The sequence below is a fragment of the Paenalicyclobacillus cellulosilyticus genome (genome assembly GCF_014647315.1).
Lineage (GTDB): Bacteria > Bacillota > Bacilli > Alicyclobacillales > Alicyclobacillaceae > Alicyclobacillus_J > Alicyclobacillus_J cellulosilyticus.
Genome location: NZ_BMOY01000016.1, coordinates 1 through 57630, shown reverse-complemented (window position 1 = coordinate 57630; position 57630 = coordinate 1). Strand labels below are relative to the sequence as shown.

The 57630-nt window shown below is 63.5% G+C and carries 46 protein-coding genes and 2 CRISPR repeat arrays; of the genes, 12 read left to right on the top strand and 34 right to left on the bottom strand.

From position 1 onward, the window contains the following. From IEX97_RS06630 to IEX97_RS13905, 13 genes are all read right to left on the bottom strand, one after another. Nucleotides 1-773, bottom strand: a 773-nt coding sequence (locus IEX97_RS06630; RefSeq protein ID WP_229776534.1) for an IS66 family transposase, incomplete at its 3' end; no start/stop codon positions are given. A gap of 61 nt (nt 774-834) precedes the next feature. Beyond that, the gene (gene tnpB / locus IEX97_RS06625; RefSeq protein WP_188881893.1) at nt 835-1164 is read right to left on the bottom strand and encodes an IS66 family insertion sequence element accessory protein TnpB; all 330 of its coding nucleotides are present in this window, start codon (nt 1162-1164) and stop codon (nt 835-837) included. A gap of 29 nt (nt 1165-1193) precedes the next feature. Then, complete coding sequence (tnpA, locus tag IEX97_RS06620) at nt 1194-1538, bottom strand: IS66 family insertion sequence element accessory protein TnpA (RefSeq protein ID WP_188881891.1); 345 nt, start codon at nt 1536-1538, stop codon at nt 1194-1196. A gap of 92 nt (nt 1539-1630) precedes the next feature. Further along, nucleotides 1631-5631: a CRISPR direct-repeat array (repeat unit 36 nt; unit sequence GTGCCACTTCTTCGATCCCTTGTTCATCGTTCCGAC). Between the two features lie 340 nt (nt 5632-5971). Next, on the bottom strand, nt 5972-6265 hold the full coding sequence (cas2, locus tag IEX97_RS06615; RefSeq protein WP_188881890.1) for a CRISPR-associated endonuclease Cas2: 294 nt from the start codon (nt 6263-6265) through the stop codon (nt 5972-5974). A 4-nt stretch (nt 6266-6269) separates the two neighbouring features. Beyond that, on the bottom strand, nt 6270-7946 hold the full coding sequence (cas4g/cas1g, locus tag IEX97_RS06610) for a CRISPR-associated endonuclease Cas4g/Cas1g (RefSeq protein ID WP_188881889.1): 1677 nt from the start codon (nt 7944-7946) through the stop codon (nt 6270-6272). Between the two features lie 11 nt (nt 7947-7957). Then, a complete protein-coding gene (gene cas12b, locus IEX97_RS06605; RefSeq protein ID WP_188881888.1) occupies nt 7958-9586 on the bottom strand; it encodes a type V CRISPR-associated protein Cas12b in 1629 nt (542 codons plus the stop codon). A gap of 55 nt (nt 9587-9641) precedes the next feature. Next, nucleotides 9642-10868: an IS110 family RNA-guided transposase gene (locus tag IEX97_RS06600; protein WP_188881887.1), complete on the bottom strand. Its 1227-nt coding sequence runs from the start codon at nt 10866-10868 to the stop codon at nt 9642-9644. Nucleotides 10869-11071: 203 nt separating this feature from the next. Next, complete coding sequence (gene cas12b / locus IEX97_RS06595) at nt 11072-12859, bottom strand: type V CRISPR-associated protein Cas12b (RefSeq protein ID WP_188881886.1); 1788 nt, start codon at nt 12857-12859, stop codon at nt 11072-11074. A 290-nt stretch (nt 12860-13149) separates the two neighbouring features. Beyond that, a CRISPR array of direct repeats spans nt 13150-14219; the repeat unit is 37 nt; unit sequence GCTTCAATGGGGCCGCGGATCGTCTCCGCGGAGCAAC. Between the two features lie 344 nt (nt 14220-14563). Next, nucleotides 14564-15955 carry a VIT1/CCC1 transporter family protein gene (locus IEX97_RS06590; RefSeq protein ID WP_188881885.1) on the bottom strand — a complete coding sequence of 464 codons (1392 nt, stop codon included), beginning with the start codon at nt 15953-15955 and terminating at the stop codon, nt 14564-14566. 278 nt (nt 15956-16233) lie between these two features. Then, nucleotides 16234-16641 carry a toprim domain-containing protein gene (locus IEX97_RS06585; RefSeq protein WP_188881884.1) on the bottom strand — a complete coding sequence of 136 codons (408 nt, stop codon included), beginning with the start codon at nt 16639-16641 and terminating at the stop codon, nt 16234-16236. 78 nt (nt 16642-16719) lie between these two features. Further along, nucleotides 16720-17715 (bottom strand): homoserine kinase, encoded by a 996-nt coding sequence (gene thrB, locus IEX97_RS06580; protein WP_188881883.1) that lies wholly within the window; start codon nt 17713-17715, stop codon nt 16720-16722. Then, nucleotides 17712-18794: a threonine synthase gene (thrC, locus tag IEX97_RS06575; RefSeq protein ID WP_188881882.1), complete on the bottom strand. Its 1083-nt coding sequence runs from the start codon at nt 18792-18794 to the stop codon at nt 17712-17714. The genes thrB and thrC overlap by 4 nt, the downstream gene beginning before the upstream one ends. A 257-nt stretch (nt 18795-19051) precedes the next feature. Further along, nucleotides 19052-19174, bottom strand: a complete 123-nt coding sequence (locus IEX97_RS13905; RefSeq protein ID WP_268238321.1) for a hypothetical protein — start codon at nt 19172-19174, stop codon at nt 19052-19054. A gap of 127 nt (nt 19175-19301) precedes the next feature. Here IEX97_RS13905 and panB point away from each other — a divergent pair, with 127 nt between their 5' ends. The 4 genes from panB to IEX97_RS06555 all read left to right on the top strand — a co-directional run bounded on the left by panB (nt 19302) and on the right by IEX97_RS06555 (nt 23605). Then, nucleotides 19302-20183: a 3-methyl-2-oxobutanoate hydroxymethyltransferase gene (gene panB / locus IEX97_RS06570; protein ID WP_188881881.1), complete on the top strand. Its 882-nt coding sequence runs from the start codon at nt 19302-19304 to the stop codon at nt 20181-20183. Next, nucleotides 20180-21028, top strand: coding sequence for a pantoate--beta-alanine ligase (gene panC, locus IEX97_RS06565; RefSeq protein ID WP_188881880.1), 849 nt, complete (start codon nt 20180-20182; stop codon nt 21026-21028). The genes panB and panC overlap by 4 nt, the downstream gene beginning before the upstream one ends. Before the next feature lie 16 nt (nt 21029-21044). Next, the gene (locus tag IEX97_RS06560) at nt 21045-22211 is read left to right on the top strand and encodes an iron-containing alcohol dehydrogenase (RefSeq protein ID WP_188881878.1); all 1167 of its coding nucleotides are present in this window, start codon (nt 21045-21047) and stop codon (nt 22209-22211) included. A gap of 116 nt (nt 22212-22327) precedes the next feature. Continuing rightward, complete coding sequence (locus IEX97_RS06555) at nt 22328-23605, top strand: transporter (RefSeq protein ID WP_188881877.1); 1278 nt, start codon at nt 22328-22330, stop codon at nt 23603-23605. Here the strand turns inward: IEX97_RS06555 and IEX97_RS06550 are convergent. Next, complete coding sequence (locus IEX97_RS06550; protein WP_188881876.1) at nt 23576-24370, bottom strand: sensor histidine kinase; 795 nt, start codon at nt 24368-24370, stop codon at nt 23576-23578. The two genes, IEX97_RS06555 and IEX97_RS06550, sit on opposite strands and share 30 nt — an antisense overlap. Before the next feature lie 61 nt (nt 24371-24431). Next, on the bottom strand, nt 24432-25196 hold the full coding sequence (locus IEX97_RS06545) for a TVP38/TMEM64 family protein (RefSeq protein ID WP_188881875.1): 765 nt from the start codon (nt 25194-25196) through the stop codon (nt 24432-24434). A gap of 142 nt (nt 25197-25338) precedes the next feature. Between IEX97_RS06545 and IEX97_RS06540 the strand changes: the two genes are divergently transcribed. Further along, complete coding sequence (locus IEX97_RS06540) at nt 25339-25659, top strand: thioredoxin family protein (RefSeq protein WP_229776533.1); 321 nt, start codon at nt 25339-25341, stop codon at nt 25657-25659. Nucleotides 25660-25792: 133 nt separating this feature from the next. Here IEX97_RS06540 and IEX97_RS06535 read toward each other — a convergent pair whose 3' ends face one another. The 8 genes from IEX97_RS06535 to IEX97_RS06500 all read right to left on the bottom strand — a co-directional run bounded on the left by IEX97_RS06535 (nt 25793) and on the right by IEX97_RS06500 (nt 35148). Beyond that, nucleotides 25793-26569, bottom strand: a complete 777-nt coding sequence (locus IEX97_RS06535) for a metallophosphoesterase (protein WP_188881874.1) — start codon at nt 26567-26569, stop codon at nt 25793-25795. A gap of 25 nt (nt 26570-26594) precedes the next feature. Beyond that, complete coding sequence (locus tag IEX97_RS06530) at nt 26595-28286, bottom strand: ABC1 kinase family protein (RefSeq protein WP_188881900.1); 1692 nt, start codon at nt 28284-28286, stop codon at nt 26595-26597. 24 nt (nt 28287-28310) lie between these two features. Further along, nucleotides 28311-28739 (bottom strand): phasin family protein, encoded by a 429-nt coding sequence (locus IEX97_RS06525; RefSeq protein WP_188881873.1) that lies wholly within the window; start codon nt 28737-28739, stop codon nt 28311-28313. 59 nt (nt 28740-28798) lie between these two features. Then, nucleotides 28799-29563, bottom strand: coding sequence for a DeoR/GlpR family DNA-binding transcription regulator (locus IEX97_RS06520; RefSeq protein ID WP_188881899.1), 765 nt, complete (start codon nt 29561-29563; stop codon nt 28799-28801). A 215-nt stretch (nt 29564-29778) separates the two neighbouring features. Continuing rightward, nucleotides 29779-31002 (bottom strand): L-rhamnose isomerase, encoded by a 1224-nt coding sequence (gene rhaI, locus IEX97_RS06515; protein ID WP_188881872.1) that lies wholly within the window; start codon nt 31000-31002, stop codon nt 29779-29781. Between the two features lie 43 nt (nt 31003-31045). Then, nucleotides 31046-31414: a sensory rhodopsin transducer gene (locus IEX97_RS06510; RefSeq protein WP_188881871.1), complete on the bottom strand. Its 369-nt coding sequence runs from the start codon at nt 31412-31414 to the stop codon at nt 31046-31048. A gap of 139 nt (nt 31415-31553) precedes the next feature. Then, nucleotides 31554-33599, bottom strand: a complete 2046-nt coding sequence (locus tag IEX97_RS06505) for a bifunctional aldolase/short-chain dehydrogenase (protein WP_188881870.1) — start codon at nt 33597-33599, stop codon at nt 31554-31556. A 4-nt stretch (nt 33600-33603) separates the two neighbouring features. After that, complete coding sequence (locus IEX97_RS06500; protein WP_229776531.1) at nt 33604-35148, bottom strand: rhamnulokinase; 1545 nt, start codon at nt 35146-35148, stop codon at nt 33604-33606. A gap of 256 nt (nt 35149-35404) precedes the next feature. Here IEX97_RS06500 and IEX97_RS06495 point away from each other — a divergent pair, with 256 nt between their 5' ends. Beyond that, nucleotides 35405-36397, top strand: a complete 993-nt coding sequence (locus IEX97_RS06495) for a Gfo/Idh/MocA family protein (RefSeq protein ID WP_188881868.1) — start codon at nt 35405-35407, stop codon at nt 36395-36397. Nucleotides 36398-36589: 192 nt separating this feature from the next. Here IEX97_RS06495 and IEX97_RS06490 read toward each other — a convergent pair whose 3' ends face one another. Continuing rightward, on the bottom strand, nt 36590-37408 hold the full coding sequence (locus IEX97_RS06490) for an RpnC/YadD family protein (protein WP_188881867.1): 819 nt from the start codon (nt 37406-37408) through the stop codon (nt 36590-36592). Between the two features lie 138 nt (nt 37409-37546). On the opposite strand from IEX97_RS06490, the gene IEX97_RS06485 reads away from it, so the two are divergent. After that, nucleotides 37547-40219, top strand: a complete 2673-nt coding sequence (locus IEX97_RS06485; protein WP_188881897.1) for an alpha-L-rhamnosidase — start codon at nt 37547-37549, stop codon at nt 40217-40219. A gap of 144 nt (nt 40220-40363) precedes the next feature. On the opposite strand, the gene IEX97_RS06480 is transcribed toward IEX97_RS06485, so the two are convergent. The 5 genes from IEX97_RS06480 to IEX97_RS06460 all read right to left on the bottom strand — a co-directional run bounded on the left by IEX97_RS06480 (nt 40364) and on the right by IEX97_RS06460 (nt 45877). Continuing rightward, complete coding sequence (locus IEX97_RS06480; RefSeq protein WP_188881866.1) at nt 40364-41557, bottom strand: hypothetical protein; 1194 nt, start codon at nt 41555-41557, stop codon at nt 40364-40366. After that, nucleotides 41554-42330, bottom strand: coding sequence for an ABC transporter ATP-binding protein (locus IEX97_RS06475; protein WP_188881865.1), 777 nt, complete (start codon nt 42328-42330; stop codon nt 41554-41556). The genes IEX97_RS06480 and IEX97_RS06475 overlap by 4 nt, the downstream gene beginning before the upstream one ends. 54 nt (nt 42331-42384) lie before the next feature. Beyond that, on the bottom strand, nt 42385-43134 hold the full coding sequence (locus tag IEX97_RS06470; protein ID WP_229776529.1) for an RpnC/YadD family protein: 750 nt from the start codon (nt 43132-43134) through the stop codon (nt 42385-42387). A 415-nt stretch (nt 43135-43549) separates the two neighbouring features. Then, entirely contained in the window at nt 43550-44911 is a 1362-nt protein-coding gene (locus IEX97_RS06465) for a TrpB-like pyridoxal phosphate-dependent enzyme (protein WP_188881863.1), read from the bottom strand. A gap of 189 nt (nt 44912-45100) precedes the next feature. Further along, the gene (locus tag IEX97_RS06460) at nt 45101-45877 is read right to left on the bottom strand and encodes a nuclease-related domain-containing protein (protein ID WP_188881862.1); all 777 of its coding nucleotides are present in this window, start codon (nt 45875-45877) and stop codon (nt 45101-45103) included. 183 nt (nt 45878-46060) lie between these two features. Here IEX97_RS06460 and IEX97_RS06455 point away from each other — a divergent pair, with 183 nt between their 5' ends. Beyond that, nucleotides 46061-46447 (top strand): Uma2 family endonuclease, encoded by a 387-nt coding sequence (locus IEX97_RS06455; protein ID WP_308426190.1) that lies wholly within the window; start codon nt 46061-46063, stop codon nt 46445-46447. 49 nt (nt 46448-46496) lie between these two features. Here the strand turns inward: IEX97_RS06455 and IEX97_RS06450 are convergent, their stop codons facing one another. From IEX97_RS06450 to IEX97_RS06440, 3 genes are all read right to left on the bottom strand, one after another. Beyond that, the gene (locus IEX97_RS06450) at nt 46497-47264 is read right to left on the bottom strand and encodes a LutC/YkgG family protein (RefSeq protein ID WP_188881860.1); all 768 of its coding nucleotides are present in this window, start codon (nt 47262-47264) and stop codon (nt 46497-46499) included. Beyond that, entirely contained in the window at nt 47200-48762 is a 1563-nt protein-coding gene (locus tag IEX97_RS06445) for a LutB/LldF family L-lactate oxidation iron-sulfur protein (RefSeq protein WP_188881896.1), read from the bottom strand. Before IEX97_RS06445 ends, IEX97_RS06450 begins: the two co-directional genes overlap by 65 nt. A gap of 62 nt (nt 48763-48824) precedes the next feature. Then, entirely contained in the window at nt 48825-49574 is a 750-nt protein-coding gene (locus tag IEX97_RS06440) for a (Fe-S)-binding protein (RefSeq protein WP_188881859.1), read from the bottom strand. 226 nt (nt 49575-49800) lie between these two features. Here IEX97_RS06440 and IEX97_RS06435 point away from each other — a divergent pair, with 226 nt between their 5' ends. The 4 genes from IEX97_RS06435 (at nt 49801) to IEX97_RS06420 (ending at nt 55075) form a co-directional block, all read left to right on the top strand. Next, a complete protein-coding gene (locus IEX97_RS06435; protein WP_188881858.1) occupies nt 49801-52236 on the top strand; it encodes a YcdB/YcdC domain-containing protein in 2436 nt (811 codons plus the stop codon). Between the two features lie 346 nt (nt 52237-52582). Next, nucleotides 52583-53290: a CpsD/CapB family tyrosine-protein kinase gene (locus IEX97_RS06430; RefSeq protein ID WP_229776527.1), complete on the top strand. Its 708-nt coding sequence runs from the start codon at nt 52583-52585 to the stop codon at nt 53288-53290. Nucleotides 53291-53358: 68 nt separating this feature from the next. Next, a complete protein-coding gene (locus tag IEX97_RS06425; RefSeq protein WP_188881852.1) occupies nt 53359-54042 on the top strand; it encodes a YveK family protein in 684 nt (227 codons plus the stop codon). 82 nt (nt 54043-54124) lie between these two features. Continuing rightward, a complete protein-coding gene (locus IEX97_RS06420) occupies nt 54125-55075 on the top strand; it encodes a polysaccharide deacetylase family protein (protein WP_188881851.1) in 951 nt (316 codons plus the stop codon). 91 nt (nt 55076-55166) lie between these two features. On the opposite strand, the gene IEX97_RS06415 is transcribed toward IEX97_RS06420, so the two are convergent. Both IEX97_RS06415 and IEX97_RS06410 read right to left on the bottom strand, forming a co-directional pair. Beyond that, nucleotides 55167-56270, bottom strand: a complete 1104-nt coding sequence (locus IEX97_RS06415; RefSeq protein WP_188881849.1) for an SGNH/GDSL hydrolase family protein — start codon at nt 56268-56270, stop codon at nt 55167-55169. A gap of 147 nt (nt 56271-56417) precedes the next feature. Next, nucleotides 56418-57630 (bottom strand): AMP-binding protein (locus tag IEX97_RS06410; RefSeq protein WP_188881848.1); only part of this gene is annotated, 1213 nt, incomplete at its 5' end.

The following is a 57630-nucleotide window of genomic DNA, read 5'->3' as shown; positions in this document are numbered from 1 at the left end:
TGCAGCGTCGTCTCGTCCGCATGGAGGTACCGGCGCTTGAGCAACTCCTCATGCAGCCGGTGATATATCCGTTCCAGCCACCGCGTCGCCCCCAACACCACCCAGTTCGCCAGAGTCTGCCGGGTCAACCGCAGGCCTTGCCGGGCAAACTGCTCCTCCAGGCGGTACAGCGGCAAGCCATCCACGTATTTCTTGTCGATCACGTACGCCAGCATCGAGGCGGACGCCAGGCTGCCCGGTATCGGGGGCTTGGGCATCTGCGCCTTGACCATGGGCGTTTCGGTCCCATGCTTGTCACACGTCCGGCATGCGTATTGTTGCTGGACATGTTCGCGCACCTTCGTCTGTGCCGGGATGTGGATGAGCTCGCGACGGATCTCGACACCCGCCTCGTCCATGACCTCCCCGCAGCACGGACAGATCCGTTCTTCCTCCGGCAGACGGTATTCAATCCGCTCCACCGGAAGGTCTGCCAGCATGGCGTCCCGCTGGCCTGGCTGCTTCTTGCGCCGCTGGTACGTCACCGTCTCGAAGGTGGGTTCCTCTGCCTCTGGTTGCGCCTCCGCCTCGGCCTCGTTGAATACCAGGTCCAAGCGCACCTGGTCGTCCGTCGTGCGTTCGCTGGACTTCCCGAATTGCCGGTGGCGAGCCAAGCGAAGCTGTTCCAGCAGCAATTTGACCTGCTTTTTCAGCTCCGCGATTTCCTTCTCTTGCGCTTCGCAGCGCGCCTGCAGGGCTTCCAGTTGGTTGGGGGTCGCTGTCGGGTTCATCATGCAAAAGGACTTCGACACGCCTGCCGAAATCCCTTGCCAGATCCTTCTGTGTTTACCGGTCTCACACCACTTTTTTCGCGGTAACCCTCCGGTGTGCTTGCGGTTGGTTCCATGGCAGTCCGTCCAACAGCCAGCCCAGCTCCCGGCGGCTGATGACGAGGGTCTTGCCGTCGCTGGCGTCCGGCCATTGAAACCGGCCCCGCTCCAGCCGCCGATAATACAACCAGAAGCCGTTGTGTTCCCAGTACAAGATCTTCAACTTGTCCCGCTCCCGGTTACAAAACACGAAGACCGCAGGGGAAAACGGGTCCAGGTGAAAGGACTCCTGCACGAGAGCCGCCAATCCGTCGATGGACTTGCGCATATCCGTGCTGCCGCAGGCCAGGTACACGCGCAACTCCCCCGGTCCAGCACCGATGTTCAGCATAGCGACGCCAGGGTGCGCACCACATCGCGCAGCAGTTCAGTGTCGTAACCGGGCGTGACCTCGATGACAGCAGGACCCACGCGCACGGACAGCAGCTTGTCCGTCACTTCAGGCGCGGATTCCTCCACACGCACCGGGATGAAACGCGGCTCAGCATGCTCACGTTGACGGCCGTCGTGGTCAGTGTCCGCCTTAAACTTGCCGACCCAATACCACAGCTGGTGTTCCTTGACCTGATGCGCAGCACACCAGGCTGCGCCGGTTAACCCGCTGGCCCGAAAGTCCGCCACGCGGGCACGCCAAAGCTTACGAAGTGCTTCCAACTCGGCCTTTGTCACGGTGATCCCTCCATGACTGGATTCTGGAGGGGATCATCTCGCAGAAGACGGACTGACGCCAGGTGTGCGCTATTTGACGCTCACGGAACTTCGTGCCACTTCTTCGATCCCTTGTTCATCGTTCCGACTCACGGCCATCTTGACCATGATAACGACGCTCTTGTGTGCCACTTCTTCGATCCCTTGTTCATCGTTCCGACTCAATATGGGGGAAGTAGATACATGAGCTATATCACCGGTGCCACTTCTTCGAACCCTTGTTCATCGTTCCGACGCTGGACCGCGCATGATGTGGAGTGGCTGGCAGAAGTGTGCCACTTCTTCGATCCCTTGTTCATCGTTCCGACGAAGGCAGAGCGCCGCTTAGGGCCGATGACTTGGAGTGCCACTTCTTCGATCCCTTGTTCATCGTTCCGACAATGATGCATTCTCATGAGGCTCCGATCAGCCCGGAGTGCCACTTCTTCGATCCCTTGTTCATCGTTCCGACTAGAACTGTGAACACCGTCCAAAACACTCTTTGCCAAGTGCCACTTCTTCGATCCCTTGTTCATCGTTCCGACGGATTCGCAACAACTGCAGGCCGCCGCAGACCGTTGTGCCACTTCTTCGATCCCTTGTTCATCGTTCCGACGATGGATTTTGTCACCGGAGAAGAACGCGACAAGTTGTGCCACTTCTTCGATCCCTTGTTCATCGTTCCGACTTGTTGGCGTGTTGTATCTTGGTGACACCGTCCTGCTGGTGCCACTTCTTCGATCCCTTGTTCATCGTTCCGACACTACCGCGTCGTGCACAGGTTCAGTCACGGATCGTGTGCCACTTCTTCGATCCCTTGTTCATCGTTCCGACCAACAATTCGTCCGCAGGTCTAAACGGCATCGTAATGTGCCACTTCTTCGATCCCTTGTTCATCGTTCCGACTTGCAAACGGAATGCCTGCCCAAAATCAAGTCACTGTGTGCCACTTCTTCGATCCCTTGTTCATCGTTCCGACGCGCCACCGGAGGGGCGGCCGCAAATACACTCGCATGTGCCACTTCTTCGATCCCTTGTTCATCGTTCCGACGATATTCAAGGTGTGATCGATATGGATTTTCTTGTGTGCCACTTCTTCGATCCCTTGTTCATCGTTCCGACGTGGACATTGATGTGACGATCACCGTCAAGCAGCTGTGCCACTTCTTCGATCCCTTGTTCATCGTTCCGACACCAAGGGTTTCCGCTGCATGTCGATTGACCATAACGTGCCACTTCTTCGATCCCTTGTTCATCGTTCCGACATTACACTGTCAATATGTTTTGTCGATTTTCCTCAAAAGTGCCACTTCTTCGATCCCTTGTTCATCGTTCCGACCTTGCCAGCAGGGACGAAAATCAACGAGATTGGCTGTGCCACTTCTTCGATCCCTTGTTCATCGTTCCGACGGCATGGCATAGGTTGCAGGCGGCGAAGGAGCGGCTGTGCCACTTCTTCGATCCCTTGTTCATCGTTCCGACTCCTGCGCCTGCGCCGTTGCTCGGTTCACGTCCTCGGTGTGCCACTTCTTCGATCCCTTGTTCATCGTTCCGACGCATGGGGTGTCGCGTGATGTACTATTGGCTCATCGTGTGCCACTTCTTCGATCCCTTGTTCATCGTTCCGACAACCGTTGCGGTTTCGGGATTTGCAGCCCCATACCCGAGTGCCACTTCTTCGATCCCTTGTTCATCGTTCCGACAGAGGCGCACAGAAGAGGAACGGAGAAAGCTAGAGGTGCCACTTCTTCGATCCCTTGTTCATCGTTCCGACAAGCGGGTGTTACTTCATACAAACTCCCACGATAGTGCCACTTCTTCGATCCCTTGTTCATCGTTCCGACGCGGACGCGTGTCATCTCGCCGCACATGGCCCGGAAGTGCCACTTCTTCGATCCCTTGTTCATCGTTCCGACGGCACCGGCCATCTGAGCACTGACCGCTGTTCAGAGTGCCACTTCTTCGATCCCTTGTTCATCGTTCCGACCCACGAGTTGTGTACCCGCGTGCTATATTTGAACAAGTGCCACTTCTTCGATCCCTTGTTCATCGTTCCGACCCACGAGTTGTGTACCCGCGTGCTATATTTGAACAAGTGCCACTTCTTCGATCCCTTGTTCATCGTTCCGACCCACGAGTTGTGTACCCGCGTGCTATATTTGAACAAGTGCCACTTCTTCGATCCCTTGTTCATCGTTCCGACCCACGAGTTGTGTACCCGCGTGCTATATTTGAACAAGTGCCACTTCTTCGATCCCTTGTTCATCGTTCCGACCCCTTTGGTACGACTTTGACGACCTTCCCCTGCTTGTGCCACTTCTTCGATCCCTTGTTCATCGTTCCGACCCAATATCGCCATGCGGACATCGATCTTCTCCGCACAGTGCCACTTCTTCGATCCCTTGTTCATCGTTCCGACTACCACTCTTCACCAAATCGGATAAAATTCCGTTCGCGTGCCACTTCTTCGATCCCTTGTTCATCGTTCCGACTTAGGCACCAGTTGACAAAGTAAACGCGGTATGTTAGTGCCACTTCTTCGATCCCTTGTTCATCGTTCCGACGGAGGCGAACAGGTGTTCCCCTCTTGACAAATTGGAGGGTGCCACTTCTTCGATCCCTTGTTCATCGTTCCGACAGCACCGGGTGTTCATCGGTCCATTGCGTTTGCTTGTGCCACTTCTTCGATCCCTTGTTCATCGTTCCGACTGATGTATCATCTTAAACCTGCGGGAGGTGCCTCCCCATGTGCCACTTCTTCGATCCCTTGTTCATCGTTCCGACGTGAGGAATGGCAGAATCTCAACACAGGTCTTACGTGCCACTTCTTCGATCCCTTGTTCATCGTTCCGACTTCCGTCTTACTTGGACGACCAACTAGACGACCAGGGTGCCACTTCTTCGATCCCTTGTTCATCGTTCCGACCCAGTCCCATATCCAGCGGCTGGAGCATTCAATACGTGCCACTTCTTCGATCCCTTGTTCATCGTTCCGACGAATACCTACGACGAGGACGCTCGGGAGACAGAGGCGTGCCACTTCTTCGATCCCTTGTTCATCGTTCCGACGCAAAATCCAACATAGCCCGTTCCTTAAACTCCGGTGTGCCACTTCTTCGATCCCTTGTTCATCGTTCCGACAACGACGGTACATTTCCCTGCGTGGTTTCTTGGCCGGTGCCACTTCTTCGATCCCTTGTTCATCGTTCCGACGGCCGCAATTCGTGGTGGTGTGACAGGATATGAACAGTGCCACTTCTTCGATCCCTTGTTCATCGTTCCGACGTGGCCCCGTTATAAACCGCCAAACCAACATTGGTGTGTGCCACTTCTTCGATCCCTTGTTCATCGTTCCGACCTGCCCAGCCTCTACAGCCTTGGCAACGGCCTGGCGTGCCACTTCTTCGATCCCTTGTTCATCGTTCCGACTGCGGTTTGAGTGGGCGAATGTTCATCTCTGACTTGGTGCCACTTCTTCGATCCCTTGTTCATCGTTCCGACATAATCATCGCGGCAAGCGCGGCCCCAGGAATCTAGTGCCACTTCTTCGATCCCTTGTTCATCGTTCCGACACGCTTGGGCCTCGATAAGCTCTGATTCATCCGTGTGCCACTTCTTCGATCCCTTGTTCATCGTTCCGACGAGGCTGAAGCGTCTCCAACAGCAAAGGAGGAAGAAGTGCCACTTCTTCGATCCCTTGTTCATCGTTCCGACGAGGCTGAAGCGTCTCCAACAGCAAAGGAGGAAGAAGTGCCACTTCTTCGATCCCTTGTTCATCGTTCCGACGAGGCTGAAGCGTCTCCAACAGCAAAGGAGGAAGAAGTGCCACTTCTTCGATCCCTTGTTCATCGTTCCGACTGGCTCTCATCCTCGTGTGTGGAAGTCTGTCAGCAAGTGCCACTTCTTCGATCCCTTGTTCATCGTTCCGACCGGGCATCCCCAAGACAGCACTTGAAGTGGACAAGCTCGTGCCACTTCTTCGATCCCTTGTTCATCGTTCCGACATAGTAGGTCTGACCTGGCACAACGCCATCATCCAGTGCCACTTCTTCGATCCCTTGTTCATCGTTCCGACAGCGGGTGCTCGCAATGCCCAATCCGCACAAGCTTGAGGCCCTTCTTTCGAGCATCCCGTTGACCAAGTCGGTGAGTCATGGGAATACACCCCTCTTCCCTCTCCATACAAAGCCATCGATCCGCACCGCGACAAAGATGCGAGCACCTCCCAGGGCATTTGCCCTGACGAGGCGCTCGTTAAGCCGGAACGCTGAACAAGGGATCGAAGCGCGGGACATGCCTCGTCTCTGAGGCGTCGGCACAAAGTCCCGCTCAGCCTACGACCCTATAGGTCGCGGCTCGCCTATCCGGCTGCCTTTATTGTAACGTTCAGCCGGTACGCACGCAAGCTATCGTTGTTAAAAAATCAGTTTCTTCAAATCAAGGTGATCGTATTCGCGACCAATCACGGTGAGATTACGATCCAACGCGTCTGATTCCACACTGCCAAGGCGAGCAAACAAGACTTGATCGGTTTCCTTATGAATGAGGTCGTACAGTGTCTCGCGTAACCGTGCCTCTTCCGTGTCCGTCAGTTGACACAAAAACACGGAATACTGAACATGTTGGCCATACCCCCGCATGACTTTATACACCCGGCGCCATCGTTTTGGATCGCTGACGTCATAACTGACCAAAACATATCTCCGCATATTTTCACCTTGTCACCAAGGGCGTATAGGATGCCAAATCGCCAGTGAGATATCGGGCGAGAATACGACTCTCCAACTCCAGCATTCGCCGGTATGATACCTTGTACCCGAAAACGGGGTGGGTGACTTTTTCATTCATCCGCCTCTCATAGGCGTGAAGCATCCGTTTACGCGCTGCGGGCTTGAGACTGCACGAATCTGGACCCAGGTAAAAGTCCTGCCATTGAATCTCGCGAGTATTCAGTGCGCGAATGACAACGGAATCGGCGATGATAGCACGAAACGGCTCCATGAGGTCAAGTGCCAACGCAGGACGACCTGGTTCAAGGGCATGATAAAAACCAAGCATTGGGTCCATGCCTACAGCCGCGATCGCGGTAGACATGTCGCGCACCAGCAAACTGTATGCCAGGGAGAGCATCGCATTCACAGGGTCTTTAGGCGGGCGTCGATTCCGGCCGTTCATCACAACCGTTCCGTCAGAGAGTTCCAGTTCCGCCGTTCGAAGCATGGATGGAAACCATGTAAAGTATATCTTCGCAGCCATCCCCTCGATTCCGCGTAGTGACGCAAGAGATTCCGCCATCTCTGCAGAACGGGCAAGATCGCCAAGCTCCTTGAGTACCGTGCTCTGCAGATCTCTGGCGTTCCGTCGCAATAAGGTCCGTTGATTGAGGATCTTCGCGCGCACGATGGCACGCGCCAAATTGAAACGAACCGACTCATCCTCAAATTTAGAGAACTGAGCGCGACGGACGTGCGTGTTTTTGGTGATGAGGTTGTGAGCTTGTCCAACCAATCTTCCACCCGAAGTCAGAAAACTGACGGTGACGCCTTGCTCCATTAAAACGTGAAGCAACTGCGTAGAGATCTGCACGTTACCAAATAGCGCCACATGAATCAGATCTTTCAGAGGAATGTTCGTTCTTGACCCGTCAGGTGCGGTCAGTACCAATTCATGCCCATTCTTGCCCAAATGCGTCCCCGGTTCGGAAACATACAGGATTCCCAAATCATCACGTTGAGGAACAATGTTCCGGACACGATCGACGGTCGCGTTCAGAAAGTTTGTCTCGTCCGGCAGACAAACGGAATTGAGGGAACATCGAAAGCACTTGTCAGAGTCCTTCAACGGCGGTGGCATGGGCTGGCTTTCCAATTCACGTGCACGCCGAATGCACCATAAGGTGGCATCCACCAGGTCGTTGGTAAATTTCACCATGACCTTTTTCCGGTTGCCACGGTAATACAATTGTCCGGACGTACTCGGAAAACCGTTCGCGCGGAGCAGCAGGCCTTGCGCACACAATTGAATCTGATCGTTGGGCCACGCATCTCCCGAGAGCGTCCAGTTGCCAATGATGAACGGCTGCCTCCCAGCGGGGGAGGACGCGTGTTTCGCCTCGACGGGTTGCCATTCCCCTGCTTCGTCCAAACGAACCGCATCCAACTTCCCCACAATCCCCAGTTCTTCATCGCCGAGGTGCAGTGATTCAGGCGCTTTAACCCACGGTTCAATCGCCCCTACGTCCGACGGCCTCCGATGACGTTCCGCACGTTGATGCTGGGCCGTACCTTCCACGGTATCGGCGTTTGCCTCAAACAATCCTTGAACGTGCATGAGGTGATAAAGACGCTCGCAATAGAATAGCTCATTGAGCATGCGGACCGGGATAGGCATTCCGAACTTCCTCACTTTCCTCGCTCGGAAACAGCAGCTTCGGGCTCCCAAGACCTATCTCGCAGACGGGCGGCGACGAGCCGTTCCACCCATCCCCAGAACAACTTGGCGGTCAGCCATCTTCCCCCATAAATTTGGCCGCTGGGATCCCGAAAGAGAGTGACTGCTTTGCCTTGCAGCTCGCGCGCTTCTTCAAGCCACTCGTTCTCGTCTGCGTCTTCCCCGGAAAGTTTTCCACGACGCAACCCTTTCTTCTCTATTTTTCGTCCCGGCACCCAGCGATATACCCCCTCCTCGTCTGTACTTTCAAATACCCCAATACCAAACACCTTGAAGAATGAATCGGTTTTCGGGACTGCATAACGCTTGCCATCCATGTCGACCACGTCGCACGACACACGGAACGTTGACGCTTCGTCGCCTCCCCAGAAACGCCGTTGGAGGTTCTGCGCCGCGTTGAGGTCTGCGTGTACCACTTTGACGCCTTTGGCGCGATCCCACTTCGCGGGCGACACAAGGATCTCTCCGTCTCCGGTCGGGACGAGGTCATTGGGACGCATCTTCTCGAGTGTCCAATTCAACCTCTCCAGTTCTGGCGCGAGCCAGCCTTCCCCCCGCGCGGCTTTTTCGATGTCCTGCTTCGTGACAGGCCGACACCGCACTCCCGGAGCCCCGGTCTGTGCATCAAACCGCGACGAGAAGGCCGGGAATACCGTGCCGACGATGATTTGATGGATGTCTGCTTGCATCTTGAGCGTTTGGAGAATCCCCCTGTGGCTCCATGACATCAGTTGGTTGTTCTCAGAGGGCGGTCTGTCGCTTTGGAAACGATACCGCGATAAATCCTCCATGAGGATGACATGACATGGCGGATAACGGCGATGCCAACGATTTCCTGCCGGTTGGGTATCGTCGTACACGTAGCCAAGGGCTGTCATGACCAAAAGGTCCGCCAACTTCTTGATCCGGTCTTCCTTGAGGTGGTTCAGTCGAGCTGTCAACCGCTGCGCCACTTGGCTTCCTCTCGCCATTCGAACCACCTGGCCCGGCTCACGAGCGTGATTCGACCAGGAGATCAGCGTCGTTCGATCGCGTTCCAGTTGACGGATTCTCCGCAGGGACAGGCCTCCCGCACCCCGGCGCACAGGCACTTTGCCCGCCTGCTTGCGAACTGCCTTCCACTCGCGCACTGCCTGGCCCAGCCACCGTTCCATCCGACGATGCGCTTCGATGACATGGTCGCGCCAGAGTGCGGCTTCTTCCCCGACTCGATCCTGTAGCGAAGCCATTTCCTCACGAAACAGGCTCGTCCAATCCTGCGTTCCCTCCACGGTTTTAGAAAGACTCTCCAACGCCCGTTTGCGATCCTCCGGATCGGCCAGCTCGCTCAACCGCAAAAATCGGGACAGTACATGGATACCCTGACGAATCCGCCTTTGCAACGCATGGACACGACCAAACGCGTCTTCCGCGGCAGAAGTCTTCCCCTCACCCGGCAACCTGAGAAGGAACGCGCGCTCTTGGACAGCCACATACTCATCGGTGCCGGCGATGGGATAAATGGTAGGTTTGCGCGGACCTGATGTAGTCACGTTGTCCCTGTGCTCTACCGTGAAAATCCACAATTTGGGACAAGACAACCACCCCCTATAGGCAATACGAATTGCCTTTCCAGAAGGTGGAGATTATCCATTCCTACGCGGGTATTCTCGGCTCAAGTATGACTTGATATCCGAGACGCTCAAGACGTTTGACACTGTTCCGGACCGCCGTCTCCCGCTGCTTCTCTTCGAAGTACAAGGGACCCAGTTCTTGGTAAGTCGTTTGCCGCTTTAGCAGATGATACGCAATGATCAAAATCGTGTGCCCGACCGCGACGGCTGCCCGTTTGCTCCCCCGTCGGTGTGCCAAGCGCTTGAACTGAGCGGACAGATAGGTGTCCCGCGTTCGCCCTGCTGCTTGCGCGGCTTCTACCAAAGCTCGTCTGAGCGTAACGTTGCCCTTGCGAGTTCGTCCCGACTTGCGCTTACCTGCGCTCTCATGGTTCCCTGGACACATGCCGGCCCACGAGGCGAGATGGCCAGCGGTAGGAAATTGGGACATGTCAGCACCGGTTTCGGCAACGATCACTTCCGCAATTCGCCGTCCGACACCCGGGATCGTATCCAGCCGCTCCAGCGCATCCTCAAAAGGGCGCATCCGCTCCCCAATTTCCTTGGTAAGCCGCTCAATTCGCCTGTCCAACTCCTCAATGTGCTGCAACTGTTCTCGAAGCATTAGCCGTTGGTGGTCCCCCATCACACCATGAAGAGCCCGCTTGAGTTCGTCATGCTTAGCCTTCATCCGACCTTTGGCCATAGCAGCCAACTCCTGTGGATCGGTTTCTCCTTGACTCAAGGCTTTCAGGATGGACCATCCTGATTTGCCGGTAATGTCCGTTGCCACTGAGGATAGCTTGATATTCGCGCCTTCCAGTACCTTCTGCAGCCGATTCACTTCTCTCGCCCGCTCATCGACAATCTCTTGACGATAGCGAATCAACTCACGCAGCTCCCGTTGTTCCCGGCTTGGAACGAAGCTGGGTTGCAGAAGGCCATGGCGTAGGAGATCTGCGATCCACTCGGCGTCCCTGACATCTGTTTTGCGTCCTGGGACCGCCTTGATGTGCTGGGCATTGACCACCAAAAGGGTGAAAGCTCCCGTCGCCTCGAGCACATTGTAGATGGGTTTCCAGAATGAACCGGTACTTTCCATAGCTACGTGGCTGCAGCCTTGGTCTTGAAGCCAATCGGCCAGTTCAAGCAAGTCCTCGGTCATCGTGCCAAACGTCCGGATCGCCTTGCCCTCCGGGGTGAGGGAACAGGCGGTGACTGAACGCTTGTGAATATCCAAGCCACAGCAACGCTCGTATACGACCTGCATCCCGGCTTCGCCTCCTGCCTCATGTTCAGGAGCCCAAGACGACGACCCTCGACCTTCCTCTACCGTGCGTGCTTCCGTCTCCGGAGCGACAATTCGTGGTACAATCGGTCGTCGAGAACAGTCTACCCTGCGGGCTCACAGCACCAAGTAAGCCCGTTCTCTGTTCTTGAGCACCGCTGATGAACATTCGACAAATCCCATTTTCATCCTTCGTGGCGCCGCGCAGCGGCATGGGGGTCTACCCTGCAGACCACCACCGCCGCACTGGAGCGAATTCCCAGATCAACAGCCATCACGCGCAGGGTAGGTGACGCACTATTGTTTTCACCGCGACAAGAAGACTTCAAATAATTAACCAGGTTCTCAGGGCGCAAGAAAATACGATCGGTTTCCCTGCCAACGGACACCACTTTAGTTAACTGCACAGCCTGTACGTCCGGTCGTACTTGCGGCTGCACGTCTACACTGACGTTAAGATAGACGGGCCCGCACCCTCCCGCACTGAGCATATTTGGGCGACGCTGGAGATGTCTTCTGTCAAATTGAATCTTGGCTCCGCCCAACTCGGCAGGAAGCGGAGATCCTGCACCGGGTTCCACATAGACTACACAAAGTTCTGCATTATCTTCCACAAAACGCAGACGTTCCCACTGACTTGAAAATGCTATGGGAACGTGAACGTCGCGATGTTCGTCCCATCCGCCGTGATCGTTCGGCATAATGAGAGAAGAAAATGTGACGAAATAACGGCGATCTCCGCCTATGGGCGTGCGGATCGCGTAGTCATGAATATTTCCGCCTTCCGCGTCGTAGCGAATCCAAATCGGATGGTACACAGCATCCGGTAAAGTGAGTCGTGCGTACTGCTTCGCTCCCGCCACTTTTCGCTGCAGCGCGCGCAGACGAGCGTATCTTATGAGCTTTGTCGGATCATCGCGCCACAACGGACGGTATTCTGGTCTTGCCAGTTTCGTAAATAATTCATATGAACCAAAATCCCGACCTGAGCGAGCCTGAACCGCCTTGATCACAGCCTCGTATTCAGAGACCGGGGCGTCTTCCGGCAGCTTAAGCCACTCTTCCACGACGCGGCCAAAACCGCGTACAGACCGAGGTCGGATTTGAAACGCGCCTTCGGCTACAGCTATAAAACCGTGAGACGACCGCTTCAATTCGTCCTCCAAGCGCTCCGCGAGCGATAGAAACGCATCATCCGACGCGAAGTTTTCCTGATAAAACTTCTCCGCATCTCTTGCCAATTGTTCAAATCTTTCCTGCACGCGCCGGTTCCATGACTCCCAAGACAACATCCTTTCGATGGCCTGTTGAAACATATCGCGATCCCACGTGCGAACAAACTGGCCTTTCCGTTTAGGCGTCCAGTTGACATCTTGCACCGTATCGGTGAAGGGTTCTAACAATGGATGCAGACCAAATCTCCGCAACTCCAGCAACAACGTCGGAGTCGGGTCCTCCTGTTTCCGTTGTATCGCCCGTTTATAATCCTCTTCCCACGTAGGATCACCAGCCTGTTTTTTTAGGAACCAGCGAGGTTTCCGGCCCGACTTTGCGATGCCGAGCCCGCCCACTGCATTCGGATCGGTCAATGGACTGAGAAATTTTCTTGATAACATCTGTGCATCTCCGTTTTTCCCTACACTGGACGGCACAATTTGCTCGTACAACTGTCTCATCAGGGATAGCAGTTCTTCATCCGTCCCTGCATCTCCAGAATGACTGTGCGCTTGCTGCAGTCTGCGTAATCGCTTTAAAAGTTCCGTCTGAATCTCCTCACGGGATTTTCGCACAACGGTCAAGCCATGTTCGTCTTCGTCAAAAATAGGTTCTTGGCGCATCAGCACGAGCCATTCGCAGTAATACCGTACCCCGTCGTTCATCACCTGGTGCGTCTTCCATAAACCTCGCCGAACATCGCGATACTGCGGCGACCCGACCGCCAACTTTACACGGATCGACCGAACGGCCACCATCCTTGCACTCCTTTCATTCAAGGTGGTGCAGCATGAACTACTCGGCGAATTCGACAAATAAATTGAATGATCCTTCTTACACAAATAAAAAAATTTTTTATCCAGATAGATCCTCAAATAGAAAATAACAGATTGCGAATGAGATATGGTATTCACGACCTATCCTCGACGAGCCAGTGCGGCCATCTGGTTTCCGAAAAGGTCACGTTGGCCCATTTCTCGTCCAACCTGTCCCGCTTCGCGGTTGTACACTGGTCAGCCTTGTAAAGAAGTTCTCCATTGTCCTATTGACTTCAATGGGGGCGCGGATCTTCTCCTCGGAGCAACGCGAATTAGATATCTTTGAAAGGTGGTGGCAGGAAGCTTCAATGGGGCCGCGGATCTTCTCCGCGGAGCAACTTACATTTACGGTGATGGAACCAAATATTTCGACTTGCTTCAATGGGGCCGCGGATCGTCTCCGCGGAGCAACGCACTATATCCGCATCTTCCCGAGCAGTCCATAGGAGCTTCAATGGGGCCGCGGATCGTCTCCGCGGAGCAACACAGATGAAGACCGCGAGTTGCTTCGCGTTTCATTGGAGCTTCAATGGGGCCGCGGATCTTCTCCGCGGAGCAACCCGGTTCATGTTCCCAACTTCACCATCAGCGAGGCGGCTTCAATGGGGCCGCGGATCTTCTCCGCGGAGCAACGCTCCACAAGGCCGGTCAGATGGGAGTCAACGCTGCGCTTCAATGGGGCCGCGGATCGTCTCCGCGGAGCAACGCGGGGGATGGCGCGGCACCAGTCGGCTCGTAGATCAGGCTTCAATGGGGCCGCGGATCTTCTCCGCGGAGCAACTCTCCCTGGCGCATCCCGGTCATGATGGCCAATACGCTTCAATGGGGCCGCGGATCTTCTCCGCGGAGCAACATACACTCGGTATCCGGACAGACTGTAACCATTGCCGGGCTTCAATGGGGCCGCGGATCGTCTCCGCGGAGCAACGTCAGACCCATGACGTCCGTCCTCTGCCACAGCCGCTTCAATGGGGCCGCGGATCGTCTCCGCGGAGCAACGGGGTGTTCTTTTTTGAGGCCATGCCAGCAGGGACAGCTTCAATGGGGCCGCGGATCGTCTCCGCGGAGCAACCGACAAGGACACTGAACGCGGAATCACGTTCAGTGACTGCTTCAATGGGGCCGCGGATCGTCTCCGCGGAGCAACGCGGTGGTGATTCGAAGATATCAGCGAATTGCAATCCAGCGCTTCAATGGGGCCGCGGATCGTCTCCGCGGAGCAACCAGCGATGACAACTCCAACACGGAAGGGGATGATGACGTGCTTCAATGGGGCCGCGGATCGTCTCCGCGGAGCAACTCCTCTCGATCCAGCCCAGTCCTGACGCGCCTTCCCGGCCGATTTCCGCGAACCCCTCGACGACATCTGCACCTCTGACGCTGCAGACGCCCTCATTGTAGCCCCTTTTCAGCAAAAAATCCAGACATCTCGCGGGTTTCCGGACTTGCGCGAAACCCCCGGGGTTTGGCCATCACTCAGGGTTCGCGCAAGCCACGCGGTTTGAAACCCGCTCCGTTTGAAATCCGCCCTCTCTTCCCGTAACGCCCCATATCGGCTGCCCGCCGCAGGCGGCCGCCCGTCGGACAACCGCCGCATCGCAGCATCGCAGGACCACCGCCCCGCGGCAGGCTCGCCGCGCGTCCCTACAACACCTTCGCGCCGACCAAACCGAGCCCGTACGAAACCACGCCGGTGATGACGCCGACCAGCGTCATCTCCAAGCCGCTCTTCCACCAACTGCGCACGGTGACGATGCTCTTCAAGGCGCCGACCACGAAGTGGGCGAGGATGCTGACGATGGCTGCCGTGACCATCGCGGGGGTGCCGCCCATAAAGAAGAACGGCACCAGCGGCACGATGCCGCCGACAAACGTCGACAGGCTGCCGAACAGGGCTGACGTCCACGGGTTGCTGCGGCTCACATCGTGGATGCCGAGCTCCTCCTGGGCCATCGTCTTCAAGAACTGCTCCGGGTCCTGCGCGATGCGCGCCGCAATCTGCCGCGCCTCGTCCTCGCCGAACCCTTTGAGCTGGTATAACAAGGCCAGTTCCTCTTCCTCGTGCGCCGGGTCTTCCGCAATCTCCGACCGCTCGCTCGCCAGTTCCTTCTCCATCACTTCGTTCTCCGACTTGGCGGCGAGATATGCGCCTGCTCCCATGGAGAGGGTGCTCGCCAATGCGCCGAAGAAGCCGCTGACCAACACGTCGTGGCTGTTGACCGACGTATATCCCGCCACGCCGGCGATGATGCCGAAAATGGCGCCGAGGCCGTCGTTCACGCCGTAGATGGCGTCGCCAATCCATCCGCCGCGGCCCTGGTTGTGCCAGCGCTCGCTGCCCCAGATGTGGCTGAGGCGCGACATCACCCCCGCCCCGCGCGCGTTTGGCGATCGCGCCGTCTGCCCGTGGCCCGTCTGCGCGTGGCCAGTCTGCGCGTGGCCCGTCTGCCCGTGGTTCATCTCCCCGCGGCTCGACTGACCGTGGCCAAGCTGCGCCGGACCGTCTCGTCCGTCACCCCCTTGCGCGGTGCCGCCGCGTGCGCCGTCGGCCGCCGCACCCGATCCTCGCTCGGCAGTGTCCCCGCCGCCGAGCACCTGCTCCAGGTCGCCGTGCGCCCGCTCGTCCGCCTCCAATTGCTCCAGGACCCGCACGACGTCCGGATCGCTGAACATATGGCGCAGCGAACGGTACCAATCGGCGTTGCTGCGCTCCATCCGCTCAATCTCTTCAAGCAACTGGTCCCGCTGCAACGGACGTCGCCCGGGCTCGGGCGCCGGGAGCGCCGCCACCTCCACGCCGAGCGCCGCGAGCTTGTCCGCCCACAGCTCCGCATGCCGCCGTTCCAACTCGGCCAGCTGGCGCAGCACCGACCTGCGCCGCTCGTCCGGCTCCTGTTGCGCGGCGAGATCGTAGAGGGCGACCGCCTCCATCTCGCGCCGCCAGTTCTCGATGAACGCCTTCTTGGCCAGCTCCCCGTCCCGCTCCGCGCTCGTCTTTTTGCTTGCGGGCGGAGCCCCGCGCACTTCGTCTGCCATGTCCATCCCTCCCGCTCGTCCCGCACCGGGACAATTCGGCTATCATCATAGCATCGAACACATTCTAATTTCTTCCCGTTCGATCTGTTGCCGGCGCGCGTGAGGGATGGCATACCCTGGCGAGAAGGTCAGCCAAATTCAACCCGGACAGCCGTGTAAACCTCAATGGTCAACCCCAACAGCCAACCCCAACGGCCAGCCCCAACGGTCAACCCCGGCGGTGAGCCCCGGCGGTGAGCCCCGGCGGTGAGTCCCGGCGGTCAAACTCTCCGGAGAGGTCACCCGTGCGTGCCGGGATCGAGGAGCCAGCTTTCGTCGATGATGAAGTGGGCGTCATACAGGATGCGGGCGAGGTGGTCCATCGGGGTGCGCGCGACCTCACGGTACAGCTTGCGCGTGTACAGGTGGCGGGCGTTCGGCAGTTCGCGGCGGAGCTGGCTGCGCAGCTTCATCCCGGGCTCATCCGCGTCGACGAGGATGTACACCTCCTCATCCTGGAGCCGATCCGCCAGCCGCTCCAGCCACTCGTAGCTGACCGTGCCGTGCGTGCAGATGATCTCGACGGGTTCCATCAGGATTTGCAACAAGCGCTCCTTGTCGGTCTTGCCCTCGACGATGATGACCTTGCGGTACGATGCGCGGGAACCCGCGCGGTACCCGCGGGCCGGCGATCTCCTCACGCCCATTCACCGTCCTCATGCTGACACCGGCACGCCTTGTATCCAAGCACTGCCTTGCTACCCACGCCACGCGGCGACCGCTCGTCATATCGCTTCCCGCACAACCACGGTCTCCTCTTCGCAAGCGCGGTACACGAACGTCCGGGCCGGGACGCCGTGCGCCTGCCACGTTTCGGCCATCGTGCGGGCGACGCCATACGCGACGGCGTCTCCGTCGCACCAGGCGAGCATCGACGGGCCTGCGCCGCTCAACGTCGTGATGAGCGCCCCCGCCGCCACCGCCGCGCGGCTCACCGCCGCATAGCCGGGAATGAGCGTCTGCCGGTATGGTTCATGCAGCCGGTCACCGAACCCGTCGCGCAGACTGGCCAAATCGCCGCTGCACAAAGCGTACGTCAAGCGCGCCGCCTGCGCCACGTTGAACACCGCGTCCTCCCGCGCCACCATCGCGGGAACGACGCGGCGCGAGTCCTCCGTATAGAGGCGAAACGAAGGCACCGCCACGACGAAGCGCAGGCTGGGCGGAACGGGCAGTTTGAGCGTGTGCGGCGCCTCTCCGGGCAGGGTGAGGCACAAGCCGCCGAGCAACGCCGGCGTCACGTTGTCCGGATGTCCCTCCATCGCCACCGCGATCGCCAACAGTTCGTCGCGCCGGAGCGCCTTCTCCGGCTCGTACACTTCGAGAAGCCCGTTGGCGAGCAAGAGACCGCCGACGATGGCCGACGCGCTCGAACCGAGGCCCGATCCCACCGGGATCCGGTTGTGGAGCACGACGCGCCAATCGGACGGCACGCGCGCCGCGCCCACTTGCCCCAACAGCGCATCCATGGCGGCCACCACCGCGTTGCTCCGGTCGGCCGGCAGCACGTCCGCCGCCTCGCCGTGCACCTCCACGGCGAACGGCTGCCCGGTCTCGACCGTCATCTCGTTGAACACGGTGAGCGCAACACCCATGCAGTCGAAGCCCGGCCCGAGATTGGCCGACGTGGCGGGGACGCGCACCGTCAGCCGCACCCGCCCGGGCACGAGCATCGACACCATGCCGTCCGTGCTTTGCGCTGCGTCCGCTTTGCGGCTCATCGGCCAACACCCAGCGCTGCCGCCACAGCCCGCCGGTCACAATCCACGACCATCGGTTGCGTCTGGCTGACCGCCACCGCGTTGTCCGGGTCCTTCAACCCGTTGCCGGTCAGCACGCACACCACCGTCTCGCCGGAGCGGATGACCCCCTGGCGGTGCAACGACAACAGCCCGGCCACCGACGCGGCCGACGCCGGTTCGGCGAACACGCCTTCGCGGGCGATGAGCCGGTACGCCTCGCGGATCTCGTCGTCCGTGACGGCGTAGATGCCCCCGCCGGACGATCTCGCCGCGTTGAGCGCGAGCTCCGCCGACGCCGGTTTGCCGATGCGGATGGCGGTGGCGAACGTCTCCGGGTGCTCGATGGGCTCCCCCTTCACCAAGGCCGCTGCACCCGCCGCCTCAAAGCCGTGCATCCGCGGCCGGTTGGGCACGACCCCCTTTTCGGCGTACGCGCAAAAGCCCATCCAGTACGCGCTGATGTTGCCCGCGTTGCCGACCGGGATGCAAAGATGATCCGGCGCGCGTCCGAGCGCGTCGCAGATCTCGAACGCGGCCGTCTGCTGTCCCTGCAGCCGGTACGGGTTGATGGAGTTGACAATCGTGAGGCCCGCCTCGTCCGCCACTTCGCGGACCAGCTGCAGCGCCGCGTCGAAGTTGCCGCGCACCGCGATGATCTTCGCGCCGTACATCATCGCCTGCGCCAGTTTGCCGAGGGCCACGTACCCGTCCGGGATGAGGATGACCGCCTCCATGCCCGCCCGCGCCGCGTACGCCGCCGCCGAGGCGGACGTGTTGCCGGTGGAGGCGCAGATGACCGCGCGGCTGCCTTCTTCCTTCGCCTTGGCCACGGCAAGTACCATGCCCCGGTCTTTGAACGATCCGGTGGGATTCGCCCCCTCGTATTTGAAGAACACCTGGGTCCCGACGCGATCGCTCAACTGGTGGGCCGGAATGAGCGGGGTATTGCCTTCGCACAGCGTCAAGGACGGCGTCTTGTCGGTCACCGGCAGCCACGCCCGGTACCGGTCCAAGATGCCCGTCCAACGTCGGGGGATGACGGATGATGCTGAACTCATCAGGTGTGAAGCCTCCTCGCTGGATGCCACGCGCTCCGCAGGCAGGCAAACGCCCGCCATTCTACTTCAAATTAGTGATATTATTGATGTTCCCCCATGCGAAGTCAATACAATCCGCGCCGCAACACGCGCACGAAAAAATTGGGCGGCTGCCAACGCAACCGCCCGCCGCCTTCGCGACGGCTTTCCCCGGAAGGGATGCCGGACGCAGACCACGGACCGGCAAAGGATGGAGGCTGCGGATCGCGGCCGCCGGCTCAGGTCACGACCTGCGTGGTGCACGTCGTCGTCGTGTAACCCGGGACAAGCAGGAAGAACAGCACGAAGATGATGAGGAACACGACCGCCCAGCGCGTGTAACCGCCGAACACACCGTACATGGCGCCATGCCTCCTTTCGTGCGGGATTGCACAGACAGTGAATGCGGCAGCTTCGTCCGCCGGCGCGGCGGACGTCCAGCTTTGCTACAATAGAAGCGGTTGGCAAAGGGCAAAGGGGGAATCGCCCATGAGCAAAGACATCACGGTGCGCACCCTGCTGCGCATGAAGGAAGCCGGCGAGCACATCGCGATGCTCACCGCGTACGACTACCCCACCGCCCGCCTCCTGGCGGAAAGCGGCGTACATATCCTCCTTGTCGGCGACTCGCTCGGCAACGTCGTGCAAGGCCAGCCGAGCACGCTGCCGGTGACGCTGGATCACATGGTCTACCACACCCAGATGGTCGCCCGCGCGGTGACCAGCCTGCCGGAAGGCACGGCACGGCCGCTCGTCGTCACCGACCTGCCGTTTCTCACCTACCAGGTGAGCCCGGAGGAGGCGCTGCGCAGCGCCGGCCGCATCCTGCAGGAGGGCGGTGCGCAGGCGGTCAAACTCGAAGGCGGCGCGGAAGTGGCGCCGACGGTGGCCCGCCTCGTCGCAGCCGGCATTCCGGTCATGGCGCACATCGGGTTCACACCCCAGTCGGTGCACGCCCTCGGCGGCTACGCCGTACAAGGCAAGACCTTGGAGCAGGCCAAGCGGCTCCTCGCCGACGCCAAGGCGCTCGAAGCGGCCGGCGCCTTCGCCGTCGTCCTCGAGTTGGTCCCGGCCGAGGTGGCGCAAGCCGTGACCGAGCGGCTGCGGATCCCGACCATCGGCATCGGCGCCGGGCCGCACTGCGACGGCCAGGTGCTGGTGTTCCACGACTTTTGCGGCTACTCCCCGGGCCGCGTGCCGCGCCACAACAAGCGCTACGCCCATCTGGCGGAGGTCATCGCGCAGGCGGCAAAATCATACGTGGCGGAGGTCCAGGCGGGAGAATTCCCCGGCCCCGCGCAGACGGTCCGGCTCGACCCTGCGGAGGCCGCGCGCTGGCAACAATGGCTGAACGAGGAGGGGCGGGCATGAAGGTCGTTCACACCATCGCCGAGGTGCGCGCCGCGGTGCGGGCGGCGCGTCAGGCGGGCCAGCGCGTCGGCTTTGTACCCACCATGGGCTACCTGCACGAAGGACACTTGGCGCTGGTCGCCGCCGCCCGCCGCGACAACGACCTGGTGGTCGTCAGCATCTTCGTCAACCCGCTCCAGTTCGGCCCGCATGAGGACTACGAACGCTACCCGCGCGATCTCGCCCGTGACACCGCCCTCTTGCGGGAGGCTGGATGTGACATCCTGTTCGCGCCGAGCGTCGAGGAGATGTACCCACAGCCGATGGCCACCGTCGTCGAGCTGCCGGAGCTCAGCCGCCCGCTGTGCGGCCGTTCGCGCCCGACCCACTTCCGCGGCGTGAGCACCGTCGTCTGCAAGCTGTTTCACATCGTGGAGCCCGACAGGGCATACTTCGGCCAGAAGGACGGACAGCAGCTGGCCATCATCCGGCGTATGGTGGCGGACCTGAACATGCCGGTCGAGGTGGTGGCCATCCCCACGGTACGCGAACCGGACGGGTTGGCCAAAAGCTCGCGCAACGTCTACCTGACGCCGGAAGAGCGGCCTCATGCCACCGTGCTCTACCGGGCGCTCATGTGGGCCAAGGCGCGGATTGACGCGGGTGAACGGGATGCCGCGCAGGTGGCGGCGGGGATGCGGGCGATGATTGAAGCGGAGCCCATGGTCCGCCTCGACTACGCCGAGGTGGTGGACATGGCCACCTTGCAACCGCTCGCGCGCATCCAAGGCGACGTGATGCTCGCGGTCGCCGCGTACGTCGGCAAGGCGCGGCTCATCGACAACCTGCCGTTGACCATTTCATGAAGGAGGCGGTTTCGCGATGCAGCCATTCCGGTTTCACAACCCGACGGTGCTCTACTACGGGCGGGATCAAATCGAGCAGCACCTGGCGGAAGAAGTGACCAAGTACGGCACGCGGGTGCTGCTCGTCTACGGCGGCGGCAGCATCAAGCGCAACGGCCTGTACGACAAGGTGACCGGCATCTTGCGCGGCGCAGGGGTCACGTGGTGGGAACTGGCCGGCGTCGAGCCCAACCCGCGGCTGACGACCGTACAGAAGGGCATCGACCTCTGCCGTGCCCATGACATCCAGCTCATCCTCGCCGTCGGCGGCGGATCGGTCCTCGACTGCGGCAAGGCCATCGCCATGGGCGCCGTGTTCGACGGCAACGTGTGGGACATCTACCTCAAGAAGGCAAAGCCCACCGGCGCGCTGCCGCTCGGCACGATTCTCACCTTGGCGGCAACCGGATCGGAGATGAACGCCGGCGGGGTCATCACCAACTGGGAGACCAAGGAAAAAATCGGCGCCAGCTCGCCGTACACGTTCCCGAAGTTCTCCTTTTGCGATCCGGTCAACACCTTCACCGTCCCGCGCGATCAGACAGTCTACGGCGTCTGCGACATGCTGGCGCACTGTTTCGAGCACTACTTCCACGCCAAGACGCACGCGCCGCTGCAGGTGCGGCTCATCGAATCGGTCATGCAAACCATCCTCGAATACGCACCCAAGGCGCTCGAACGCCCGGACGACTACGACGCCCGCGAGACGCTCATGTACTGCAGCACGATGGCCCTCAACGGCATGATCAGCATGGGCATCCAGGGCGACTGGGCCTGCCACGCCATCGAACATGAAATCAGCGCCATCTACGACATCCCGCACGGCGGCGGGCTTGCCATCGTGTTCCCGAACTGGATGGATTATGTCGTGGACACCGACCCGTCCCGCTTCGCCCGCCTGGCGACCGAGGTGTTTCGCATCGACCCGCAAGGCCGAAGCGATCGCGACCTGGCCCAGGCGGCGATTGCCCGCGTGCGGGCGTTCTTCCGCAGCATCGGCGCGCCGCAGCGGCTCGCGGACTACGGCATCGGCGAGGAAAACCTGGAACGGATGGCGGCGCAGGCGGTGCGGTTCGGGCCCATCGGCCGCTTCCGCAGGCTGGAGAAAGACGACGTGTTGGCGATTTTGCGGCGCTGCCTCTAAGCGAGAACCGGTAGACGTGCCAAGCTGCCGGCAGGAAGCTGAAAGCGCCCGGCCCGGCCGAAGCCGCCCGGTGCAAGGCGCTGCCCGCAGGCAGCAGAACAGGAGGCGAATCCGCCATGTCAGGTTCGAATGCATCCGGTCAACCCGCGCGCAGCGCGACGTGGCGCGCGGCGCTCGTGGCTTCCCCGTGGTTCGTGCGCACGGCGTTCGCGGCCTGCTGGCTGGCGTCCGTCCTGGTGCAGGTTTGGCTGGCCCTTCACACCCGCGGTTTCGTGGGGGATCAACGGATCTTCTGGGGGTGGATGCAGGCCATCCACCAGTACGGGCTGCCGTCCGTGTACCGGACGATGGACGTGGACTACCCGCCCGTGTACCTCTGGGTGCTCGGCCTCTACGCCCGGTTGGCATCCGCCGGGCACTGGGCGGTGCCGCCGACGGGCGCCGGGATGAAATGGCCCGGCATCGCCATCGCTGCTGCAGCGATGCTCCTGTTCTATTGGGTGACGCGCGGGGTGCGGCCGGGGTGGCGGGTGTTCATCCTCGCCTTCTTCTGTCTCAATCCTGCCGTGATCTACGACACCGCGGTGTGGGGACAGGTGGACATTCTCGACGGCATCCTCGTCCTCGCCGCGCTGGCCTGGTACCTGCGCCGGCCGGCGCTGGCAGGCGGAAGCTGGGCCGTCGGGCTGCTCGCCAAGTTTCAGTCCATCGTCGTGCTGCCTGTGCTGGGCGGCCTGTGGCTGCGCGACCTGGCGCAGCGTTCGTACCGGCGCGCCGCTTGGTTCGCCGCGGGCGCCGCTCTCCCCCTGCTCGCCGTCAGCCTGTACTTTGCCGGCACAGGCACCCTGGGTCAGATGGTCTTCAAGGCGTACATCGCGACCACGGGCGAGTACCCGTACGTGACCCTCAACGCGATGAACGTGTGGTATTTCGTCTATGGCGGCATGCCGTGGATGCCGGATACCGCGCCGGTGCTGCCCGGACTGACCGTCAAGGCGCTCGGCCTCATCCTGCTTGCCGCCGCCACCCTGTACGCCCTGGTGTACCTGTGGTGGCACGCAGACCTCCGCACCGCCGCCGTGCTCAAGGCGGCCGCCATGCTGTCGCTGGCGTTCTTCATGCTCCCCACCGAGATCCACGAGCGCTACATCCTGATGGCGGTCATGCTCAGCGTCGCGGCCGCCGCGTTCGACCGCCGCTGGGCGTGGCTGGCCGCGGGACTCACCCTCAGCGCCTGGTGCAACCTGATGGCGGTGGTCAGCCATGCCGTCAATCCGGATCAAGACATGTGGATGGTGTACCTGAACGCACTCGTCTTCGCGGTGATGTGCGTCCTCATGCAGCGCGAGGTGGGCTGGCCCGCCTCATGGCGCGCCTTCCTGCCCGCCCGTTGACACCGCCTCGTCCGCGGGGCGGCCGGGCGGCGTGGTGGCACCCTCGGCCGCTGCTGCCGCTTCCGCCGCGGTGTCCGGGCCCGCGGCCCCTGCCAAGACCGCCGGCCGGGACAACGGGATGCGCACGGTGACCGTGGTGCCGGCGCCGACCTGGGACTTCACCTCGAGGGTGCCCCCCAGGACATGCGCCCGCTCCCGCATCCCCGCCAGGCCGTAATGACCGGGAGGAATGTCCTCCGGCCGGAAGCCGCGGCCGTCATCCCGTACTTCGAGGAAGAAGTGTCCGGCCTCCACCCCCATGCGGACATGGACGGACGAGGCCTCGGCGTGTTTGTGGACGTTGTTGAACGCTTCCTGCACCAACCGGTACAGCCCCACCTGCTTGGCGGGCGAAAGCGGGCAGACGAACCCTTCCGGCGCCTCCCACGTCGCGCGCAAGTTCCAATCCTGCGCCGCGCGCTCACACAGGTCCGCCACCGCGCCCACCAACCCTTTTTCGTCGATCACGACGGGCCGCAGGTCGTAGATCAGCCGGCGCAGCTCGTTGACGACGCTGATCAACCGCCGGTTGGCACGCTCCAGTTCCTGCATCGCCATCTGCGGATTCGTCTGAAAGAACTGCTGGATGATCTCCAGGCGCATGCTCAGGTTGACGAGCGCCTGGGCCGGGCCGTCGTGCAGGTCGCGCGCAATCCGGCGCCGTTCCTCTTCCACCAGTTTGATGCCGTAATCCGTCCAATCGTGAACCGGCAAATCGGTCGTCATAACCCCATACCTTTTCGATAAGTTTGCGTTTGGCTACAGTTTACTAGACTGGTGAGAATGATCAAGTTCCTCCGCCCGGCGGCACCCCTCTCCAACCGCTTCCCGGCCCGCGCCTGCCCGGCGGTCCGCCGCGAGGCCCTCCGGGCGGAGGCCCGCTCCGCTTTTCCACCTGCCGCCGAAACCACAAACTCAACCCTGCCGCTGCCGCCAACGCGATGGCCCCGAACACAATCCACACGGCCAAACGGGTCACCACGCCGAGATACACGAGGGCGGTGCCGATGTAGTACGGAATCATCGTGACGGCGGCCGTCCACAAGTACGGCCACAACCGCACCGGACGCATGACGCCGGCGATATAGTTCACCGCGAACCCCGGGACGGGCAGGAGCCGCGCCACCAGCAACCCGGCCGTCCCGCGGTCGCGCACCCACGATTCGACCTGTTCCATCCGCTCCTCCGAAATGAACCGTTGCAACACCGGGCGCCCGAGGTGGCGCGCAATGGGGAAGATGGCCGCCGTGCCGAGCAGCGAACCCAACCAGGCGTACAGTACGCCGAGCGCGACGCCGTACACCCGCATGTCGAGCATCAGCAAGAACTCGCTGGGCAGCGGTACCATGCAGACGACCGCCATCGCCAAGATGGCGAGCAACACGCCCCAGACGCCCCAGGAGCTCACCAGGCGCGACAGGTCGCCGTGCCGGTCCGCCCAAAAAAACGCGGCGATGCCGGCAAGACCGGCCAAGAACAACAGCCCGGACCACCAACCGCCCGCGCGCTGCAGCCAGCCGGAGGAAGTGCCTGACCGGCGGTTCCCTCTCATCCCGTCTCCTCCCGTTCTCCACCTTCCGCTCTCCCCGCCCGCGGTCCGCGAAGGCAACCGGTACCCGATTCGCAACGACCGCTGTTCATCCGTTATCATACCGTAGAATCCAGGTGGACAGCAGCGGGTGGGAGGGAGCCAAGTGTTGACAGACGTCACCCCGGCGCAGTTGAGATCCATCCTCGCGGGGAACCCGGACGTGTGGGTGTACCTGCACACCCCGCTGTGCGGCACGTGCCAGTTGGCGCGCCGCATGCTGCAACTTGCCTTGGCGGCGCTTGCGGCATCCGGCCGCGAGGTGACCGTCTACGCGTGCGACATCAACGGCCTCGCGGCCGAGGCGGCCGCCTGGCGGATCACCAGCGTGCCGTGCCTCGCCCGCTTCCGAGCCGGCGCCCCCGCCGCACGGATGTACGCGTTTTTGTCGGTGCCCGACGTGTACACGTTTCTCACCGCACCCTGATGGGGCGGAATGACGAGCCAGCGGTACTTCGGTCGTGCTGGATCGCGCGAGACGGACGCCGAGGTACGGCAAGCCGCCGGCACGACGAGATACAAGCACGTGCGTCCGTACAGCCCGCCGGCACGCACCGGCGTCACAGTTCCACCACGCTCACTTCGCTGCGCACGAACAGGCGGGCGTTGAGGCCCACTTGGCCGACACCCTTCGAAATATAGAGCCAACCTTCCGGCAGCCGGTGCAGCCCTTGGTAGATGCCGCGCCGCGGCAACGGTCCCATCGGGCGCAGCCAGAACAATCCGGGCAGGTTGAACTGCTTGCCGTGCAGGTGGCCGGCGAGGGCGAGATCGTACGGTTCGCGGACCAGCGCAAGCACGTTCGGATCGTGCGTGAGGAGGAGACGGCGCACCCCCGGCGGCACCCGGGCGAACGCGCGCGCCGGGTCCGCACGCCGCGTGCGGAAGTCGTCAATCCCAATCACCCAACAAACCCCGGCATCCTCCGCCTCGTTGAGAAGAACCCGGATGCCGCGGCGCGCCAGGTGGGCGGCCAATGCCCGCCGCTGACCCGCCTTGTCGTCGTGGTTGCCCAGGACGGCGTACACCCTGGCCTCTCCCCGGCACAGGGCGGAGAGATACCGGTCCAGCCGCCGGATGGCCCGCATCGAGTCGAGGAAATCGCCCGTCAGGCAGATGAAGTCCGGCCGCTCCGCATCCACCAGACGGGCGAGACGCTGCGGTGGGATCCGGTTTTTCTCCACGTGCAGGTCGCTCACGTGCAGCACCTTGATGCCCCAGCCCAACGGGAGCTTGACCCGCTCCACCTTCAACCATTGCGTGGGCAGAATGAACAGGACGTAGCTTGCGATCACGGCCGCGACGACAGACCCGGCGGCAGACCATTCCCACGCCATGTGAAACCTCCCCGGCATCCGCGGCCTAGAAGCGGCCGGAACGGAAGATGGACCACAACAGCCAGAGCATCATCAGCACCGCGATGGCCAAGCCCGCGCTGGTGACCGGTGAGGCGAGGAAGCGGCTGCCCGGCCGCGCCACCGAGGAGGCGATCATCAGACCGGACATGAAGATGCTGAACGCGAGCAGGATGACGCTGAACGACAAGCGGTTGGAGATGCGGTCGAGTTTCGCCATCAGCTCTTCCAGCTCGGGCAGGAGCAGCTGCACCCGGAGCCGGCCTTGGCCGAGCTGCTGCGAGAGCGCCTGCAGCTGCCGCGGCAGCTGAAACAACAGCTCCATCCAATCGGCCGCTTGATTCGCCGCCTTGCGCGCCACCCGCCGCGGGTTGACCTTCTCTTCCAGCAGCCGCCGGCCGAACGGCTCCGCCACGTCGAGAATGCGGAAGCCGGGGTCGAGATCGCGCACAACTCCTTCCAGCGCGAGCAGCGCCTTGCCGACAAGCGTCAGGTCCGCCGGGATCTGGATGCGGTGGCGATGGGCGACGGAGAACAAGTCGCGCACCGCCTCGCCAAGCGAGATGTCGCGCAGCGGCACATCGTAGTACTTCTCGCGCAGGCGGTCGATGTCGCGGCGCAGGCGGGTGAGCTGGACGTCGTCCGGCACCACGCCCATCCTGAGCAGGCCGCGGACGATGAGCGCGCTGTTGCGGCGCATCATTCCGATGATGAGGTCCGCCAGATGGTCTTTCATCTCCGGCGTCAGGTGGCCGACGACCCCGAAGTCGAGGAACAGGATACGATGGCCCGGGAGCGCCGCCAGGTTTCCCGGGTGGGGATCCGCGTGAAAAAAGCCGTGGACGAGCAGTTGGCGAAACACCGCCCGCGTCAACCGCTCGGCGAGCAGGCGCCGGTCGAGCCCCAGTTCCGCGAGCCCCGCCTTGTCGGTCAGCTTCGGCCCCGCCATGTATTCCATCACCAGGACCTGGCTGGTCGTATACTCCCAGAACACCCGCGGGATGACCACCGTCTCGTCGCGCCGGAACTGGGCGCGGATGCGCTCCGCGTTGCGGGCCTCGATGGTGTAGTCGAGCTCGTTCTGCAGCGCCGTCGCCAGTTCCTCGACCGCGGCCGCCAACTGATACTGGCGCGCCCAGGCGAAGTGGCGCTCGGCGCGGCGGGCGATGTCGAGCAGGATCTCCAGGTCAAGCGCGATGCTTGCCGCCACCCCGGGCCGCTGCACCTTCACCGCCACCGTTTCACCGCTGTGCAACACCGCCTGGTGCACCTGACCGATGGACGCCGCCGCGATGGGCTGTTCCGAGAATGATTGAAACACCTCGGCCATCGGCCGGCCGAGCTCCCGCTCGAGGATGGCCACGACGTCTTGGAACGGAAAGGGGGAGACTTGATCCTGGAGCTTTTCAAGTTCTTGGATGAGTTCGAGCGGCAGGAGGTCCGGCCGCAGGCTGGCCACCTGGCCGATTTTCACAAACGTGGGGCCGAGTTGCTCTGCCAGTTGGCGCAGCCGCTCAAACGTGTGGCGCGGCCCCGGCCCGCCGGGCTGCGGCGGGCTGCCGCGATGAAGCATGCGCTTGGGCAACGTGACGAGGCTTTGCAGGCCGACGCGATCGATGAACCAGCCAAAGCCGCTCCGCACGAGGACCTGCACGATTTCCCGGTACCGCCGCAAGTGGCGGACCCGTCTGGCCCACATCGCCTGCACCCTTTCTCTCCGGCCTCAGCCGGACGCGTCCGTCGCAGCCGCACCGGCGCCTGCCCTGCCCGCCTCCGGTGCACCGGCATCCGGGACCGGTTCCGCCTTTGGGCCTGGCCCAGCCTCCGGGCCTGGCGCCGCATCGGCGGTGAGGCCGAGCCGCGCTTCCAGTTGCGCGATGCGGGCTTCCAGGCGCTGCAACTCTTCCCGCGTCGGCACGCCGAGGCGGTCGAGCGCCTTTTGCACCTGCTCCTGGACCGCCCGCTGCAGATGCTGCTTCTCCTCTTCCCCCCGCTCGGCCAGCCGGTTGAGGAACTCCTTGGCCGCCGAGGCCGGCAACACCCCGTCGTCCACCCACTGCTTGACCGTCGATTCCAGGGCGCGCCGGCTCACGGAGATGACGCCGAACCCGACATCGACCGCTTTCTTCAAAAGATCTTCCACACCTGTCACCCCCGTTCCTCTCACCGTGCACAAAACCTTGCCCACCGCGGGGCGTTCATCGCGGGCGTTCACCCCGACGCCTGGATCACCTTCACCCCGCGCGCTTTCAGCTCGCGGCAGACCTCCGCGTCCGCCGCATCGTCCGTGATGATCGCCGTGACCCGGGCGAGATCGACCAGGTGGGTGAAGTCGCGCAGGCCGAACTTGCTGTGATCCGCGAGGATGTACACCTCGTCCGCGATCTCGATCATTTTACGCTTGACCAATGCCTGCAATTCGTTGCCTTCGGTGACGCCGTGCTCCGGGTGCACCGCCTTGCACGACAAAAACGCCTTGTTCACGTGGTAGTATTCGAGGAACCGTTCCGCCATCGGGCCGACGAACGACAGCGACCGGGGCCGGAGGATGCCGCCGATGAGGATGACCTCTACCCGCTCGCGGCCCGCCAGCTCAATCGCGACGCGGGCGGAGTTGGTGAGCACCGTCAGCGGCACGTCCGGCAGGATGGTGGCCAGGTACCATGCGGTGCTGCTCGCGTCGAGGATGATGCGGTCGCCCGGCTGGACGAGCTTCTGCGCCTCCTTCGCGATCTTGCGCTTCTCCTGCACCTGCGTGCCTTCGCGCTCGAGATAGGAGATCTCCGGCGCCTCGTCGTAGATGCGGACCGCACCGCCGTGGCTGCGCCGAATCTTGCCTTCCGCCTCCAGCTTGTCGAGGTCGCGCCGGATGGTCTCCTCCGTCACCTCGAAGATCTGGCTCAGCTCCGACACGCGCATGCTGCCGCGCTGGTTGATGAGTTCGACCATTTTTTGATGGCGTTCTGCCGGCAACACCTTCATGGCTCCTCCCCGCCGGGCTCTCCGGCTGTCCGATGGCGTGGTGTCGTTCGTCCGCAAGGCCGATGGTCTTGTTCGCAAGTGTCTGTGATCCATTATAAATTTCTTCCGTTTGCAGCCACAAGCGGCGCCGGGCGGGCCGGACGGCCGGGCGCACGCGCATCCGGGCGCGCCATCGGGGGCGTGCGCCCGCGAAGCGGGGGCGGCGCGGCTCACCAGCTGGCGCCGCCGACCCCGCGCGCCAGGATCTTTTCCGCGTACCCGCTCTGCTTGTACGCCTGCATCGGATCGGCAGGCAACCCGCGCGCCTCCCGCCAGGCGATGAGCAGCGGGGTCACGTCCGTTTCGAACGCCCGCCGCACCGCCTCCTCGGCGCCGAGGACGTCGTTGCGCTGCTGGAAGTCCTTCACCTCCTCCAGATTGATGAGCAACGCCTTCGCGTACTGCGTCTGGACGTTCTGTACCGAGCGGATCATCGCCGGGATCTTCGGCTCGATGCAGTGGCTCTGGTCAATCATGTACGCGATGTGCTCCGCGCATGCGCGCACGGCGGGATCGTCCGCGGCCATGGCCGCGACGATTTGGTAGAAGATGAGGAACAGCTCGTACGGGTTGTGCGCGCCGACGATCAGGTCGTCGTCCGCGTACTTGCGGCTGTTGAAGTGGAAGCCGCCGAGTTTGCCCTCATCGAGCAGGACGGCGACGATGTGCTCCACGTTCGTCCCCTGGGCGTGGTGGCCGGTGTCCACCAGCACCTGCGCCTTGGGGCCAAGCTTGATGGCGGCGGTGTACGCCATGCCCCAGTCGGCGAGATCGGTGTGGTAGAACGCGGGCTCGAAGAACTTGTACTCGATGAGCATGCGCATGTCCGGCCCCAGCGCCTGGTACAGCTCGGCGAGCGCCTCGTGCAGCCAGCGCCGGCGCTGCCGGAAGTCGCCCTGCCCCGGGTAGTTGGTGCCGTCCGCGAACCAGAGGCTGAGCACGTTCGATCCGACCTCTTTCGCGATGGCCGCGCACTCGAGGAGGTGGTCGACGGCCTTGCGGCGGATGCGCGCATCCACGTTCGTGACACTGCCGAACTTGTAGTCGTCGTCCTGGAACAGGTTCGGGTTGACCGCCCCGATGCGCAGCCCGAGCCCCTCCGCATGCGCTTTCAGTTTGGCGTAGTCGTCCACCTTGTCCCAGGGGATGTGGATGGCCACCGATGGGCAGATCCCGGTCAGCCGGTGCACCACCGCCGCGTCTTCGAGCTTTTCGAACGGATTGCGCGGCACCCCCGCCTGGCGGAACACCTTGAACCGCGTGCCGGAGTCCCCGTAGCCCCAGGAGGGCGTCTCAATCTGCAGCGCCGAGAGCTTCTGCATGACCTGCTCCAGGTCGATGCCCCGTTCCCGCTGCCGGGCTTCAAACAGCGCATACGCGCGATCGGTCGTCATGGTGGGTTCATCTCCTTTTCAGGTGCTCGCCTCGCCCCGGGCGTCATGCCTCCGCCGGGTAGGCCATGGTGGTGAACAAGGCGAGGGCAGGCTGGGACGTATCCATGCGGCTGTGCTGCACCACCACCGGTACGTCGCTCTCGACCACGATGGCGTACGGCACGCCGCGCGGCAACCCGCGGCCTGCGTCGTCTCGCAGTTGATCCAGCCGTATGTGGCGGGTGCGCCGTGCACCGCAAGGGACCACGAAGCCGCTCATGGGTTCGCGGTCTTCAAAATAGAATGTGAGGCGGATGGCCGCGTCCTCGTCGTGGACGTTGAGGACGCACACCGCCTCATGGCTGACAAGCTCCCCCGTGCTCCGCTCCGGCAAGTACCCGTCCGGGATGAGCCACTTCCGATGGCCAATCACACCGGCTCCCTCCTCCCCATCCGTGTCGCTGGGCCGCGTCTGCGCGACGGCCGCCGCCCAGCAGCGCGCTCAGGCCCTCGGGCCGTTGCAGGCCCACCGAGGCGAACCGCGCGGCCCCGTCGGCGTCCGCACGGTCGCCCTACCGCGTGAACGCCGCCGGGACCCCGCCGTCCACCGTGATCATGCAGCCGGTCGTCTTGGCGCTGCGGGCGCTGGCCAAGAACAAAACCGCCTCCGCCACGTCGTCCGGGAACACGTTCACCTTGAGCAGCGTCCGGTCCCGGTAGTACGCTTCGAGTTCATCCACCCGGATGCCGTACGCCCGCGCGCGCTCCTCGCGCCACGACGAGTTCCAGATGTTCGACCCCTGCAACACCGCGTCGGGGAGGACGGAGTTGACGCGGATGCCGAGGGGTCCGCCTTCCACCGCCAGGCAGCGCGCCAGGTGCGCCTCCATCGCCTTCGCCGCGCTGTAGGCCGCCGCGTCCTTGCCGGCGTACACCGCGTTTTTCGACGTGACGAAGATGATGTTCCCACCGATGCCCTGCTTCTGGAAAATGCGGAACGCCTCGCGCGAGACGAGGAAGTACCCCGTACCGAGCACCGATACGTTGCGGTTCCACTCGGCGAGGCTCGTCTCCGTGACCGGTGCCGACCCGGCCAGCCCCGCGTTGGAGACGAGGATATCCACCCCGCCGTAATACAGCACCGCCTCCTCGTACGCCCGCGCCACCGCCGCCTCGTCGGTCACGTCGACCGACACCGCGATCGCGCTGCCCTCCCCGTGCCGCTCGTTCAGCTCGCCCGCCAGCTTCTCCGCCGCCGGCACCGCGAGGTCCGCGATCACCACGTGCGCGCTCTCGGCCGCCATCCGCCGCGCGATGGCCGATCCGATGCCCCCCGCGCCCCCGGTGATGAACGCCACCTGGCGCGCCAGCTCGCGCTCGGGCGGCGCCAGCGTGAGCTTGTACAGCTCGAGCGGCCAGTACTCGACGTCGAACGACTCTTTGGCATCGAGCGAAACAAACTCGCCGAGCGCCGTCGCCCCGCGCATCACCGCCACCGCGCGGTGGTACAGGGAGACGCAAATGTCCGCCATCTTTTTCGACTTGCCGGTGCCGATGACCCCGAGCCCCGGGATGAGGATGATGCGCGGGTAGGGATCGTGCATCTGTTCGTCGCCGGTGCGGTTCTCCTCAAAGTAGCGGATGTACGCTTCTTTGTACGCGGCCAGCCCGTCGCGCAGCTTCCGCTCCAAGTCCGCCAGGTCCATCGATGCCGGGTCCCAGTCGACGAAGAGCGGCACCCGCTTCGTGTGCACCAGGTGGTCCGGGCAGGCGGCGCCGACCTGGGAGAGGTCTTTGGCCGCCTGGCTGTTCACAAATTGCAAGAAGTCCTCGCTGTCGTCCCAGGTGAGGATGACCCGCTGCTGCTCGGAGACCACGCCGCGGATGACCGGCAGGATGGAGACGGCCACCTTCCGCCGCACGTCCTGCGGCAATGCCTTGTGCCGCGGGCCGCCGAACAGCCGTGCCGGATTGACCCTGGCCTCGATGTAATCGCGCGCTTCTTGGATGACGCGCAGGGTGTTCCGGTAGCACGCCTCCGACGTCTCGCCCCAGGTGATGAGCCCGTGCTTTTCCATCAGGACGAGCTCGCACTGCGGGTTCGCCGCGACGGCGAGCGCGATCTCCTTCGACAGCCTGAACCCCGGCCGGCGATACGGCACCCAGACCATCCGGTCGCCGAAGATCTCCCGCGCCAGCCGCTCGCCGCCTTGCGTGCAGCAGAGCGCCACGATGCTGTCCGGATGGGTGTGATCGACATGCTTGAAAGGAAGAAACGCGTGCAGGAGCGTCTCGATGGACGAGCGCGGATGGCGGGCGTCGAGCATGCAATGCGCCAGGTAGGCGACCATCTCCTCGTCCGTCATGTCGTCCCGTTCGAGGAGCGGCCGGATGTCGTCCATGCGCAGGGCGGTGAAGCTCCTCTCCGTCGCCTCCGCCAAATCCGATCCGCTGCCTTTCACCCAGAGCACCTCAACCATCCGCCCGCGGAAGTCGTGTTCCACCGTCTTCACCGACGTGTTCCCGCCGCCCCAGTTGCAGACCGAACGGTCCGCGCCGAGCCGCCGGGACCGGTCCACGAGTTCGGCCAAGGCGGCTTCTGTGGTCATCGTCGTCATGTTGTCATTCCCCTTTCGCTGTGTCGCTGCCCGCCGCGTCACGTGCGTCGGGCCGGACTGCCGCGCTGCCCGCCGTCAACCGGCAGAACCGCTCGTACGCCGCGTCCCACGCCGCGGTGGACGTGGGCCAGTACACCGCCACCGGGAAGGAGCGGCGGACGAGTTCGCGCATCTCGGCGCTGCCGCGCACCTCGCCCAGCGCCGCCAACTGGACGAGGGCGTTGCCGACGGCGCTCGCCTCCACCGGCCCGGCGTACACCGGACGTCCGGTGGCATCGGCGGTCCATTGACAGAGCAGCCGGTTTTGCGATCCGCCCCCCACGATGTGCAGAGCGGCGACACGCTGGCCGAGGATCTGTTCCAGTTGCGCGAGCACCAGACGGTACTTGAGCGCCAGGCTCTCGAGGATGGCCCGCACCATCGCCCCGGGGTCGTCCGGCGGCGGCTCCCCGGCCGCCCGGCACAGGTCGCGGATGCGCGCCGGGATGTCGCCCGGAAAGAGCAGGCGCGGGTCGTCCGGATCGAACAACGCCGCAAACGGCGGCGCCGACTCGGCCCGCGCCAACAGTTCGGCCAGCGCGTGCGGCAGGCCCGCCTGCGCGAACGTCCGCTGCGTTTCCTGCAGGAGCCACAGGCCCATGATGTTCTTCAGCAACCGGTAGTTGCCGACGCCGCCCTCGTTCGTGAAGTTGAACCGCTGCGCCCGCATGCTGAGGACGGGTGCGGCCACCGTCGTCCCGAGCAGGGACCAGGTGCCGCTGCTGATGAACGCGTACGGCTCGGCCGCCACCGGCACCGCCACCACAGCGGACGCCGTATCGTGGGACGCCACCCGTACCACCAACACCCGGCTGCACATCCCGTCCGCCCGCAGCTCCGGGTCGGCGGCAGGCGGGCCGATGACCTGCCCCGGCGGCGCCACAGGCGGCAACAGCCGGCGCGGGATGCCGGCGGCCTGCAGGAGCTCCTCGTCCCAGTCGCGCGTGCCGGGATGGAGCAGTTGCGTCGTCGTGGCGTTGGTGAACTCGGCCGCCACCTCGCCGGTGAGGAAGTAGTCGAGGAGGTCCGGGATGAGGAGGAGCCGGTCGGCCGCCTCCAAAAGGGCCGGATTCTCTTCCCGCGCCGCCACCAGTTGGTAGATGGTGTTGATGGGCATGAGCTGAATTCCGGTGCGCGCGAAGATGTACGCGCCGCCGAGCGCATCCACCACGCGCGGAAACACCGCCTGCGTCCGCGCATCCCGGTAGTGGCGCGGCAGGTCCAACAGGTAGCCGCGGACATCGAGGAGGCCGAAGTCCACCGCCCAGGTGTCGATCCCGGCGCTCGTGAGCTCGCCGCCTTGCTCCTTCACCTGTGCGCCCGCCCGCAACAATCCCGAACGAATCTCACCAAAAATCCGGTAGATGTCCCAGTATAAACGTCCAAACACCGATACCGGTTCATTGGGAAACCGGTGCACTTCCTGCACCGTCATGCGCGATCCGTCGTACGACACGAGGAACGCCTTGCCGCTGGACGCGCCGACGTCCACCGCCACCACGTGCTTCACCCGCGCCACTTCCCCAACATCTCAACGTGTGTTCTTTTCTGTTTATGTCTGTTGATGAGCTTATTATCCGGCAACCTATGCGTGTTGTCAACGAAGGAAACCCGCATCCGCGCCGCATGGCACCGCACTGCATCGCATGACCGGGTGAACCGCCGTTCCTCCTCACGCCTTTTCTTTTGTTGTTACCCCTTCTCTTTGTGCCGAATCTTCCGTATCATCGGCAGTGGGAGGTTGCCCAAAGAGAGGAGCAGCGAGCATGAACCAGGTCCGTTTTCTGATCATCGGGGCCGGCGGCATGGGCCGCGCCCACATCCGCAACCTGGTGCAGGTCCCGGAAGCGGTCATCGTTGGCCTTGTCGATCCGTCAGCCGCCGCGATAGAAGCGGTTCGGCAACAATTCCCGCAACTCAAAGAGGTACCTTCGTTTGCTTCGCTGGCGGACGCCCTGGCCCGGGTCCAGGCGGACGCGGCGGTCATCGTCACGCCGCACAGCCAGCACTTCGAGCAGGGCATGATGTGCCTGGACGCCGGATTGCACGTTCTGATGGAGAAACCGTTCGTGGCCGGGAGTGAAAACGCTCGCACCATCATCGAGCGCGCGCGCCAACTGGGCCGCCACCTGGCGGTGGCCTACCAGCGCCACGTGCAGGGGCCGTATCTGTATCTGCGCCACCTCATCCAATCGGGCGCACTCGGCGACATCCAGTTCATCACCGCGTACCAGGCCCAGGCGTGGCAAAAAGGCACCGCCGGCACTTGGCGCCAGGACCCGGCGCTCTCGTGCGGCGGCCAGCTCAACGACTCCGGCAGCCACCTGCTCGACGTGGTGCTGTGGATGACCGGGGCCGCGCCGAAGAGCGTGATGGCCCGCATCGACCACCGCGGGGCCCCAGTGGACATTGATTCTGCACTCACTGTGACGCTGGATAACGGCGCCATCGCCACGTTCAACATCGTCGGCAGCGCCAGCATCGAGTGGTGGGAGGACGTCTCGGTGCACGGCACGAAGGGCACCGCGCTCTACCGCAACGGGCGGCTCTTCGTCGCCCGCGAAGGCGAGCGCCATCCGCAGCCGGTGCCGGAGACGGAGTTCCCGCCTTCGAGCGATCCCGACCGCAACTTTGTCGACCTCATCCTCGGCCGCGTGTCTGCGCCCGCCGCGCCTGCGGAGTGCGGTCTTGCCGTGGCCCGCCTGACGGAAGCGGCCTGGGAGAGCGCGGAAACGGGACAGGTGGTGTGGTTGCCGTAGTAGCGGGAGCTGCGGGTACAGTTGGAAGCGGGAGACCCATCGGCTGACCACGCGCATGGCAAGGACATGTGTGACAAGGATGTGCAGCGGGCGTGGAGCGGGAGGCAGCTTCCCGTCCGCGCTCCGCCCGTACGCGAAAGACTGCGGGGAACATCGCAGGGGCTGTCGGATGGCGTCGCGGCGAACCCATCCTCAATTCAGGAGTTTGCGGATCTCCTCGATGGGAAGATTCGTCAACGCGGCCACCTTGTCAGGCGCCATCCCTTCCTTCAACAGGTTCTTGGCCACCTCCAGCCGGCCTTGTTGGAGACCTTGTTGGAGACCTTGTTGGAGACCCTTTTGCTCACCCATTTCGAAGATCTCTTCGGCCATCTTGCTCATGCGCATCAACTCCTTTTCAAGCCGTTGGCGTTCATCACGGGTCAATGCGCGGCCCGTTAGCCCAAGTATGGCCGCGCTGACGAAATCCCGTTCCTCGCCTGGAAGTTGTTCTATCAATGATACAACGGTTTGGAAAGCTTCTTCACGGGTTCTGCAGGTGCGTTTCATGCACAGAGTCAACGCAAGACGTGTTCGGTCTTCGGGCGTCCACATGCCTGCGCGCAAGTGCCGCATGGCCGTATCCAGCGCGTCATCGCCGTCCATCTTCGCCAGATAAACGTTTTCCACCTGGTATTGGATGCTCCCGGCGTTGATTCGGTCAGACACTGAACGTACGGAAGTGTACATAACCACTGTACGAATGGGTACCCGATAGCGCCGGAACAGCATTGCATCGTATTCAATAAAACGATGCAAGTCGTCTGGACGATAAGATGTCTGAAATTCCAAATGCAGCAACTGTCCTGTGGCTGTGCGCCAAAGCATATCCACCTCTCGTGATTCGACGTTCGGCAAATCAGTTGGTAAGGAAGCCGCGAGACGGACGTCCGACAGGCCCATCACGGCCAATCCGCCGGTGGACCAGCTCTGAGCTAGTTTGCGTAGAATGATGTCTTTGGCTTGATGCATGGAAGCACCTCACGCCCCAATTATATTGGGGGAAGGTGTCCGCCGTCGATGACGTTTGGTCTCAACTTCTTTTCTCAAAGGTAGGTTCGGAAAATCATTTCTAGTGCGCAAAACCTTACAGGGAGGTCCCGCAACGTGATGGTCCATCACCTCACCTGCGAATACCGCCGTAATCCCATCGGCATCGACGTGGCCCAGCCGCGGTTCAATTGGCAAATCGACGCCGAGGACCGCGATGTGATGCAGGCGGCCTATCAGATTCAGGTCGCGCGCGCGGACACCTCTTTCACCGAGTGCGTGTGGGACAGCGGCCGCGTGGTATCCGACGCGTCGATCCACGTCACGTATGCGGGCGCTCCGCTGCAGCCGCGCACCCGCTACGAGTGGCGCGTGCGGGTGTGGGACGCGGCGGGAAACACGTCCGACTGGAGTGAAACCGCATTCTTCGAGACCGGGCTGCTGCGGCCGGAGGCGTGGACGGCCGCGTGGATCACGCCGGAATTTGAGACCGAGGACGGCGCGCCGGAAGCCAGCCCGTACCTGCGCAAGGTGTTCACCGTCCGACGCGGAGTGAAATCCGCTCGGGTGTACGTCACCAGCCTCGGCCTGTATGAGCTGCACCTCAACGGCCGCCGCGTCGGGGACTGGGTGCTGACGCCCGGCTGGACCAGCTACCGCAAGCGGCTGCAGTACCAGACGTACGACGTCACCGACATGCTGCAGGCCGGCGAGAACGCCATCGGCGCCATCCTCGGTAACGGTTGGTACAAAGGCGAGCTCGGGTGGCAGGGGCAGCGCAACATCTACGGTACACAGCGAGCGCTCATCCTGCAGCTGCATATCACGTACGAAGACGGATCGGAAGACGTGGTGGTCACGGACAACACATGGAAGGCGCAGACAGGCCCTATCCTCATGTCCGAGATCTACCACGGCGAGACGTACGACGCGCGGCAGGAACTGACCGGCTGGAGCGAACCGGGTTACGACGACAGCGGCTGGGCGCGCACCGTGGTTCTGGACCACCCGAAGGACATCCTCATCGCCCAGGAGAACCTGCCGACGCGCGTCGTGGAGGAGATCCGTCCGGTGGCGGTGCTGACGACCCCCGCGGGCGAGACCGTGATCGATATGGGACAGAACATGGTCGGCTGGGTGCGGTTTGCCGTGACCGCGCCTGCCGGCACGGAGATTGTGCTCCAGCACGCCGAGGTGCTCGACAAGGACGGCAACTTCTACACCGAGAACCTGCGCAGCGCCCGCCAGACCATCCGCTACATCTGCCGCGGCGGCGGCCGGGAGGTGTTTGCGCCCCACTTTACCTTCCAGGGCTTTCGCTACGTGAAGGTCGAAGGCTACCCGGGGCTCGTCTCCCGCGACGACTTCACCGGCTGCGTCGTCCATACCGACATGGAGGTCACCGGCAGCTTCGAGTGCTCGCATCCGCTCGTGAACCAGCTGCAGCACAACATCGTCTGGGGCCAGAAAGGCAACTTCGTCGACGTTCCCACCGACTGCCCGCAGCGCGATGAGCGCCTCGGCTGGACGGGCGATGCCCAGGTGTTCATCCGCACGGCCGCATTCAACATGAACGTGGCACCCTTTTTCACCAAGTGGCTGCGCGACCTGCGCGCCGATCAATACCCGGACGGGCGCGTCCCGCACGTCATCCCGGACGTGTTGCCGGATAGAGGCGGCGGATCGGCGGCGTGGGCGGATGCAGCCGTCATCTGCCCGTGGACCATCTACCTGTGCTACGGCGACGAACGGCTGCTCGCCGAGCAGTACGACAGCATGAAGGCTTGGGTCGAGTACATGCGGCGCCAAGGAGACAATGAATACCTTTTCAACACGGGCTTTCACTTCGGGGACTGGCTGGGCCTGGACGCGAAGGAGGGCAGCTACAAAGGGGCGACGGCGGAGGACTACATCGCGACCGCGTTTTACGCGTATTCCACGCGCCTGTTGGCCCGCGCGGCGCAGGTGCTCGGCAAGGAAGACGACGCCAAGGCGTATTCCGCGTTGCACGAGCGCATCCTGGAGCACTTCCGCCGCGAATTCGTCACGCCGAACGGCCGCCTCGCCGTCCCGACCCAGACGGCGCACGTGCTCGCCCTTTGGTTCGATCTCGTCGCGCCCAAGGACCGGGAGCGGATTGCCCGCACCCTGAACGACATGATTGTCCAGAACGGCGATCACCTGACGACCGGGTTTGTCGGCACGCCGTACCTGTGCTTCGCCCTCTCGGCGAGCGGCTACCACGACACGGCGGTGCGGCTGTTGCTGCAGGAGACGTACCCGTCCTGGCTCTACCCGGTCACCAAGGGCGCCACCACCATCTGGGAGCACTGGGACGGCATCAAGCCGGACGGATCGTTCTGGAGCAAGGACATGAACTCGTTCAACCACTACGCGTACGGTTCCATCGGCGACTGGATGTACCGGGTCTTGGCGGGCATCGACACGGACGAGTCTGCGCCCGGGTACAAGCGCGTGGTCATCCACCCGCACCTCACGCCGCGGCTGTCGTTCGTGCGGGCGGAGCTGCGGACGATGTACGGCTTGGTGCGATCCGCCTGGCGGTGGGAGGACGACCGCGTCGTCATCGAGATCGCGATCCCGGCGAACACCAGCGCCCACGTGGTGCTACCCGGCGCGCGGTTGGCGGACGTGCGCGAAGGCGATGCGCCGCTCGCCCCGGCCGACGCGCGCCCGCGCGGGGTGCGCTCGGTGGCCGAGACGGCGGACGGCGTCGAGGTGGAGGTGGGGTCGGGGATGTACTGTTTTACGTATGCTGTGGCGGAAGTGTAACCCACCGTGGACAAGGGCGGTCCCGCGGGGCCACCAGAGAGGAACGCTCGCGTGATGAAATCGAAACGCGGCTGAACTGGCTGGGCGGCGCTTGGCTGGCGCCGGGAACGCATGCGCCACGCCGCCCGCGCCACGCCGCCCGCTTCATGCTCCCTTGAGGGACATACACAACGCCCACACCCCCGCCGCGCCCAACACCGTCCACCACCGGCAGCGGGCCGCCACCACCTGCAAGCGCCACGGCTCCACCACCGCCTGCTCGCGGATGGGGGTGCGGTACAGCGGCGTGATCGCCAGGTCCCACCACGCGTAGAGCATGAAACCGGAAAATCCGAGGCTGATCCACTTGCCGGCAGGCGGCGCCGTGTAGGCGCTGAACAGCGCGACGGACGTGAGCAACAGTACATCGCGCAGCGTGCCGCGGCGGCGCAGCCCGCGCACCACCAACAACCATACGACCGGGTGCAGCCGGCCCCGGCAAAGGCGGTCCAACGCGCGCCCCACCCACGCGGACAGCCGGCGCCGGCGATAATCGACGCGGCGGGGGGCATCCTCTTCTTCCGGCATCCAGCGGGCCACCAGCGCGCTCGCACGCGCCTGAAACAGCGGGTCCCAGTCCATCCGTGCCGCAAGGGAGACGATAGACCACGCGCAGACGACGCTGCACCCCAACCACACCCAGCTTGCCATGGGCATCCACGTCGGGTACAGAAGCGCGAGGCGGGTGCACCAGGCCAGCGCAACATACGACACATAGCGACCCGCGTGGTAGCCCAGCCTGCGGCGCCACGTCGCTCTGCCTTGCGTGTTGAACAGTTGGCTGATGAGCCGCACGGACGCCTCCAAGACCGACCATCCCAGCAGCCAGAGAAGCCAGGCCCATGCCGGTGCACCGCCAAGCCGTACGAGCGGAAGCGTGCCCAACCATATCAGCAAGGCCCATGGCAAGGTGAACAGGCATGTCTCGGCCCACAGTGTGGCCGCCACCGCGCGGCGCGAGAGCGGAGAGAGAAGCAGAAAGAATCTGTCGCCGCTGGTCAAAGGGATGGCCACCTTGCCGTACCAAGCCGCGTGCGGGAAATAGAGCAAGAGGCTGATGCTGCTGGCGATCACGGTGGCCGCAGACAACCCGGGCAGCTTTGCGCTTGCGCCCAAGGCGACCGTGGGCAACCAGCGATAGAAACGCACCAGCCCCCAGACAAGCAGCGCAACCCCAGGCAAAAACACGTAGATGGCGGTCACCCAGTCGAACACGAGCGAGATGGCCATCCGCCAGAACCGCCCGCGTGCGCGCAGCCGGCGCCACGTCCAAATCGCCAACAGAGTCTCCTGTCTCAACCATGAACCTCCTGCTGCCGGTGATGGTACAGGCGAATGAAGACCTCCTCCAGCGAGCCGTCCGCGCTCGCAGCGGCCGTCCGCAGGTCGGCGAGGGTGCCCTGCGCGAACACCATCCCGTCCATCATGAAGGCGAAGCGATCGCAGAACCGTTCCGCCGAGTCGAGCACGTGCGTCGAGACGAGCACCGCCGCCCCGCCGTCGCGCGCCGATGCCAGGAGAGCCCGCACCTGGCGGATGGCCAACACGTCCAACCCGATGAACGGTTCATCGACGACAAGCACCGAAAAGGGAAACAAAAACGCCAACACGACCATCAGTTTCTGCAAGGTCCCTTTGGAGCACTGGTGCGGAAACTTGTCCATGTGCGGTGTGAGGTTGAGGCGCGCCAGCAATTCCTGAAGGCGTCTCTGTTCGAACGGCGCATCACGACGGCCCGCGCTCCACAACCGCCGCTTCCATTCGATGTGCTCCGCGAGCGTCATATCGGCGTAATACATCGGCTGCTCAGGAATGTACGCCAACTGTTGCCTGACGCGGAAAGGCACCTCATGGCCCTGCAAGTCCCACGCCTCGCCCTGAAACGTGAGGCTGCCCGATGCAACCGGAAACAGGCCGACCAACCCGCCGATGGTCGTCGACTTGCCCGCGCCGTTCGGCCCAATCAGGCCGAGGATCTCACCCCCGTGCAGCGTCAGGCTGACGTCGCGCACGACCGCTTGTCCGCCCCGAAGGATGGTCCAGCCGTCGATGGACAGCGTCTTGGTGGTCAAGGCAGTCATCACCCCGCGCAGCTGTTCCGCTGCATCTCCCTCACCACGGCTGGTTCAACTCATTACCCTGCGCCGGACTTCTTCCGCTTCCTGTTCCGACAGGCCTGTGATCTCGGCGACATCCTTCACAGGTGTTCCCCTGTGGAACAACTCCTCCGCAATCTGAATCGATTTCAGCCGCGCTCCTTCTATACGGCCGATTTGAAATCCTTCCTGACGTCCCTCTTGATACAACTCCTCCACGATTTTGGACACCTTCTTCAACTCCTCTCGCAAACGCGCCCGTTGGGCTTCTTCCAACGTCTGGTCACCAAGCGCCAGAATGGCACTGATCACCAAGTCGCGCTCCGCCTCATCCGGTACGGCGGGAATCAACGCCAACAACCGCTCAAATGCCCGCGTCTCGTCGCGCACTCGCATGTTCATGGCCAACGCCAACCGCAACCGGTCGCCTGGCTCCCAAGCACCTGCAGAGAGGTGCCTCTCCACGGCATCCAGCGCCTCGTCTCCATCCAGTTTCGACAAATATACGTTTTCCACGCGGTATAAGGCTACGCCGATACTCAATTCCTCCGGCGCGTTCGTGACCCCGCCGTGATACATCACCACTGTCCGCACATCCGTCTGATACGCGCGCGCCAATCGCGCGTCGTATTCGAGAAAACGATACAACGCCGGTTCCCGCGTGCTCTGAAACTCCAGATGAAGGATGCGCCCATCCCGCATACGCCACGCCTTGTCGTTCCGCAACGTGTTGGCAGGCAGCTCTGTCGGCAAAGGTTCTCGCAGTTCGACTCCGCGCACCCCAAAAACGTCCAGTGCGCCATCCGATAAGGCGCGCATCAGGGCCTTCATCAGGGTATCCTGTCGGGCCATTGAAAAACCTCGTACCTTCAGTGTAAAAGAAACGGTGCGAGCCAACAATCCTGGTGCAGCAGACCCGTACTGGAATTCGTGGACGGACATCCCACGCGCGTCCAATCCTTGTGCAGACATGATACCACCGCGATCGTTCGCTACCTATACTTGGATTGTAAAAACTGAAATAGATTTGTAATCCGATCGCACACGCAAAAACAGCTTGCCAGCCCCGATTTCGCTTTTAAGCAACAAGAACGAGCCCCAACCCGATTCGGCTCGTCATGAATCAGGTCGGGGCCCGTTGTCCGCCTCGAGCAATCGTTGTCTGTCTCCACCACGGGCGGGGTCAAACGCCGTCTCACCCGCCCACCTTCGGCAACTCCGCCAGCCCGGCGGCGAGCGCCTCCTCCGACAACGGCACATCCTGCAGGTCGCCCGACAGGTACGCCTCGTACGCAGCGAGATCGAAGTGGCCGTGACCGCTGAGGCCGAACAGGATGACCCTGGCCTCACCCGCCTCCTTGGCGCGCAGCGCCTCGTCGATGGCCGCCCGCACCGCATGCGCCGACTCGGGAGCCGGCACGATGCCTTCCGCGCGCGCAAACTGTACGGCCGCCTCGAAGATGGCGGTCTGGTTGTAGGCGACCGCCTCGATGAGCCCGTCGTGGTACAGCTGGCTGACGAGCGGCGAATCGCCGTGGTAGCGCAGCCCGCCCGCGTGGATGCCGGACGGCATGAACGTGTGGCCGAGCGTGTACATCTGCAGCATCGGCGTCAGTTGTGCCGTGTCGCCGAAGTCGTACGCAAACTTGCCGCGCGTCAGCGTCGGGCACGCCTCCGGTTCGACGGCGACGGCGCGGACCTGCTTGCCCTGCGTCAGGCGGTCGTACAGGAACGGGAACGCGATCCCGGCGAAGTTGCTGCCCCCGCCGCAGCACCCGATGACCACGTCCGGGTAGTCGCCCGCTTTCTCCATCTGCTTCTTCGCTTCGAGGCCGATGACCGTCTGGTGCAAGCAGACATGGTTGAGCACGCTGCCGAGGGCGTAGTTGGTGTCCGCACGGCTGGCCGCGTCCTCCACCGCCTCCGAGATGGCGATACCGAGGCTCCCCAGCGAATCGGGATGCTCCGCGAGGATCTTCCGCCCGGCCTCGGTACGATCGCTCGGGCTCGGGATGACCTCTGCCCCGAACGTGGACATCAGGATGCGGCGGTACGGCTTTTGCTGGTAACTCACCTTCACCATATACACCGTGCATGCGAGCCCAAAGAACTGGCACGCCATGCTCAAGGCCGATCCCCACTGTCCCGCGCCGGTCTCGGTGGCGATGCGGCGGATGCCGGCCTGCTTGTTGTAGTAGACCTGCGGAATGGCGGTGTTCAGCTTGTGGCTGCCGGCCGGGCTGACGCCTTCGTACTTATAGTAGATGCGCGCCGGCGTATCGAGCGCCTTCTCCAGCCGGTGCGCCCGGTACAGCGGCGATGGCCGCCACATCCGGTACATCTCCCGCACCGCCTCCGGGATTTCGATCCACCGCTCGCTGCTCACCTCCTGCTCGATGAGCGCCATCGGGAAGATGGCGGCGAGCGCCTCCGGGCCAATCGGCTCTCCGGTGGCCGGGTTGAGCGGCGGCGCCGGCCGGTTGGGCATGTCGGCCGCGATGTTGTACCAGTGCGTCGGGATTTCCTGCTCAGACAAGAGGATTTTCGTCTCAGGCATCCATATCCCACTCCTTGTCGATGAACGGTCACCCCAATCTTTCTGCATCCATAGGCGGCTTCCTGCAAAATCGGCGCCCATCTGCGGATGAGTACCCGATTCCTGACCATAACGGCAGACGGCAAGCCGATGAAAAACCTAGGTTGCTTGCATGTAAGGGCCGATCTCGCCTATTTCACAGCGTGACGATCATTCGGAACCGTGGCCCGCGACAGCTCCGCCCACCTGGCCCGAAACCAACAGCTCAAGCAACAGGCTCCGTATGGATTGTACCCTCTCCGCCGTCAACTCAGGCTTTCGTTTTACAATATGGTCGACCAACCACTTCCCAGGGAGAACCGTCACACCATTCACTGGCCTGCGCACGAGGACGAACGCCCTTGAAAAGACAAGCAGCGGATATACCCTGACTTCAATTCCAAGCCGGCCCTGTATCCAATCTCGTAACCACAGCGCTTCACGCCAAGACTGCTTAATCAAATCCTTCTCAAACGGACGCCCGTTGCGCACCAGCCTCCCGTTCATGTCTACATCCACTTGCCCAGAATGGCTCTTGGTTTCAATAACAAAAACACCGGTTGGACCAATGACGACATGATCGAGATTCCCCACCGCACATTCGATATCGTGAAACACGCTGTAGCCGTCGGGCAAGGATGCTAGCCACCTTTGTACCGTTTCTTCTCCCTTGGCACCACGGTCAAACGCCGACAACCACGTCTCAGGATCGTACTTGTCATTCAAAACCGGCAGACATCCGGCGATGAAGACACCCAATGAAATACATAATAGTATATAACTTCCATAACGCACCAACACGTTGTTGCTGTGAACCCAGTGCCAAGAGAACCAAGCACCCAGACCCCCGAGAATGACATAGGCCAAGAGAATGGCATAAGCGCGGATGGACAAACGACGCCCCCGCTCCTTCGCACTGTGACCGGCGCGGCCAAAATGTTCTGCCACGCGCGTTACCTCCTCTGCTCCCAGATATTCATGAATCTTACTATTTGACCTAAATCGACAAATCCCTGCTACGAAGAACGCAGAGGAGGTCTGGCGTGGCCTTGGGCAACACCGGTGCCGGCGATCCCGTCCTGCAAGCGCACCCAGCAGGCACACATCCGCGATGCTTGACGCGACAACCGACTGCAGGGCGGTCCGTGCGTACCGTACATCGCGCCCATGGACCTGACGTTTGAAGACGACGAGCGAACACAGACCGTCGTACAGCCGGATTTGTTCGTGATGTGCGGCGTGTATCGGCGGGAGCGGCGGATTATCGGCGTCCCGGTCCTGGTCGTTGAAGTGCTTTCGCCGTCCACCGCCACGGTCGACACCATTCGCAAGCTCCATCTCTACGAGCGCGTGGGCGTCAAGGAATATTGGATCGCGGATCCGGATTTGAAAGTTCTGTTCGTATATCAACACGACGGGCAGCGGCTGCGCTTTGTCGGCGAGGTGGGAACAGGAACCGCGCTCCGCTCCGCCGCCCTCCCGGATTTGGAGATCGACGTCCGCCACGTGTTCGCTTGACCTAAGCCTTGGCGGCAGGCTCAGGAGGGCGGCCGCCAGGGCGCCACCCTCACCCCCGCAGCACCAATGCCACCACCGCCGCCGGCCCGTGCACGCCGATGGTGAGATCGTTCTCGATGTCCGACGAACGGCTCGGCCCGGTGATGAAGAACAGCCCCGACGGCATCCCGCCCGATGCCCGGCGCGCTGCGACCTCCGCCAACACCTCGCCCATGCGCGTGCGGATCTGGCTGCTGCGGATGAGGGCGATGTGCACGCTCGGGAGCAGGCTCACCGAGCGCCCACGGCCCGAATCGGCCGCGATCACGATGCTGCCGGTGTCGGCCACCGCCCAGTCGCAATCGGTGATGCCGACGTCCGCCGCCGCGAACACCCGCAGCACCTCCGCGCGCGCCGCCTCCTCGCTCAGCTCACCGCCGCCCGCGTAAGGCCAGACCACCGTCTCCCATTCCGCCAGCACTTCATCCAACGCAAACGCGGCCAGCCCCCCGCCGCCCACAAGGCCAATCCGCCGCGGCCCCAGTTCGCGTAAAACCCGCCGCAGCCCCTCGTGCAGCGCCGCCAGGCTGTCGAACACCTCGGCGTGCCCCCCGAGCTTCCCCAGTTCCGCGCAAAACTTGGCGATCCGCTCCTCCTCCGGCAGCTGATACGCCTGCCAGAACTCCGGCGCGCCCACCGCATCACGCGCCGGGGGTGCGGAGAGCGGCGCACTGCGCCCGAGGCGGCGGGCGATGCGCTCGAAAAACGCCGCCTCATCCACGGTGCTCACCTCCCGCCGGCCCCGCCGGGTCTGAAACGCCGTTGGGTTGTCCGCCACGCATGGCGGCCTGCTGGTGCGCCTCACCTATCGGACGCGCCTTGGCGGATTCCATGCCTGCCGCGCCCGCCGGCCCCAACTCCGCCACAAGCGCCGGGAACCGCTCGCGAAACGGCTGCCGCGCGAGCGCCGGGAAGCTCCGGCTCTGCGTCCAGCCACGGAGCGGCCCCACGCGCGCGTCCATCCGCCCCCTGCGCACGAGCGGCCGCTGCAGGATGCGCGCCGCACGCATGGCCAGCCGGTACCGGCCCAGGTGCGCGAACACGGCGCGAAAGGCGCCAAACGCCGCCCGCTCCGCCGGCTTCACCCAGCCGCGGGCCACGTTGCGCTGGCGCAGGTGAACGAGCATGTCGTGGAGGGGGATCTTCACCGGGCAGGCTTCGAAACACGCGCCGCACAGGCTTGACGCGTACGGCAAATCGGCGTACTGCTCCCCGTCGCGCAACAGCGGCGAGAGCACCGCGCCGATGGGCCCCGGATACACCGACCCGTACGCATGGCCGCCGATGTGGCGGTAGACCGGGCAGACGTTCAGGCACGCCCCGCAGCGGATGCAGTGGAGCACCGGCTGGAATGCCGGATCGCCCAATTGCGCCGAGCGGCCGTTGTCGAGGATGACCACGTGCAGCTCGTCCGGTCCGTCGATCTCGCCTTGCCGGCGCGGGCCGGTGATGACCGTCATGTACGCGGTCAGCTTTTGCCCCGTCGCGCTGCGCGGCAGCAGGTTCGCCATGACCTCCAGGTCCGCCCACGCCGGAATGATCCGCTCCATCCCCATCGTCACGATGTGGGTGCGCGGCAAAGTGCTCACCATCCGGCCGTTGCCCTCATTGGTGAACAGGACGATGGACCCCGTCTCGGCAATCCCGAAGTTGCACCCCGTGAGGCCGACGTCGGCGGCGAGAAACTTCTCGCGCAGGGTCCGGCGCGCGAAGGCGGCCAAATCGCGCGTCTCGGTGGAGAGGTCCTCGCCCCCCGCCGCCGCGAACAGGTCGCGGATCTGCCCGCGCGTCTTGTGGATGGCCGGGATGATGATGTGCGACGGCGCCTCGTGCACCAACTGGATGATGTACTCGCCGAGATCGGTCTCCACCACCTCCACGCCGTCCTCCGCCAGGCGGTGGTTGAGGTGGATCTCCTCGGAGACCATCGACTTCGATTTGACGACGAGGCGGCCTTGCTTTTCGCGCACGATGCCGGCCACCGTCTCCGCCGCCTCATGCGCATCCACCGCAAAGTAGACCTTCGCCCCCGCCGCGCGCAGGTTGTCGACGAACTGGCGCAGGTAGTAGTCGAGGTGCTCGACGGTGTGTGCGCGGATCTGGCGCCCCCGCTCGCGCCACTCCTCCCAGCGGCCCAGTTCCTCCGCCGCCGCCTGCTTGCGCCCGCGCAGCCTGTCCGTCGTAAACCGCACGGCCCCGCGCAGAAACTCGTCCTGCAGCGCCGCCCGTGCCCGCGCCTGCACCCCGCCTGCACCCGGCCGCGCCGCCGGCCGCATCGCCACAGACTCCGCCGCGCCCGCCTGCGCCGGGCCCACTTCACGCACCTGCTCGATCCCGCTCATCCCACGCGCCTCCCTTCCGCCAGTACGACGCCTTCGTACAGCAACTCGGCCAGGTGCATCACCTGCACCGGCCGCCCCTCCCGCGCCAGGCGGCCCCCGATGTTCATCAGGCAGCCCATGTCGGTCCCGACCAGGACCTCGGCCCCCGTCTCCGCGACGTGCGCCGCCTTCTCCGCCACCATCGCGGTGGAGATGTCCCCCATCTTCACCGCGAACGTGCCGCCAAAACCGCAGCAGTCCTCCGCGTAGGGCAGCGGCACAAGCTCGATGTCCCGCACCTTCGCCAACAGCTGCTGCGGCTCATCCCGCACGCCGAGCAGGCGGCTGCCGTGGCACGACGGGTGGTATGTCACCCGGTGCGGAAAGCAGGCGCCGACGTCCGTTACGCCGAGCACCCGGACGACAAATTGGGAGAATTCGTAGGATTTGCGGATGAGCTCGTCCGCCAGGCGCGCAGCGCGATCGTCCCCGCGAAACAATTCAGGAAAGTAGTGGTGCACCATCCCTGTGCACGATCCCGACGGCGACACGACGTAATCCGCGCCGGCGAACGCCTCGAGCAGGGTGGCGCCCACCGCCCGCGCCTCCTCCGCGTACCCGCTGTTGAATGCCGGCTGGCCGCAGCACGTCTGCCCCGCTGGCAGCATCACTTCGACGCCGAGCCGGTGCAAGAGCCGCACCATGCTTTCGCCCACCTGGGGGAAGAGATTGTCGACGAGGCAGGTGATGAACAGCGCCACGCGCATGCACGGTCCCTTCCTTCTCGTGGACTCACCCCCACCATAGACGTATTCCGACATAAAGTCAACCAAAACCGCACATTCACAGATGCCCAATCCCGCGCTTGTGTCCCGCCTCTGTAACATCCTGCTCCCATCCGCGTCTATTTTTATGCATGGTCACGATGCAACCACGGCCACGGAATGAGACAAGAAAGGTAGTCCCGGCAGGAGAAAGGAAGGAGACGAGCCGATGAAACGACGTCTTGGCACAGGAGCCGCCCTGTGTATCCTGCTTGGCTCCACGTTGACGAGCCCGGCAGCGTTCGCGGCCACCAGCGTCAGCCACCACTTGGCCGCACGCGTCCATCAGCCCACGACCACAAGCGCCAGTCACCGCTTGGCCGCCGGCAAAATCGCCGGCGCCAAAGCCAAGACCGATCCCGCCGTCAAGCCGAAGCTCAGCCTCGATGACGCGCGGCGGATCGTCGAGACGACGTTCGCCATCCCTTCGACGTTCACGCTGCAGAACGAGTCGTACAACAGCGATCCATCCGGTGCGGCCACCTACACGCTCTACTACGTCTCGTCCGATCCGGCCACGCCGCAGGCGTCCATCAACGCCCAGGTGGACGCGAACACCGGGCGGATCATCAGCTATGCCCGCAACTACCCGGGCAGCAACCGTTTTGTCTTCCCGGTGCCCACCACGGCCGACCAAGCGCAGCAGACAGCCATCCAGTGGGTGCAGAAGCTGTACCCGGACCAGTACGGATCGCTCAAGCTGCAGCCGCTCACCCCGCAGCCCGGACCGCTGCAGGGGCCCATCCAGTACACGTTCACCTTCACGCGCATGGTGAACGGCATCCCGGCTCCGTTTGACGGCGTCAGCGTCACCATTGACCAGAACGGCCGCCTGGTGTCGGTGAACGACAACTGGACCGACCTGCCGTTCCCGGACCCGGGCAAGGCCATCGGCCAGGCGGACGCCAACCGGTTGTACAACCAAGCCCTGCAGATCCATCTCGCCTATAACCAAGTGTGGAAAGGCGGCGGCGCGTCCGCGCAGACGGAGTTGGTGTACGTGCAGGACACAGAGGGCCGCCCCGTGTGGTGGACGGGCGGATTCACCAACCAGCAGGTGGCGGCGCCCGTCCTCAACGCCCTCACCGGCCAGGTCGTCGACGCCACCGGCCAAGCCTACACGCCCGCCCCGTATCAGGTGCCCAAGCCCATCGACCCCAACGGCCCGGTCAAACCGCTGCCGTGGAACAAGGTGAACTGGACGCAGGACCATGCCCAGAGCTATGCTCAAAGCGTCCTTTCCATTCCGAGCGGCGCCAAGCTGCAGACCGTCTATCAGTACCAAGGGGCGGGCAGCGACACCACCTGGAGCTTCTCCTGGCTGTTGCCGGACGGGAGCCAGGTGAACGCTTCCGTCGACGCCACCTACGGTTTCCTGCAGAGCTATTCCAACTCCAACCTGGTGATCGCCATGGCGAAGTCAGCCGCCCTCATCGCCAGCGGTCAGGCGAGCTCTGCAGGCGCAACGGCCGCGCCCGCCCCGGCCAGCAAACCGGCGCCGCCGACCCAGCAGCAGATCCTCGACGCCGCCACCGCGTTCGTCCGCAAGGTGTTCGCCGGCGACACGGGCGCGGTCGCCGTGCTGCCGCAGCCCGTGTATCCCGGGAAGACGAACACCGGCCTGACGACGGGCTTCCAGGTGCAGGTGTTCGCCAACGGCATCCCGGACATGGAACTAACCGGCTATGTACAGGTCGACGCGAACACCGGCCAGGTCGCAAATTTCTGGTTCAGCACGAACAACTTGGGTGAGAGCCTGCCCAATCCACGGCTTGCTGTGGCGGCCGACCAAGCCAAGCAGACTTGGATGCAGGCACAGCCTTTGCAGCTCGTGTACCTGAAGACCGAGCCCACCCCCGTCACCCAACCGGGCGGCACCAGCACCGCGCCGCAGGTCATCCTCGCCTGGGCACCGATGTACCCTGCGGGCAGCGACGACGTGTTCAACGCCGTGACCGGTCAATTCGAATCGACCGGCGTGCCGGCACCGTACGCCGGCCCCATCCAGGACCTGAACGGCGTCGCCGCCGCGCCGCAGATCCAGCTGCTTGTCCAGCGTGAACTCATCCCGGTGGACAGCGGGGGTTACGTCCACCCGACCCAGGCCATGACCAACGCCGCGTTCGTGAAGCTCCTTGTCGACGCGCTCGGCCAGCAATACCGGTACGATCCGCTGCTCGCCCAGTCGGCAGCCTTGGCGTCCGCCCTCAGCCGCGTGCCCGCCGGGTCGCCGGCGTACAACGAAATTGCGGTGGCGTATGAACTGGGCTGGATCCCGGCCGACGTCACGTTTGCGCCGGATGAGCCGGTGACGCGGACGTTCGCCGCACAGATCCTGGCACGGGCGCTCAACTTCGCGCCATTGCTCGCGCACCCGGAGGCGCTTAATCTGCCTGCGGCCGACGTCGCGTCCATCCCGGACGACGCGTACGCCGCGTGCGCGCTGGCGTACGCCCTGGGTCTGTTCCCGCTGCAGGACAACCAGTTCAACCCCGGCGGTCCCGTGACCCTCGCCGATGCGGCCGTCGCCGTGGTCCAGGCGGCCGTCGTCTACGGCGAGGAGGGCGGCGGCTCCTTCCCCGGCCCGCGGCCGCTCAACGGATGACGAGGGTTGGCGATGCGGCCTTCGGGTCACGATGTAAGCTCCGGGTGACGAGGCAGACCCAGGGTGCGCGCTGCGGCGGCACCTGGGGGCAGGATCAGAAAAAGGGCAGGGCACACTGCGGATCGCCTGCAAGCATGCGGGCGATCCGCTTTGTGTTCGCAGACAGGAATTTGGCCGTTCCTGTCGAAGTTCTACGGGTCAGATCGACAGGCGTACCGGATTGAAACCGTGTTTGCGGCGGCCTCCTTTTCCCCTGTTCGGTCCGCCCCGCAGCAGAATGACCTTAAAAAATTCCCGTGCCGGCAATGCGCACGGATGTGATGCTGTGCGAAGGAGTGGTCGAGACGTGCCGGCGAAGAAATCTGTGGAAAAACTGGTTGCCGAGGTCAATCCGCGTTCACCCATCGCGGAAGCGTACCGGACCATCCGGACAAACATCCAATTTGCCGCCGTCGCACGCGACATCCGCGTCCTGCTGGTGACCAGCACCATGCCTGGTGAGGGCAAGACGGCCACCGCCGCCAATCTCGCGGTCGTCTCGGCGCAAGCCGGCAAAAAGGTGCTTTTGGTGGACGCGGATCTGCGCAAACCCCAGGTCCATCAACGCTTTCAGGTGTCCAACCTGGATGGTTTGAGCAACGCCCTCATCAAGGAGCGTCCGCTCTCCGAGTGCATCATCCAGTCCCCCAACACACCCGGCCTGTGGTTGCTGCCCAGCGGACCCATCCCGCCCAACCCGTCCGAAATGCTGGCCAGCGCCGCTTTCTCCGGCTTGGTGGAGGAGATGTCTCGTGAGTTCGATCTGCTGATCCTCGACAGCCCGCCTGTGCTGTCCGTCGCGGATGCCCTCATTTTGTCCCAGGTGGCGCACGGCGTGCTGTTCGTGGTCGATGCCCAGCGAACCCATCGTCAATTGGCACAAAAAGCGGTGGCCGCGCTGCGCCAGGTCAATGCGCATCTGTTGGGGGCCGTGCTCAACCGTGTGGACCGCCGCGGGACGGAAGGATATTACTACTATTATTCCCACTACTACAGCAGCCAGGCGACGGTGTGAAGTCATTTGGCCTGCAGCACAAATCACGAAGATCGGCCGACACATCCTTGCAGCGAGAGGTGCACAGCGTGGAAGAGATTGAACTGCGAGCGTACTGGGCCATCATCCGCAAGCGGTGGGTTTTGGTCATCACCATCCCGCTCATTGCCGCCTTGGTCAGCGCACTGGTCTCCATATACCTGCTCAAGCCGCAGTACGAGGCGGACACCACCCTCCTCGTCAACCAGCAGAACCAGGCCAACCAGAACGCGGCACTCGATTACCAAGGCATCATCGCTTCCCAGGCGTTGGTCAACACGTACAGCGACATCATCCGCAGCCAAACGGTCGAGCGCACCGTCATTCAGCAATTGCATCTTCCGTACAGCGTCAAGGAACTCGACAGCATGATCAAGGTGACGGCCCCCAATCAGTCGCAGGTCATCACCCTCAGTGTCACCGCGCCCAGCCAGCCGCTCGCGGTGCGGATTGCCAACACGTTGGCTCGGGTGTTTCAGGTCAAGGCGCAGGATTGGATGACCATCAAGAACGTGCAGATCATCGATCCCGCCGTCGTCACCCCGGACGCGAAACCGGTGAAGCCCAACAAGAAATTAAACGTGGCGGTGGCGTTCATCCTCGGCCTGATGGTGAGCGTGGGCCTCGCGTTTTTGCTTGAGTACCTGGATTACCGCATCCGCACGGAGGAAGAGGTGCAACAATACTTGGGGCTGCCGGTGCTCGGCACGGTGATGGAGTACAACGGTGACTGATCCACCCTCATATGGCCTGGTGTACCCGTGCGGTCGCCCAACGCATACGCTGTCACAAACCATCTCCCGGAGGTGACCGCGCATGGCGTACCCAGGCTCCTCACGCTCCGTAAGCTCCGCCCCCCATGCCCCTTGGCGCATTCCTGACCCATGGTCCGCGCCGGATCCATGGCCTGCGCCGGAGCCGTGGTTCACGCCTGACCCATGGTTCTTGCAGCCACCGTACGCTTGGGCAGGCTATCCGGTTGAACATCCGCTGACGTTCCCGGTGGTTGACGCCTGGCGGCATGTGCCGCACGCCTGGCGGCAAGCGCCCGCACATGCCGGCGGCCCGGAGCGGATCACGGAACGGCCGCCGCGGGCGCACCACATCGACTGGCACGCCCGTTACCCGAACGACATCATCCTGCACGGACCGACGGATCGCAAGGCCATCGCGCTTACGTTTGACGACGGCCCGGACGACGTGTGGACGCCGCAAATTTTGCGCATTCTCGCCCAATACCAAGTGAAGGCCACGTTCTTCTGCGTCGGGCAACGGGTGCAGCAATCGCCGCGCGTGCTGCAGCAGATCTATCGCGAAGGGCATGTGGTGGGAAACCACTCGTGGAGCCACCCGAACCTGACCCGGCTGTCGCCTGCCGAGGTCCGGGCGGAAGTGGAGCGCACGAGCGACGAGATACAACGCCTCCTCGGCGTGCGGCCATACCTGTTCCGGCCTCCTTACGGCGCGCTCAGCGATGAGGTCATTCGCGAGGTCGTCGCCATGGGGTACAAAATCGTGTTTTGGAACGTCGACAGCCTCGATTGGGCGGGGTTGACCGGACCGCAGGTCGCCGCCAACGTCTTGGCGCACGCCGGGCCTGGGGCCATCGTCCTGATGCATTCCGCAGGCGGCACCGGCGAGGGCCGGGAGCCGACCGTGCAATCGCTGCCGTACATCATCGTGACGCTGCGGCGGTTCGGCTACACGTTCGTCACCGTGCCCGAATTGACCGGCATCCCTGCGTATCAACCGCAGGCCCCCGGCTGACCCGGGCGAAGCTTGTAACCCGGGCGAGGCTTGACCGGCCGGGCGCCGTCGCGCGGCGGGCCGCAATCGGCACCGCCAAACCGCAGTGCCGTCAGATACCTGGCGGCAGCTCGATGCGCTGATGCAGCACCTCCTGGCTCAGGCGGCGGATGGCGGCGAGCTTACGCGCCGAAAGCTCCAGCCGCACCGGCACCAGGTGCGTGAACTGGCGCAACATCCCGCGCTCCAAAAACTCCGCCGCCAACTCGTGGCCCGCGGCGTTGGGATGCCACGCGTCCGCCATCAACGGCTGATACGGCAGGTGGTTCTCCGCCAGGTAGTCTTTCATGGCATGGAACACATCGACCGCCGCCACGTCCGGGCTGCGGAGGCTCTGCACCACGTCGAGTTCCGCCTGCAGGTACTGCGGCTGCAGGTCTTTGTACGCGGTGTACGACGCCTTCGACACCGGCGGCGTGACGACGAGCACCTTCGCCCCGTGGGCGAGTGCCATCTCCATCTGCCAGGCGACCGCGTCGCGAAAGACCGGCACCGGAGTGCGTTTCGCCGCGTCGTTCAGCGTCCCCCACGCAATGACCACCAGGTCGGGGCGCACCTCTTCCAGCCAACGCGGGTAATCGGCGGCAATTCCGCCCGCCAGCGCGCCCGGGATGGCGCGGTTGTAGACCACGAACGGCACCCGCGTTTGCGCGGAAAGCCAGCGGAACGCCCTGTCCATGTACCCGCCTTCCTCATCCCGCCAGCCGCGGGCCACGGAAGCGCCAATCACGAGCACGCGCACGGACGGATCGCGGGCCGGAGGAAGCGGTGCCGGGGATAAGGTCCCCGCGGCCTGGTCATCCCCCCTGCCCGGTTCAGCGCCGGCGCGGCCATCGTCGGCCGCCGGGGAGGCACCTGCGGCGGCAGGGGCATCCACCCGCCCGGGCACGGCGTCGGGTTGTGTGCCGGCAAGGGCAACGCCCGCCGCCGTCCCTGCGCCCTTCACCTGCGTCTCGACTTCGGATGTCATACGGCCAACCACCGCAACGGTACGCACCATAGCCCCAGTTTGGTTGATATGGCGAGAATGCACCACGCTCACTTCCCGCACCGGGGTGCTTGCCCATGCCACCGTCCCCGCCTGCCAGGCCGCCGCCAAAGCGGTGCAGGCACACGCGAACAAGCACCCCGCCCATTTCCACATGCGGCGTCTCATCGTCGTTCGCCTCCTGGTTGTCCGCTTCCGGCGCGCGCAGGCTCACCCCGCGCCGCCGGATTCCCTGCGTTGCACATCGGCGCAGACTCCGATCCGCCTTCATACTTCATCCTGACGGGGCCGCTCGCGGAACGCAATCGCGCTCGCTCAACGCGGCTGTCCCTGCGCCACGAGCACCTGCTCGCGCAGGCGGTGGCGCTGCACCTTGCCCGTCGGACCCACCGGGATGTCGTCGACCAAGTGGAAGTCGGCCGGGCACTTGTAGCTCGACAGCGAGGATTGGCACAACTGGCGCAGCGCCTCCTTGAACGCCGCCTCATCGTGCACCATGCCCTCTTCGGGCACCACATACGCCAGCACCTTTTCGCCGTACAGCTCGTCCGGCAGGCCGATCACGGCCACCTGCTTGACTGCGGGGTGCTGGGCGATGACCTCCTCCACTTCGCGCGGACTCACCTTTTGCCCCGCGCGGTTGATCATCTCCTTCGTCCGGCCGGTGATGTAGACGTACCCTTCCTCGTCCACATAGCCCATGTCCCCTGTGTGGAACCAGCCGCCGCGAAACGTCTCCGGCCCTGCGTCGCCGTACGCGTACGACGTGATCACGCTCTCGCCGCGGATGACGATCTCGCCAATCTCCCCCGGCGGCAGTTCCCGGTCGTTCCCGTCCACCACCCGCAGCTCGACGCCGCACGGCAGACCCACCGAACCGATCTTCCGCTTGCCCGGCGGCAACGGATTCACGCACACCTGGCTCGCCGCCTCCGTCAACCCGTACGACTCGATGACGGGGATGCCGAACTTCGCCTCGAAGCGGCGCGCCACAAACGCCGGCAGCGGGGCGGAAGCGGATCGCAAAAACCGCAGCGACGCCGGGACGCGCGGCGGATCGGTAGCTTTGACGAGGATGCCGATGACCGTCGGCACCGCGGACGCCCACGTGACCCGGTACCGCGCCACCGTGTCCCAGAAGCGGGACTTGCTGAACTTCTCCTCGATGACCATCCGCCCGCCCGACAACAGGGTCGACAGCAGCGCCACCACCTGAGCGTTGATGTGGAACAGCGGCAGGAACACGTACGACACGTCGGCCGGCGTCAGGCGATGGGATGCGATCACGTTGCGCGCCGTGGCCATCACCTGCCGGTGCGTGAGCGCGACGCCCTTCGGCAGCCCGGTGGTGCCGGAGGTGAAGAGCAGGATGGCCACGTCCTCCTCGTCCGGGTGGCTGGCGTCGCGTGCGGCGGCGTCCGCCGCCTCCGCTTTGTCCGTCGCCGCAGCCACGGGCGCCGCCACCCCGGGCGCCGCCTCAGCCCCAGGCTCAGCCCCGGACGCTGCCACCCCGGGCGTCGCCGCGATG

Bases quoted from the DNA above. Each gene is read 5' to 3' on its own strand.
- IEX97_RS06415 (WP_188881849.1), bottom strand. From the start codon at position 56,270: ATGAGACGCCGCATGTGGAAATGGGCGGGGTGCTTGTTCGCGTGTGCC.
- panC (WP_188881880.1), top strand. From the start codon at position 20,180: ATGAAGGTCGTTCACACCATCGCCGAGGTGCGCGCCGCGGTGCGGGCG.
- thrB (WP_188881883.1), bottom strand. From the start codon at position 17,715: ATGAGCCGCAAAGCGGACGCAGCGCAAAGCACGGACGGCATGGTGTCG.
- thrC (WP_188881882.1), bottom strand. From the start codon at position 18,794: ATGAGTTCAGCATCATCCGTCATCCCCCGACGTTGGACGGGCATCTTG.
- IEX97_RS06495 (WP_188881868.1), top strand. From the start codon at position 35,405: ATGAACCAGGTCCGTTTTCTGATCATCGGGGCCGGCGGCATGGGCCGC.
- cas2 (WP_188881890.1), bottom strand. From the start codon at position 6,265: ATGCGGAGATATGTTTTGGTCAGTTATGACGTCAGCGATCCAAAACGA.
- IEX97_RS06560 (WP_188881878.1), top strand. From the start codon at position 21,045: ATGCAGCCATTCCGGTTTCACAACCCGACGGTGCTCTACTACGGGCGG.
- IEX97_RS06585 (WP_188881884.1), bottom strand. From the start codon at position 16,641: ATGGGCGTGAGGAGATCGCCGGCCCGCGGGTACCGCGCGGGTTCCCGC.
- IEX97_RS06445 (WP_188881896.1), bottom strand. From the start codon at position 48,762: ATGCGGCCGGCGGCGCGGCCGGGTGCAGGCGGGGTGCAGGCGCGGGCA.
- IEX97_RS13905 (WP_268238321.1), bottom strand. From the start codon at position 19,174: ATGTACGGTGTGTTCGGCGGTTACACGCGCTGGGCGGTCGTGTTCCTC.
- IEX97_RS06530 (WP_188881900.1), bottom strand. From the start codon at position 28,286: ATGTGGGCCAGACGGGTCCGCCACTTGCGGCGGTACCGGGAAATCGTG.
- IEX97_RS06485 (WP_188881897.1), top strand. From the start codon at position 37,547: ATGGTCCATCACCTCACCTGCGAATACCGCCGTAATCCCATCGGCATC.
- IEX97_RS06435 (WP_188881858.1), top strand. From the start codon at position 49,801: ATGAAACGACGTCTTGGCACAGGAGCCGCCCTGTGTATCCTGCTTGGC.
- IEX97_RS06490 (WP_188881867.1), bottom strand. From the start codon at position 37,408: ATGCATCAAGCCAAAGACATCATTCTACGCAAACTAGCTCAGAGCTGG.
- IEX97_RS06420 (WP_188881851.1), top strand. From the start codon at position 54,125: ATGGCGTACCCAGGCTCCTCACGCTCCGTAAGCTCCGCCCCCCATGCC.
- IEX97_RS06600 (WP_188881887.1), bottom strand. From the start codon at position 10,868: ATGCAGGTCGTATACGAGCGTTGCTGTGGCTTGGATATTCACAAGCGT.
- IEX97_RS06465 (WP_188881863.1), bottom strand. From the start codon at position 44,911: ATGCCTGAGACGAAAATCCTCTTGTCTGAGCAGGAAATCCCGACGCAC.
- cas4g/cas1g (WP_188881889.1), bottom strand. From the start codon at position 7,946: ATGCCTATCCCGGTCCGCATGCTCAATGAGCTATTCTATTGCGAGCGT.
- IEX97_RS06590 (WP_188881885.1), bottom strand. From the start codon at position 15,955: ATGGCAGACGAAGTGCGCGGGGCTCCGCCCGCAAGCAAAAAGACGAGC.
- IEX97_RS06550 (WP_188881876.1), bottom strand. From the start codon at position 24,370: ATGACGACCGATTTGCCGGTTCACGATTGGACGGATTACGGCATCAAA.
- IEX97_RS06545 (WP_188881875.1), bottom strand. From the start codon at position 25,196: ATGAGAGGGAACCGCCGGTCAGGCACTTCCTCCGGCTGGCTGCAGCGC.
- cas12b (WP_188881886.1), bottom strand. From the start codon at position 12,859: ATGGTGGCCGTTCGGTCGATCCGTGTAAAGTTGGCGGTCGGGTCGCCG.
- IEX97_RS06555 (WP_188881877.1), top strand. From the start codon at position 22,328: ATGTCAGGTTCGAATGCATCCGGTCAACCCGCGCGCAGCGCGACGTGG.
- rhaI (WP_188881872.1), bottom strand. From the start codon at position 31,002: ATGACGACCGATCGCGCGTATGCGCTGTTTGAAGCCCGGCAGCGGGAA.
- panB (WP_188881881.1), top strand. From the start codon at position 19,302: ATGAGCAAAGACATCACGGTGCGCACCCTGCTGCGCATGAAGGAAGCC.
- IEX97_RS06505 (WP_188881870.1), bottom strand. From the start codon at position 33,599: ATGACGACGATGACCACAGAAGCCGCCTTGGCCGAACTCGTGGACCGG.
- IEX97_RS06535 (WP_188881874.1), bottom strand. From the start codon at position 26,569: ATGGCGTGGGAATGGTCTGCCGCCGGGTCTGTCGTCGCGGCCGTGATC.
- IEX97_RS06440 (WP_188881859.1), bottom strand. From the start codon at position 49,574: ATGCGCGTGGCGCTGTTCATCACCTGCCTCGTCGACAATCTCTTCCCC.